Below are 57,553 nucleotides of genomic sequence, written 5' to 3' on the forward strand. Positions count from 1 at the left end.
GAGTTTATTAGCGAATCTAGATGGTTTATTAGCGTATCTGAACCACTTATTAGCGAATATTTCAATTTATTAGCGCATCGGATTTAATAAGAAAAGCGCAAGCGCCCTGGAGCTAGACAATCAAGAATCAATGGACCGCAATCGAATCCTTTAATTTTTCAAACGTTTTATCACCAATGCCGCTTATATTCTTAATATCTTCCACTGCCTTAAATGGACCGTTGGAATTTCGATACTCAACAATGGCCGCCGCTTTTGCCGGACCGATTCCGGGGAGGGTTTGCAATTCAGTATCATTTGCTTTATTGATATTAATTTTCCCCTGGGTTTGACCAGCACCGCCTGATGTTGTCATAGCGGCTCCTCCTGATGTGCCAGGGGCTGGAACCCCCTCCTCGCCGATGGCTGGTATATAAATCAACATTTCATCGTGTACATGCTCGGCAAAATTCACCTTACTTTGGTCTGCTTTGTCTGTTAATCCCCCTGCACGGTTAATCACATCGATGACCCGTTCACCAGAATTGGATAGATAAACCCCTGGAAGTTTGATCTGCCCCTTTACATCAACCATAATCTTTTCCGGAAGCTCTTTCTTTTCAGCATCCTTTGCAGCTGACTGCTGTTTATTGTCGACTTGACTAATCGAGGAATTAAGCGGTAGTTCTTCATTATCATAAAGATAAAAATAATAAAAGCATCCAAAAACAAGTAAAACAGCGGCGATTAGATAAAACTTGTGTTCATTCAACCAGTCTTTCATATGAATCCATCCTTTCTAAAGGTATATTTTATTACTCGTTTTCATATGGTTATTAATGAATATTGCTTGTGAAGGAGGGTCGGAAAATGAATATAGGTATCATCGGTACCGGTAATATGGGGAGTATTGTGGTGGAGGCTTTAATTGACGGAAAAGCCATTTCCCCTTCTTCAATGTTGATTACGAATAGAACAATTTCAAAAGCCATGCAGCTTAAAAATAAATATAAAGAAATTAGGGTTGGGGCAAATGCAGAAGAAGTAGCGGCTCAATCCGATTTGTTATTTTTATGTGTAAAACCATTAGATGTATTTAAAATCCTCGATGAAATCAATCCCCATTTAGGTCCAGAAAAATGTCTGATTTCGATAACGAGTCCTATCAGTACAAGCCAGATTGAACAAAAGGTATCATGTTCAACCGCCCGGGTAATCCCAAGCATCACCAATCGTGCGTTATCCGGGGTGTCATTAATTACTTATGGAGAAAATTGCAGCGACCTGTGGAAAGCGAAAATAGAGCAATTAATTACGAAGATTTCCGTGCCGGTTTATATTGATGAAAAAGTAACGAGGGTTGCCTCAGATATCGTTAGCTGCGGACCGGCTTTTTTCAGCTATCTCCTTCAGCGTTTCATCCAAGCAGCCGTAAAGGAGACAGAAATTGATGAAAAAACAGCCACCATATTTGCCAGTGAAATGATTGTCGGACTAGGTGAATTATTAAAGCAAGGGCATTATACGTTACCGTCACTACAAGAAAAAGTGTGTGTAAAGGGCGGAATAACCGGTGAGGGTATTAAAGTACTGGAGAACGAACTTGGAGACGTATTTGAACACCTGTTTCAGGCGACACACGCAAAATTTAAAGAAGATCTGGATAAAGTAGAGTTACAGTTCTCTAATCAATAATTCGCGTTTATTTGACAAACTCCTTCATTATTTTTAAAAAAAGCCATCTTTTTTTAAAAGATGGCTCATTTATTTTTTCTGGCAACAAAAAAGATTCGTTCTGAATTAGGCTTTGGTGGTGCTTGTTCAAAATCAGCACAAACCTCAAGTACTTCAAAACCAGCCTCAAGTAACCAAGCTTCATATTGCTGAACAGGGTATGTACGTTGAAAATGCAGTTCATCGAAGCGGTCATATTTTCCCAGCCGTTCATCCAAAACAAAAAAGCTTAGCTCATGCTCAACACTATTCGGTGCTTCGCCAGGGAAACTATTCCAGATATAAGAAACCTTTTCTTCATTTAAGGCAAAGGTTTGATTAATGAAACCGTCATTGATTTTATAAGGAGAATGGACATCCACTATGAAAATTCCATCATCATTTAATTGCCCCAAAACATTCGAAAAAGTAACGATAACCTCTTCTTCGGTTTCAAGATAATTTAATGAATCACAAAAGATACCAATCACATCAAAATTCCCCTGACCTTCCATTTCAGCCATATTTTGCTGAAAAAAAGGAATCCGAACACCTGCATCCTCTGCCTTCGCTTGTGCCACTGCCAGCATATCTTCAGACAGGTCGACACCGGTCACTTGGAAACCGTCAGCAGCAAAGCGGACGGAGAGCTCCCCGGTCCCGCATGCTACATCAAGCAACCGAGGCCGAGGCCCGCCTTCTACCTGATATTTTTGGAGGATATCTTTAACAAACCGCACCCACTCATCATACGGAGCATCTTTCATCAGCTCATCATAAAGATAAGCGAATTGCTGGTAACTCATGAATTTAACTCACTAAAAATATCTTCCAGCGGTGCATCGCCCCAAAGCCGTTCTAAATTGTAATAGCTTCTTTCCTCACGATGGAAAACATGAGCAACAACATCCCCCATATCAATTAAGATCCATCTTGCTTCATCAAAGCCTTCCATTCTTTTAACATCATAGCCCTTTTCTTGCGCCTTCTCCTTCATTTCCCGTGCAATTGCCTGTACTTGTTTATCGGAATTCCCATGACAAATAATAAAGTAATCGGCAATTAAAGAAATCCCCTGCATGTTAAGAGCAAGAATGTCTTCCGCTCGTTTATCGTCCGCCGCTTTAACGGCAATTTTTAATAATTCTTGATTATTCATTCATCAAGCCTCCATTTTTTTGATAAGGTCATTGTAGGTGTAAAACGTATCTGGGTATACCGTTTGATTCTTCTTTAATAAAAAAAGAATCGTATTTTGCACTGCTTTTATTAATGCTTGATCTAAATTTTCCTTCGCGATCGCTCTGACTTCATCAACGCCGGGAAAATGCCTGCCTGGTTCAATATAATCAGCTAGATAGATGATTTTCTCAAGCAAAGTCATTCCAATTCTTCCCGATGTATGATAACGGATAGCAGCTAAAATCTCTCCGTCTGTGATGCCTGCTTCCTTTTCCACTAGGTAAGCTCCAACTGGCGCATGCCATAATTCAGCATTAAACTCGAGCAAATCCTGTGGAAACCCTTGGTCAGCAATAATTGCTCTCATTTCATCTTTCGGACGAAATTTCGCATAGTCGTGAAAAATCGCCGCCAGTTCCGCTTTCTGCTCGTCTGCACCGTACTGTCTAGCCAAGAGAACCGCTGTTTCCATTACCCCTAACGTATGCTGATAGCGATGCTCTGTTAATTGTTCCTTGACTACCTTTAACGCCTCTTCACGTTCCATATAATTGATTCTCCTCGATATAGTGGATAACCGAATCTGGCAGTAAATAACGGACCGTATTACCGCTTGTCAACCGCTCTCTAATCATACTGGATGACACATCCATTGCCGGTACGTCCACATAAAGGATCGGATAGTCGGTTTGATGGCTGTAGGCAGGTCTTTCCACACCAACAAATTGGACAAGTTTTACTAGCTCATCGATTTTGTGCCATTTAGGCAAATACTCAATCATATCCGCCCCAATGATAAAGAAAAATTGATGGTCTGTATATTCGGCATTCATCATTTTCATCGTATCAACGGTGAAAGATAGACCCTCACGCTGCACCTCGATTGTTTCAATTTTAAAAGCTGAATTCCCTTGAATCGCCAGCTTCAGCATTTGAACACGCTGCTCATTAGTAACCGACCCTGTTTTCTGCTTATGCGGCGGCTCCCCATTTGGCATGAACCAAATTTCATCAAGCTTCAGTGCAGCAAGAACTTCATTAGCAATCAAAAGATGTCCGTAATGCGGGGGATCGAACGTTCCCCCCAATATCCCAACTTTCTTCATGCGTTCGCCATCCTTTGCTCTTATGGAAGTTTGATTGTTTTCTTTTCCACAGACTCTTTGTAGAGAACAATGGTATTTCCAATGATTTGCACTATATCCGCGCCAGTACCTTCTGCTAACTGCTCGGCAACTACGGTCTTATCTTCTTCACAGTTTTGCAAAATGCTTACTTTAAAAAGTTCTCTTGCTTCTAGCGCATCTGCTATTTGTTTAATCATATTCTCGTTTACGCCGCCTTTGCCTACTTGAAAAATCGGATCCAAGTGATGCGCCTTTGAGCGTAAAAATCCTTTTTGTTTACCTGTTAACATATTTTTCCTCCTAGTTGTTGCAAAACATTTTCTCTCATTCTTTCCACATCAGGAAAAATTCCAGTCCATCTCTCAAAGGCGAGCGCCCCCTGATAAACGAACATGTCGATTCCGTTTTGGATTTTTGCTCCTTTTATACTTGCCTCACGTAAGAACTGCGTTTCCAACGGATTATAAATTATATCACAAACCATGGACTCGTGACTTAAATTGCCCAAATCCAGCGGCTGATCAGCGATTTTTGGCGACATTCCAATCGTCGTCGTTTGAATAATTAAATCATATTCCGCTAATTTTTGATTTGCCTCAGCCAAAGACAATGCCCTTGAGAAATTTGTATACGGGCAATCCCCAATAAGTTTCAAAGCGGTTTCCAGCGTACGATTCGCGATGTCAATTGCTAGCGGGTTCTCCCTGGCTAGAGTGAAATAAATCGCCCGCGCGGCACCTCCAGCGCCTATCACTAATATCTTTTGACCCGCTGCACTGGGTACGTGTTCGTGTAACCCTTTTAAGAAGCCAGGACCATCCGTATTATAGCCAATCAATTTGCCACCTTCATTGACCACCGTATTGACCGCGCCGATACTGGCGGCTAGTTCATCCACCTCATCCAGCAAGGGAATAATTTCACTCTTATGCGGTACGGTGACATTAAATCCCGCAACACCAATAGCTTTCAAGCCTTTGACGGCATCGCGTAAATTCTCGCCTTTTACTTGAAAGGGAAGATAGTGGGCATCTATCTGATAATAAGAAAATAAATCATTGTGCATGATTGGAGACATCGAATGCCCGATTGGATCTCCTAAGACCGCGAATAGCTTCTTCACTTGGTTCTCCCCACCATTATATTAATGACTTTCGAATTAACGTTTGCACACCTTTTGGCACGTAAGCAGCCACTTTTGCCCCAGGTTCATTTACAGTGATCCAGCCAAGACCTGAGAAAACAATATCCGTTTTCGCTTCCTTCACGAAAAATTCTTGTTTCACCAGCTCCGGAAATGAGTCCAATTGTTCCGGCCGCGGCGGTGTCAGCATTTCCCCAACATGCTTATCATAAAGCTCTGCCGCATTTTCGGTTTTTGTCCGGTGAATATTGATTTCATTGGAAACATAGCAAACAAACGATCGTCTGCCCCCGCTGATATAATCGAACCGGGCCAAACCGCCAAAGAATAAGGTTTGTCCCTCATTTAATTGAAACACCTTTGGCTTAATTTCTTTTTTAGGTGTAATAATTTTCAAGTCCCGTTTATCAACAAAATGCGCCATTTGATGATGGTTGATGATCCCTGGAGAATCAATCAATGATTTCTCATCATCGAGCGGAATTTTAATGATATCCAGCGTCGTCCCCGGAAAATGGGAGGTCGTAATTACATCCGCTTCCCCTGTTACTTCCTTAATGATTCTATTAATAAACGTTGACTTCCCGACATTTGTACAGCCGACAACATAAACGTCTTTGCCATTACGCAATTCGTCAATGGCTGCCGCTGTTTCTTTCACATTCAGCCCTTTAGCCGCACTGACGAGAAACACCTCTTCCGGCTTTAACCCCAGTTGCTTTGCTTCATACTTCATCCAGTTTATTAACTTGTTATGTTTAATGGACTTCGGCAATAAATCAACCTTATTGCCAACCAGCAGGACTTTGTTTTGACCGACGAAGCGGTGCAAGCCCGGAAGCCAGCTTCCATTAAAATCAAAAATGTCAACAATCATCACGACAAGGGCGTCTGTCCTGCCGATCTCATTTAATATTTTCAAAAAATCATCATCTGTTAAATTAACATCTTGAACCTCGTTGTAGTGCTTTAAACGAAAACACCGTTGGCAAATAATCATTTCCTTTGCTAATGCAGAAGCAGGTGCATAGCCAATCATTTCCGGGTTTTCAGTTTGGACTTTTACACCGCAGCCCATGCAAATATCTAGTTGTTCACTCACAGCTTAATCCTCCCATTGCAGCATGCCTTTTTTGCGGAACCAGTTTAAGATTCTTCGTTCCGCAAAGCGATTAAATTTTGTCCAGAAGCCATCCGTTTGCGCTACAGGGACAACAAGAATGGTATGAAAACCACCCCGGTTCCCACCTAGTACATCGGTTAATAATTGGTCCCCAATGACAACGGCCTCTTCTTTGTTAATTCCCATTTCTGAAATTGCTTTATGAAAAGCAACCGACATCGGCTTTCGTGCCCGAAAAATAAACGGGATTTGAAGAGGGTCAGAAAAAGCCTTCACTCTTACTTCATTATTATTAGAAACAATCGTGACGAGAATATTATGTTTTTTTATTTCATCAAACCATTCAATCAATGCAGGGGTGGCATTGGGGCGGTCCCATTCTACTAACGTATTATCCAAATCGGTAATGATCCCTTTAATGCCTCTTCGTTTTAATTCTGCAGGAGATATATCCAAAATGCTTTTTACATGTTCATTCGGTAAAAATTGTTTTAACACTAAGCTAACACCTCATTAATTCTAAATAAAATCGACTCTTAGAAAGAGTCACTTACTTGTAACATCATAACTAATTTCACCCTTTGTTTCAAAGAAAAGCGAAAGAAAATGACAGTTTTATGAAAAGCAAAAAATATTTTTCGACAAACATCTACTTCTTCATGACCTGTGGATAACCTTATTAACATTATACCCATTGAATCATTTACATTTTCTAACTTTACAAACAATTTAATCACAAGTTATCCACTAGAACCTGTGGATAATTGGAACGATTGTTCTCTAGGATTAAATTTGGTAGATTTAGGGTACACCAATTGAACGTACTACTATATGATAACATTTCAGCAAATAGCACCATTTATTTCTAATTGGAGGTGAATTCTGACATGCGGAAACTGTCAGATGAATTATTAATTGAGTCCTATTTTAAAGCAAGAGAGCTTAATTTAAGCCCAGAGTTTATTGGTCTCATTGAAACCGAAATTCAACGGCGGTCTTTATTCAATAAAATTAAGCGGTCTTCATAATCTTCTTACCTTGCCCTTTAAGGGCTTTTCTTTTTGCCATTTATTTCTTTGGCTGTGTTAAAAGTGAATGTTGATTTCCGTTCCAGGCGCTTCGCTTTCCGCGGGGCGGGCGGTGAGCCTCCTCGGCGCTAAGAGATAAGCGGGGTCTCACCTGTCCCGCTGCTCCCGCAGGAGTCTCGCGCCTTCCACTCCAATCAACATTGTGCTCAAAATCAACAATGTGCTTTAACACAGCTATTTCTTTAAGAAACCAATCTTTTCTCCAACTCTGATTTCTTTTGGGGTTTGAATAGCTGGATCTATTTGGAAAATATTTTTTTCGAATAATAAAACGACTGTCGACCCAAAACTAAAATAGGCCATTTCACTGCCCTTTTCCAATTTCGTCCCCGTATGTGTTGTTTCAATGGAATTAACAAACATGGCGCCAACCTTGACAATGGTTACATGTCCAAACTCCGTTTTCACTTCCGTCATGACACGGTAATTCTTTGCCAGCGTTCTAACTCCGTACTTTACCCCCCATTTATTAACTGGATACGATTTCCTTCCCAGCGTCCACTGCTTAGTAACATCGCCATCTACGGGACTATGAATTCGATGATAATGACTTGGGCTTAAATAAAGAATCATGTATGTACCATTTAAATACTTTGTTAACAATTCCTGATTTCCAAGCATTTCTTCAATGGAATAGGTCTTTTCTTTTACAACAATTTCACTAGTTTCTCTTATATGACCCACATCTTCGATAACCGCATCTACCGGACTAACAACAGAATGATCTGTTTGATCGATTACGCGTGCTTCTTTTTTTAACGTCCTAATAAATAAATCGTGAAGCGTGGGATATTCAGACAAGCCTTTCTCCATTTCTTCTTGGTTCAAATGATAAACTTTTGCAAAAGAAGGTACGATGAATCGACTGAGCCGCGAACGGGCAAATCCCTTTAGAACAACGGATGTCCACCTTCCATTCGTTAACTCAATCAAAAGACGATAAACAGTTTGTAACATTGAAAGACCCCCAAATAGTGTAAAAATACTCTTTACGAAATGACATAAAAGTCTTAGAATTAAATAAGATTAAACAAGGAAATATATTCCCTTTTGGCTAAAGAAAGGAGTGGTGAGAAAAATGTTTTTATTGGATGTATTTGATCAGACCATTAAAAAGCTTAAATCGCAAACAGCCAATGTGATAACCTTAGCAAATTTATCTTTAGGCGGATTTGCGATTGTGTTTGGACTTAATGGGAATTTAAGACTAAGCCTGCTGCTCATTTTTATTGCCGCCTTAGCAGACCGGTTCGACGGAATGATTGCCCGAAAGTTTAATATCGAATCAGAACTTGGCAAGCAATTAGATTCCATGAGTGATATTATATCATTTGGAGTGGCACCAGCACTATTACTATACCAAGGAATTTTAAATGAATTTGGCGGACCTGGATCATTTTTCACAGTTTTTTACATCGGCTGTGGCGCATTCAGATTAGCGAGGTTCAATATTACCGAAAGCAATGGATATTTTACCGGTTTACCGATTACCGCAGCCGGGTGTTTGGCAACCCTAAGCTTCTTGGCCATTCCATACGTTCCATCCCAAACGTTCTTATTCATTATTATCATTCTATCATTCCTAATGGTTAGTTCCTTTAAACTAAAAAAAGTATAAAATGAAAAGAAAAATGACCTGCTTACGCGAGATATCGATGGTCATTTTTTTTTGCATTCTTAAATAAAATTTTCTGGACAGACACAATTTCCCGTTTTTTTCATAGGAATTATTAATAGGCGTTGGCCTTAAAAGACGGGGGTGGGTATCTAATGTCTGGAATTTTAACAGCTCTCGGTTATTTAGTAAAAGAATTCCTTTTCCTTGTTTCCTATGTAAAGAATAATGCCTTTCCGCAACCCCTATCTGCTGGAGAAGAAAGAAAATACTTACGGTTAATGGCAGAAGGGGATTCGCATGCCCGTAATATGCTAATTGAACACAATCTGCGACTCGTTGCTCATATCGTGAAAAAATTCGAAAATACCGGCGAGGATTCCGAGGATTTAATCTCAATTGGAACCATCGGTTTAATCAAAGCGATTGAGAGTTACTCTGAAGGAAAAGGCACTAAGCTTGCCACCTATGCCGCACGATGTATCGAAAATGAAATCCTGATGCACTTGCGCGCGCTTAAGAAAACGAAAAAGGATGTTTCCCTGCATGACCCGATAGGCCAGGATAAAGAGGGGAATGAAATATCGCTTATTGATGTCCTTAAATCAGAATCTGAAGATGTCATTGATACCATCCAGCTTAACATGGAACTGGAGAAAATTAAAAAATATATCGAAGTACTTGATACTCGGGAAAAAGAAGTCATAATTGGCCGCTTTGGCCTCGATTTGCAAAAAGAAAAAACACAACGGGAAATTGCCAAAGAACTCGGGATATCAAGAAGCTATGTTTCAAGAATTGAAAAGCGGGCCCTAATGAAAATGTTCCACGAATTTTATCGCGCCGAGAAGGAAAGGAAGAAAAAAGGGTAAAAATAAAAAGAGCTGGAGATTACTCCTGCTCTTTTATGCCGCCGGAAAGAAGATTGCTCCATTTTTTTCCGCCATCAATGGATTCATATAGATCATTTTTATAAGTAGTGAATGCCATTTGATTCGTGTTTTTTGGATTAACTGTTAAGTAAGTAATCGGATTATCATAGTCCAAATACGGAAAGGCGATCCTCGTCTGATCTCCCGATGCAGGATTTAGCGTCTTTAATAAGATTTGTTCATTTTCCACACTGGAAAATAGAATGGAATCTCCGATAAACGTGAGCGCGGTAACCATAATTGGGTCGGTTATCAGCTTCATTGTGTTTCCGTTATCAGTTGAATAATAAATCCCTGACCTTGTAGACATGGCCATTATCGCACCATTGTTCGGGTGCACGGCCATCATTCCCAGTGAATCCGCGTTGAAATCCTTAAAGACACTCTTTTTCCATGTGCCGCCGTTATCGGTTGAGTAATTCACGCCTAAGCTTAAGGCATCATTCGGCTGTTCACTAATCACATACAGCCCGTTGCCAGAAAAACTAGACGCGATGAAATGAAAATTCGTTTTGCCATAGAGTGCTAATTTTTTTAGTGTTTTCCCCTTATCAGTACTTTGGACTAAACCTAATGGGTCTGAAAAGTCTGTCCCTTTTTGCGGATGTCCACTCGATAGAAAACCTGTTTCAAGCGCTTGGAAACCAATATAATCATGTTGATTCGTTGTTGTTTTGGTCCACTTTCCATCACTGTACATTTTCAATCCGTCATTTGCCACCAGATAAAGCGCATTGTCATTGCCTGGATAGCCAATCCCGCGAATATTTTTTACCTTAAACGATTTTGCCTCGACAATTTCAAAATTTGCATTTGATTCAGCCTTATTTTCTTGATTAGTTTTTTTGGTTTCTCCACTTTTATTTGAGCAGCCTGAGGCGATTAATAATATTCCTGAAAGAATCGCTATCATTAGTTTCAGTTGAAGCTTCACTATTTTTCCCCCTAAAAACATATATGGCGTTTCACACCACCATAGACAATCGAAGTTATCCATCCACTTATACCTCAATCCCCGTCCGGTTGTCAAATAATTGCATCAGGTAAACACCTGCCTATACAAGTAATTAACCAGGCACATACCCTGTAATAAATGGATAAAGGAGGGAATCCTGATGACTTACGGTTATCCAAATTCTTTCGGTTGTCCAGCACCCTATCCTGCTTACCCAGCTTATCCTGCTCCATATGCCCTCAGTGCCGGTATATGGATTGCAGTCATAATCGTTCTCTTTATTCTATTGTTTATCTTCGGAGCCTGGTGGTGGTATGCCAGTTTTTATTAAGAACTTTTGCGGCTTATGCACTTCTGCATAAGCCTCTTTATTTCGGAAACCGTAAAATATAGAATTTTTCGAAAGGTTACATTATAATAAAATAGTACATTAAAAAGGGGGTACACTGAATGACAGCCACTACATATTCAGAAGTTTGGGATCTAGACGTTTTTTTTAAAGGTGGAAGCGATTCTCCTGAGTTACAGGAACACCTTATTCAAACCGAAGACCTAATTCAAAATTTTGAAGCAAAAGTGAACAACTGGACACCGATTAATTCACTTGAGGACGCCAATTACTTGCAAGAGTTACTAGCGGATTTGGAAGTCGCCGCAAAGAAATTGTTTCAGGCGGGAGCCTTTGTCGGCTGTTTACTGGCGCAAAATACCGAAGATAAAAAGGCTTATTCTCTTGATGCGAAAATCACCAGTTTAGGCGCTGGCTTCCAAACAGCACTAGGTTCATTAGATAATCTGTTTACATCGATTGATGACGTTGTTTGGCAGCAGCTTGTAACAGCAGAACCTTTAAAGGAGCTCGCCTTCGTGTTAACAGAAAGCCGCGAAAAAGCCAAGGAGAAGCTCTCTAAAGAGGAAGAAGCCTTAATCAGCGCTCTTGAAGTGGACGGCTATCACAGCTGGGGACAACTATATGACTTAATTGTCAGCAAAATCAAAGTTTCATTTAATGAAAATGGTGAGGAGAAACAGCTGTCAGTAGGTCAAGCTTCCAACAAATTCTCCAGTTCTGACCGCGACGTCCGTTCAGCTGTTTTTAAAAATTGGGAAAAAGCTTGGGGGGAACAGAAAGACTTCCTAGCAAAAACGTTAAATCATCTGTCCGGATTTCGGTTGAATGTCTATAAAAAAAGAGGCTGGGAAGACGTCTTGAAGGAGGCGCTCAGCATTAACCGGATGGAGAAGGAAACGCTTGAAACAATGTGGGCCGTCATTTCTGAAAATAAGCAGAAGCTTGTTCAATATTTAGAGCGGAAAGCAAAGCTCTTGGGGCTTGAAAAGATGAGCTGGTTTGATTTAGATGCACCATATGGTAATACAGAATCAAAGGTATCTTATCAAGAAGGCGCCGAATTTATCGAACAGAACTTTGCACTGTTTGGCGAAAAAATGGCTGCTTTTACAAAGAATGCGTTTGAGGAGCAGTGGATTGAGGCAGAGGATCGCACTGGAAAAGCACCAGGAGGATTCTGTACCGGTTTACCTGAGAGTAAACAATCGCGCATCTTTATGACATACTCCGGGACACCATCCAATGTATCTACACTCGCACATGAGCTTGGGCATGCGTTTCATTCTTTTGCGATGAGAGATGTCCCGTTCCTTAACTGTAATTATGCGATGAACGTCGCCGAAACTGCATCAACTTTTGCGGAAATGATTGTCGCTGATGCAGCCGTAAAAAATGCTAAGGATGAAGAAGAAAAACTCGTTCTTTTAGATGATAAAATTCAAAGAACCGTCGCCCTTTTAATGAATATTCACGCCCGGTTCTTGTTTGAAACACGTTTTTATGAGGAAAGAAAACTTGGCACTGTATCTGTAGAAAAATTGAATGAATTGATGCTTGAGGCGCAGAAGGAAGCTTATTGCGGCGCTTTAGAGGAATATCATCCATTATTCTGGGCATCGAAGCTGCATTTCTTTATTACCGGTGTTCCATTCTATAACTTCCCATATACCTTCGGCTATCTTTTCTCCCTCGGTATTTATGCCAAGGCATTAGAGGAAGGAAAAGGCTATGAAGAAAAATACATGGCTCTATTGCGTGATACGGCATCAATGACAGTAGAGAACCTGGCAGAAAAACACTTACAAGTGGATCTAACCCAAAAAGACTTCTGGGAAAAAGCAGTCCACATCTGTCTAGATGATATTGATGAATTCTTAGAATTAACGAACGATAAATACTAAACATTTAAAAGCATCGGCCGTGTTAAAATGGCCGATGCTTTTTTATTTGTGTTTATTCTACTGTTATTTCAGAAATAATTACGCAGCCAATCGCCCCAGTGATAATTAAAGCCATCACAACCATGAACATATTCTCCACCCCTTAGGTTTATCCTGCTACTTCTACTTTGAATTTATCATATTTTGACAGTAGCAACCTTAGGGAAAAGTGAACATTTTGTTAACAAACATTTTTATTTTTTGGCTGTGTTAAAAGTGAATGTTGATTTCCGTTCCAGGCGCTTCGCTTTCCGCGGAGCGGGCGATGAGCCTCCTCGGCGCTAAAGCGCCTGCGGGGTCTCACCTGTCCCGCTACTCCCGCAGGAGTCTCGCGCCTTCCACTCCAATCAACATTGTGCTCAAAATCAACAATGTTCTTTAACACAGCCTATTTTTTAGATTTTCCTTTAAAGATAAGCGATAAAAATAAAATATGCAGCGGCATGTTTTTTACCTCCTATTCAACTTACTTTACTAGGTGGTATCCTTCGAATCCCAGAGGCTAGCACCCCGACCTTGCATTAGAAAAAACAACATATTAAAAACCACCTTTCTTTTTAGCAAATTTTAAAATCCTTACATGTAGCGGTACATCGAGACTTGACGATCTTTGTTTTGTTCATAAAGCCTTTCAACCATTTCTTGGTGTGCAGCTTCTTGAATGTTCATTTTACGTTTATTAATCGTAATTGTTAAAAAGAAGATATTAAGAGTCATTTTGATTCACTTCCTTTACTTAAAGCATTAATACATGAAATGTTGCATGGAAATTTGGCGGTCTTTGTTTTGTTCATACAGTTTCTCAACCATTTCTTGTTGAGCTGCCTCTTGAATGCTTACTTCTCGTTTTTTAAAGGTGATCGAGAAAAAGAATATATTTAAAGTCATTTTGAATCACTTCCTTTCGATAAAGCTCCGATTACATGAAATGATGTACGGAAATTTGACGGTCTCTGTTTTGCTCAAAAAGATTTTCAGCAAGTTCATTTTGAACAGCATCTACAAGGCTTGCTTGACGTTTTTTAATGGTAATCGAGAAAAAGAATATATTTAGGGTCATACCTGCCACCTCCTTTAACAGATTTTCTTTAGTATTTCGGTTCAGCAACATTTACAATTTATGCAAGCCATATCCATTTTGCGTGTAAAAAGGGCACAAAAAGGCCGCAAGAAGAAAAGAGTCCCCTTGCGGCCGGTCATTTTTGGACACAAAAATACCGCAAGGCGTCATTCTCCCTGCGGCATGGATATGTATTGTAACAAATTGTTAAGCAATCCATTCCAGTCTGGTCGAATGCGTGATATTCAAATATACAGTTTTCATGGCAGCGCCAGATGCAATTGTTACTAAAATCATTTTCTTCGACCTCCTTTTGGAATTTTTTACTTACAAGGGTAATTATATCCACACATCGATACTTTGTAAACCTTTTTCCCCCATTTTTTTAGAAAATAATGAAAAAGCCCCTAAAACATAAAAGGTGTCAGGCACCATGTGAATTTTTCACATGGTGCCTGACACCCTTTTTTTTCCTATTCTAACGCTTGGGTTAAATCCTCAAGTAGATCTTCAATATCCTCAAGACCTACGGAGATACGGACTAAGCCATCTGTGATGCCTAATTCTGCCCGCCGTTCTGCCGGAATCGAGGCATGGGTCATTCTTGCCGGAACAGAAATCAAGCTTTCGACTGCACCGAGGCTTTCAGCTAACGTAAAATATTTCACTTTACTTAACAAGCGGTCTGCATTTTCTGCACTGCCTACATCGAAGGAAACCATGCCGCCGAAGCCTCTTGTTTGCTGCTTAGCTAACTCATGGTTCGGGTGTGTTTCCAGACCTGGATAGAATACCTTTTTCACTGCTGAATGGCCTTCTAAGAATGCCACAATCGCCGCTGTATTGGCTTCCATTTCTTCCAAGCGAATCCCCAATGTCCGCATTCCACGAATTAACAGCCATGAATCTTGCGGCCCCAATATACCTCCAGTGGAATTTTGAATAAAATGAAGGTCTTCAGCCAGTTCCCTGCTATTTACAACCGCTAACCCTGCAACAACATCGCTATGGCCCCCAAGGTATTTTGTTGCACTATGAAGGACAATATCAGCACCAAGCTCAATCGGATTTTGCCAATATGGCGTAGAGAATGTGTTATCTACGATTGTCAGCAGATTATGCTCTTTCGCAAGCTTTGCGACTGCCTGAATATCTGTAATCTTTAATAACGGGTTGGTTGGTGTTTCTAAATGAATTGCCTTTGTATTTGGTCTAATTTCATTTTTAATATTCTCTAAGTCGGTTGTATCAACAAAGGTGGAGTCAATTCCTAGACGATTCAATACCTTCGTCATGACACGAAATGAGCCGCCGTATACATCATCCGTCAAAATAACGTGATCACCGCTGTTAAATAGCATCATAACAGCCGTCATCGCCGCCATCCCGGAGCCAAATGCAAATCCAGCTTCGCCGCCCTCAAGATCTTTAATCAGTTCTTCTAGTGCGTTCCTCGTCGGATTGCCGGTGCGCGAGTATTCGAACCCTTTGTGTCCGCCGACACCCTCCTGCTTATACGTACTTACTTGATAAATCGGAAAAGAAACCGCTCCTGTTGCTGGATCTTCACTAATGCCGCCATGAATCAATTTCGTTTTTCTTCTCATCCTAAATTCCCCCCTCAAAGATTTTTTTGCTTAAATATCGTTCACTGCCGTCTGGAAAAACAACAACGATGTTGGTGCCAGCCTTAGCTATTTCCGCCTCTTTGATCGCAGCATAAAGGGCTGCTCCAGAAGAACTGCCGACAAGCAGCCCCTCTTTAGCCGCTAATTCCTTGACGAGGTGAAAGGCATTCTCGTCGGTAACGGTGTGAATCGCATCAAAATAGACAGGCTCCATAAACGGTGGCAAAAACTCCATGCCAATTCCCTCTATTTTATGTGGGCCAGGTTCGCCGCCATTTAAAATCGAACCTTCTGGCTCGACAATGACCGTTTTTATTTGTTTCTGTTGTTCTTTCAAAAAACGGGCAGTTCCCATGAATGTACCACCTGAACCTGCTCCTGAAACGAAAACGTCTAACTCACCATCAAGTTGATCCCAGAGCTCAGGTCCTAATGTTTTATAATATGTCTCGGGATTAGCCGGATTGGCGAATTGCTGTGGACAGTAAGAACCGGGAATTTCTGTAAGCATCGCTTCTGCTTTAGCAATCGCTCCTTTAATTCCTAACTCCGTTGGTGTATGAACGATTTTCGCCCCAAGCGCTTTCATGATTTCCTGCTTTTCCATACTGAATTTTTCCGGTATGCAAAAAATTACCTGTACCCCTTTATTGATGGCTGCAAGCGCCAAGCCAATCCCGGTATTTCCGGCAGTCGGCTCAATTACCGTACCTCCCGTACGAAGATTACCGCTCGAAAAGGCCTCACGCAACAGTTCAATTCCGAGCCTGTCTTTGACACTTCCCCCTGGATTCATGAACTCCAATTTGGCAAAAATACGAACACCCTCAGGCAATGAAAACTGAGTAATTTCAACGATTGGTGTGTGGCCAATTAATTCATGAACATTTTTGTAGACCTTCATTTCTCCACCCCTGTTAACCTAACGTAAGGCTGCTACCATTTTCATTACCAATGTAGCAGAATTAGTTGCTGCTTTATCAATAAACTGATCAAACGAAAGTTCGGATTCCTTTCCGGCAATATCAGAAAGCGAACGAATAATCACGAAAGGAACGCCAAAGCGATGAGCTACTTGCGCGATGGCCGCAGCCTCCATTTCAACTGCTTGTAACTCCGTAAATTTGGAACGGACGAAATCAACACGGACTGGGTCCTCCATGAAAGAATCTCCGGTAACAATCAAGCCCTTCACGATTTGGAAGTTTTCCAATTCATTTGCCGCTGCCTCTGCAACTGCCATTAATTTTTCATCGGCTACAAAGGCTGCCGGAAGCTGTGGAACTTGACCATATTCATAGCCAAATGCAGTTACATCGACGTCATGATGACGAACCTCCGTTGAAATTACAGCATCTCCGACATTAAGTGCTGGATTGAAGCCCCCTGCTGAACCGGTGTTGATAATGCAATCAGGCTTATATTTTTCAAGCAGGATCGTCGTCGACATGGCGGCATTGACTTTGCCAATTCCTGAACGGAGGAGAATCACTTCCGCACCATGCATGGTTCCAAACGTAAATTCGCATCCTGCTACTGTTTCTTGTGTTTGATTGTCAATATTTTCTCTTAGTAATTTAACTTCTTCTTCCATTGCTCCGATGATGGCGATTTTCATAATTTGACCTCTTTCTACTGTTTTACGGCATCCAATAACCAGACAAAATCGTTAAATCGTGTAAAGGTAACACTAAAACGGTTTTCTTCTAAGATATTTGTTAAAAACGGAATCGTTGTATAATATTCAGTTTCCAAATCTTTTGCCAGGTTAAGATAGCCTTGATGTTTTGCTTTTACGATCGCATGATTATAATCTGCCGCGGATTCAAACATCGTATCCGCAAACACTATTCTACCACCTTTTGAAAGCAGGCTGCCATAGTGATTAATAGCGTTTGCTTTTTCATCATCGGTGAGATGGTGGAAGGCGTACGTGCTGACAAAGGTATCAATATTGTTTACCTTTGGAAACTGAAGAAAATCACCATCAAGAAGGACTGCTTTATTGTCAAGCTTTGCTTCAGCAATTTTCCTCATCGGAGGAGAAGGTTCAATTCCGGTCACTCTTAGCCCTCTTGCCAACAGCTTTTGTGTCAAATTGCCTGTTCCCACACCAAATTCCACTACATGACCACTGGAACGGTCAGCAACGGCAGCTAATATTTGCTCATACTTTGAAAATACTTCTTTATATTCTATATCATGACCAATGACCGTATCATCGTAAGAATCAGCCCATTGATCAAAAATGTCTAAAAATTCTCTGCCCATAAAATCAGCCTCCATATATAAACGCATAATTCCTATGAGTATACTATGAATTAATTCAAAACAATGTTATCACACTTCACACTTTGGGACAAGGGGACAGGCACTTTGTCCCAAAACTTTTAAACAATCACGTTGCTAGGAGTGAAGGAAATAACTAAAATGGAATTATGGAAAGGATGATTTAGATGAATTTTCAATTTGACTTATTTGAGGATAAAGTGGAATTTTTCGAAGCCAATAATCTTAAAACCTTGCAGAAAAAGATTGAAGCACAAATTGATGAAAATAGAGCTATCTTGCTTGGGGTACATTCTGTCTCCCACCAAATGCACGTCAACGAAAACGGACAAACCTACTTTACAGCTGTAGTTCATTTTAAAAAGAAATAGGGACAGAGGCCTGTCCCCATGTCCCATTACCTTTGTAGTTCTGCTAGTTCTTCGACTTTGGTTGGCATCCAGCCTTGGCCGTCGACCCATTTAATATAAACTTTATATTTTTGTGTTTTATCCTTGGAGTGGACGGTTCCGATTGATGCGTTGGTGGTTGATTTGTCACTGCCCAGCCAAAAAACCGTCATGTTGCTTGGGTCTAATCCGGTTGCATAGGAGATAGCATTCTTCATCTCTTCCCAATCTGTTCCGCTATAAACTGGGGTATGATTACCTGTTTGCGATGTTCCAACGGGCTTCCAGCTCGGATTTTCGATTGTTTTTAGCACATTGGAAGAGGTGCCCCCACCTGACACGACGGCCTGCGAATCATCCGGCTTTTCTGGTGTGGTTGTTTCCTCACTCGGTTGGTCGCCCGCCGTAGTATCATCAGATGAGCTGTCATCCTTTTTGGTGTCCTCTTCTTTTTTAACGTCCTCATCTTTTTTCTTATCCTTAACCTCTTTATGTTCCGTATCATTTTGCGCTGTTTTTGGGCTTTCCTTCTTTGGTGCTGCCTTGTCATTCCCTGATGCAAAAATATTGTATGCGACAAAAATAATTAACAGGAGCACAACGATTATTAAACCATTTAATACGATATTCGTCTTTTTTCTTTTCGCACGGTATCCAGAACGCGAATTAGAATTAAAATCATTACTCAACTATATCACTCCTAAACATAAGGCTCTCAATATTCTAACATGATTTGCAGAGAACTTGAAGGGAAAACCTTTTTCACTGTCCCTTTCCATGATCATTTTCATACAGCATCTTGACCATATCAGCAAATAACAAATTAACCCCGCCTTCCGAATCCAGCACATCCAGGTTAACAGCCACTAACGCATATTTAGGATGTTGGTAAGGAAAATAGCCGGCAAACCATTTATTATGCAATTGTTTGCCATCTTCATATTTCCCTGTTTCCGCGGTACCCGATTTTCCTGCGACATCGTATGGCAAATCCTTAAACCATCTTCCCGTGCCATTGGGGTTAAGCACAACTTCACGGAGTAGCTTCTGCAGCTTCATAGCGGTATAAGGAGAAATAGTTTCTCCCTTTATACTTTGCTCGGGAAAATCAACCATCGTTGTCCCGTTTTTATACTCAATTTTCGAAACAGCCCTGACCATCTCTTTTTTACCACCTCTGGCAATCGTCGCCATCATATTGGCGACTGCTAATGGTGTCGCACGCACTTCATTCTGACCAATTCCCGACATCGCCACAAAATTTGCATCTTTTCGGGCTTCATCTGTCAAAAACACCCTGCCATTATCTTCGCCAGCAAGCTGCTTGAAATTGCTTGTATGATAAACATCCCCCTGCCAGCCGTTAGTGCCTGTCAGTGATAATTTAGAGGCATAGTCCTCTAACATGTGAGAGTCTGTTGTTTGCAGCTCTCTTGCCAGCTCGCCAAACGTCCGATTGCAGCTTCTTGCAAAGCTATAGGTAAAATCCAGCATTCCATAATCGTAGGTTAGTTCCGGCTTCCCGTTAATTTTTTTACTGCAATCAAAAAGCCGGGCGGGGTCGGCAAGATTATGATCGATGGCTGCCGCGGCAACAACGGTTTTAAACACTGAACCGATAATCTGCTGTTTTAACATCCGATTGGTAATTCCTGCGCTGCTATAAGGGTCCTTTTTATTCATCATTGGCCGTGACACCATTGCGAGTACGCTATTGTCCTCAATATCAAGAAGCACTAAACCGCCTTTTTTTATCTGATACTTATCGACTAAATCCTCCGCTTTTAGCTGGAGGCTTTTATCAATCGATGTCCGCACATTTACAGGATAAAACGGGTTCGCCGGGTCGACATACTTGACATTGATTCCGAACAGCGGTGCACCGCCGCCATCTACATGGTAAACAAGCTTTGATTTTCCTTCAGGGAGCAGGAATTCATCAAAGCTTTCTTCAAGCCCGGAGACACCTAGGAGTGTTTTCTCCGAGAGTTCTTTATTCGGGTAACGTTTCTTTAATTCTTGCGGGTTTTCACCTGTCAGACCAAGTAACTGTTCCGCAGGTATATCAGAACGTTCAAACTTTTTTTCAATGGCAAACACACCAGGTATTTTCAAGTCATTGATTCGTTCCATTTGTGAAGCGGTCAACTCACGCGGTTCCGGATCGCCAAAAGCGAACGGCTTTTTTGCCCCTGCTACTGCTGTTTGCAGTATTTGAACCGGTATCCCGGAAATATCCGACACCATTTCAATCTCCCAGTCGATTTTTTTCAAAAACGGAAATAGGACAAGAACGGACACCTTTTTATGCGTCAGCATATCCCCGTTACGGTCAAGAAAGTTCCCTCTGCCATTATCGATTACCAGCTCTTGGGTTCTTTGTTTGACACTTTCTTCGAGTAAATTCACATTATGTTTTGAAAAAGTTTCGGTCTCAATTAATTGGATTTGCATTAGACGGATTAAAAGCAGCAGCAAACCAGTTATACAAATGAACAGCCATCCAAGCGCCCGTTTTCTCCACATAAAAAACACCTCGTCAAAAGTTTTGACGAGGTTTGTAAATTTCAAACAATGTTCAAATGAATAAAGATAATTTCAATTATTTAATGCTAACGATGCGGACGCTCATTTCACCGCCTGGCGTTTGAACGGAAACTTGATCGCCAACTTTCTTACCTAATAAACTTTTCGCTATTGGTGAATCGTTGGAGATTTTCCCTTCAAATGGATCGGCCTCAGCACTTCCGACAATGGAATACGTTTCTTCATCACCATCTGGAAGCTCAACAAAGGTTACCGATCTGCCTAATGCAACGGAATCGCCTGTCATATCGCCTTCTGCGATAATTTTAGCATTGCGAACCATATTTTCTAAGGTTGTAATTCGGCCTTCAACAAAAGCCTGCTCCTCTTTCGCGGAATCATACTCGGAGTTTTCTGATAAATCACCAAAGCTTCGCGCGATTTTAATTCTTTCCACCACTTCTTTACGCTTCACTGATTTTAAATACTCAAGTTCTTGAACTAATTTGTCTTTTCCTGCTTGTGTCATTGGAAATACTTTCTCAGCAGCCAAAATCCTCACTCCTTCTAGTCTTCACAAATCCCCATTAGAATTGTGTATGTAGTGTATGTAGGTATTATGCAGATTACGCATAATATATAGCAGCGCGTCCTTTTATAATAAGGGCGCGCAACTAAATATTTAATCCTTTTCTTTTGCTATTGTGTCACAAAAATGATTTTTGTTCAAGAATTGTTTGAATTTTTGTGACCATTAAATCGATGGCAACATGGTTTTGCCCGCCCTCTGGAATAATCACATCCGCATATCGCTTCGTAGGTTCGATAAATTGATTGTGCATCGGCCGGACCACATTTAAATATTGATCGATAACGGAATCAAAGCTCCGCCCGCGTTCCTTAATATCACGCGTCATGCGGCGAATAATCCGTAAATCAGCATCGGTATCAACATACAATTTAATGTCCATTAAATCGCGAAGCCGATCGTCTTCAAGCACCAATATTCCTTCCAAAATAATTACATCCTGAGGTTCAACCTGAATAACCTTTTCTGAACGGGTATGAATCGAATAATCATAAACCGGTTTCTCAATTGCCTCATATCGCAACAGCTTTTCAATATGTTCAATTAGTAAATCATTATCAAAGGCCAGCGGATGATCATAATTTGTTTTTAAACGTTCTTCAAAAGGCAAATCAGCTTGATCCTTATAATAATAATCCTGTTCTAATACTAAAATAGAATGATCCTTCAAACTTTCATAAATCGCTTTTGTTACACTGGTTTTGCCGGAGCCGGAGCCGCCGGTAACACCAATAACAACAGGTCTCTGCATCATGCTAGTTCTCCTTTCGCATCATGTTGTCAGGGTATACCGGTTTGTCCAATTTAAATTGCACAATCTGAAGAGGGTGTCTAGCTGCATCCAGTTCATTACCTTTTTCATCCCATATTTTATCTACTACATGTGTAAAATTTTGAATTTCTGGTCCGAAGAATTCCACTTCTTCCCCTGGTTTAAAATGGTTCCGCTGCTGCAGGGTTACCATTTGCGTTTCCTTGTTGTAATCCAAGACAAGACCGACAAATTCAAAACTAGTCTTCTTGCTATGATTACCAAACATTTGCTCTTTATACCCGGGAACGCCTTCAAAAAACGCCGGAGCCGTTTCACGGTTTGCACATTTATCGAGCTCTACTAACCATTCCCGCTGAATCACAAAATTCTCAGGGTCGGCACAATAAGCGTCAATCACCTTGCGATAAACGCTGACAACTGTTGCGATATAATGAATCGATTTCATCCGGCCTTCGATTTTTAAACTGTCAATACCCAATTCAATCATCTGTGGAATCGCCTGAATTAAATTAAGATCCTTCGGGCTCATTGCAAACGGGGCATCACCCTCTGCATAAAGTGCATTTTCGTTCTCGCCCTCTAGTTGATATAGATCATAATCCCAGCGGCATGACTGACAGCAGCCGCCGCGGTTGGAATCCCGAGCGGTCATATGGTTGCTCAAAGTACAACGTCCAGAGTAGGCAATGCACATTGCTCCATGAATAAAGGTTTCAATTTCAACATCAACCTTTTCCTTCATTTCTCTGATTTCTTCCGCACTTACTTCTCGTGCTAAAACAACCCGTTCCGCCCCTGACTCTTTCCAAAACTGAGCAGCTTTCCAGTTGGATAGTGATTGCTGTGTACTAATATGGATTTCAATCTCTGGAGCAAGCCGCTGGCACGTTTCAATAATGAGCGGATCGGCGACAATAATCCCGGCAATTCCGGTCTCCTTTAAGCCAAGTATATATTCCTCTAAGCCGGCAATATTTTCGTTATGAGCAAAAATATTTGTCGTTACATAAATCTTTGCACCAAAATTTTGGGCAAATTCGACGCCTTCTTTCATTTCTTCAAATGTAAAGTTATCGGCGTTTGAACGCAGTCCATATTCCTGACCGCCGATAAATACGGCATCGGCACCATATTGAACCGCAATTTTCAGCTTTTCAAGATTGCCTGCTGGGGCAAGGAGTTCCGGCTTCTTCACAATGACACGTTTCCCGTCGATGATCTCAGAAATTTTATCTTTAACTGTATTCACGATTGAACTCCTCCCTTTTAATATACTGTCTCTTTAAAATAGAACCCTGTATCTAGCGAACGATTTGCAGGCTGAATTTCTTCGATTGCCTCAAGTAGCTCATCCTTTTTATCATCATAAGCATCTGGGTCCTCGAAAAATAAATCAATGGCGTCACGATATAGTTTCGTCACTTCCAAGATATACTCTGGACTCTTTAAGATTCCGTCAATTTTAAACGAGTCTACTCCAGCTTCTAACATATCTTGAAGCTCGTCAATGATACAAATATCATTTGGACTCATAATATGGGTACCATTTTCATCTTCAAAAATGGGATATTTATTAGCACGTTCTTTGTCGTGCAGGAACATATTTTTTTCCATCTTGCGATTTTCAATTTCCATGACTTTCCCTTGGTACTCATAATAATTCCCAAGGAGAGTGCGTTTCGATTGGAACATACAGCTCATTCCATGAACCTGTACTTCAATTTCCACATCGGCATTTTCCTTAATTTCGACTATCGTATCCATGTTGATTTCTCGGGCCAGAACAGATCTTTTCGCACCTTTTCTCCCCCAATAATTACACGTGTACCAATTCGTGCCTGTTGTCTCAGTACTCCAATGAAGCTTCATTTCAGGAGCAACTTCTTTAGCTGTCATTAATACCGCCGGGTCGCCGAAAATAATGGCATCCGCCTTTGCCGCTGCGGCAAATTGAATATAATCGCCGAGTTCTTCAATTTTTTCATTGTGAAAAACCGCATTCATCGCGATGTAGACTTTTTTCCCTTTGGAATGAGCAAGATCAATCGCCTTTTCGACATCCTTACGGTTGAACTCACCGGCAAGCCGTAATCCATATCGCTGTTCCCCGACAACAAACGCATCCGCTCCCGCTTCAGCTAAAGGCACTATATCATCGACAGTCAATGGTGTAACTAGCAATTCTGGTTTCTTCATTTCCTCTCACCTCTTCTTTTGCTGATAGCGACTCCGTCCCCGACAGGAAGAATCACCGAATCATAATTCGGATGAGTCATTAACCAGCGGTTAAAGTCATCAATTTTCTTCACGAGATTACGGATTCTCTTAGATTCAATTTCTGATTCAGCGACAAGTCCTTTAAACAAGACATTATCAGTAATAATCATCCCATCTTCAGTTAAATAGTCAGCATATATTTCAAAGAACTTCTTATATTGACCTTTTGCTGCATCAATAAATATCGCATCAAATGGAGCATATTGACTTACTTCGGCAGCAACTTCAAGCGCATCACCTTTGATTAAGGTAATTTGCTCACCAAAACCCGAACGGTGGATAAATTCCTGAGCAGCATTTATTCGCTCCTCGTCGCGCTCAATTGTAACGATGTGCGCACCTTTTAGTGCCCCTGCCATCCTTAAGGCCGAATAACCAATCGCGGTTCCAACCTCAAGAATTTTTTTTGAACGATGAATCCGCAATAATTGCAGCATTGTTTCAATTCCGGCAAGCTCCATAATCGGGACATGATGCACTTTTGCGTAGCTTTCCATTTCCATTAACAACGGATTCCGCTCAGCTATTAGACCTTCAATATAAAAATGCAGCTTCTCATTTAACAAGCTGCCACCACCTCTATTCTTGAAACAAACTATTGCTCTTTAGACATGAAAAAATAGCGTTCACAGGTGCGGATGTCACGAGCTGAACGAATTCAAACTCGGGGTTCGTTTCGAGCAGTTTTGCCGCAAATGTACCTTACTGTGAGTTACGCTATAAATTACGTTTAAAACACCTGTACTATTTTATCACAAATTAAAGGGGGATGCGAACTTCCCCCAAAAATTATGAGTTATTTTTTATTGGAAATATGCTTGGCTTTTTCCGTATTGTGTTCTTCTAATGTTTTTGTAAAAATAACTTCACCTTCAGCGGTTGCCAGGAAGTAATAATAATCAGTTTCCGCAGGCTCCAATGCAGCTTCAATAGAAGCCTTTCCGGCGTTGGCAATCGGTCCCGGTGGCAGACCAGTATGTTGATACGTGTTATAAGGTGAGTTCACCTCTAAATCCTTATATAAAACCTTTTCTTTATGCTTCCCTTGCGCATATAGGACGGTTGGGTCTGTTTGCAGCAGCATTCCCTTCTTCATCCGATTATAGAATACGCTGGCTATCTTTTTACGGTCGGCCGTCCCGGTTGCTTCTTCTTCAACTAAAGAGGCCATTGTTAATAATTGATGGACTGACAGCTTTTTAGCATTGCTTTCTTCAGCGTAATCCGCTAACACAGCCCGTGTTTTATCAAGCATTGCCGTGACCATTTCTTCGACTGTAGGGTTCGGCTTATAGAATGGATAGGTTGCCGGGAAGAGGTAGCCTTCAAGCTTATATTTTATCGAACCATTCATGATTTCGTCGGATAAGACCTCAGGGTATTTGACCATGAGCCCTTTAATAAACTCTTTATCATTTAATTTATTTAAGACATCCTCTTCGTTCTGCTTGGTAGCCTTGGCCATAATGGCGGCAATTTCCTGGAGCTGCTTCCCTTCTGGAATCGTGATTTTAAAGCTGGCCTTCGCGAGGACCTTCCCTGTTTTCAAGCGGCTGACAATTTCAGGTACATCCATTGATGGACTAAGCTGGTAATCACCGGCCATAAATCCGCCTTCATTTTTCAATTTTACATAATACTTAAATACTTTTGCGTTTTTGATAACACCATTTTTTTCTAACGTTTGCGCAATTCCAGTCACCGAAGAGCCAATCGGGATTTCCACTGTTTTCTGAATCTTACTTTTAGAATCGACTGGTTTAAGTGCTGATTGTATGTAAAGATAACCTCCACCGCCAATAAAGACTATGAATAATAGCAATAAAATAGAAATAATTAATACAATCTTTCTGACAACTCTTGCTTCACTTTGATGTTCGAGCATTTTTTCTCGAATAGCGGCTTTTTTTGTGTTCTTTTCGTCTGTTGTCATTGTCTTCCCCCTTCCCCTTTGGCCAAAGTAACAAAAGATTTCGCACGTATTTTTGCAAACTTTTAATATAGTTAGCGAAATAAGACATCGTAATTATTTCAGCATATAGTGAGAAAAATGTCAATTTTACAGTGAATATGTCAAAAAATCCCCATTAAAAAACCGGCTATAAAATAGCCGGTTCGATCATCATTTATTCTTCCTCTTGCTCTTCATTGAAGGTATTGAAAACTTCTTCAACCATTTCCCATTCTTCGTCGGTTTCGATTTCCATTAATTCTCCGAAGCCGCCATCATCTGTTGGAATATAGGCATAAGTAAGAATGTCAATTTCCTCTTCTTCACTAGCTCCAACTGGATAAAAGAATACATAGGACTTTTCAAATTCGTCTGAGTCAAATGTAAACAGAATTTCAAATAACTGTTCATCGCCATTTTCATCAATAAGTGTAATATAGCGATCCTCATCATGTTCGTGTTCGTGTTTGTGGTCCATTACTTCACCTCATTAATTTTTACTGTCAAGATAGCCTTGAAGGATCATGACTGCTGCCATTTTATCAATAACCTTCTTCCGCTTTTTTCGACTAACATCTGCTTCAAGTAAAACACGTTCTGCTGCCATCGTTGTCATGCGCTCGTCCCATAAAACTGTATGGACAGCGAATTTACTTTCAATTTCAGCAGCATATTGCTGACTTGCTTCACCGCGCGGACCAATCGTCCCGTTCATGTTTTTGGGAAGGCCGATGACCACCGTGTCTGCTTGATACTCTTTTATTAATTGACCAATTTCCTCAAAACCAAACTCCTGCTTTTCTTCGTTGATTTTGAGGGTTTTAAGGCCCTGAGCTGTCCACCCAAGTTCATCACTTACGGCAATACCGACAGTCTTTGAGCCTACATCTAAACCCAATACGCGCATTCCTTAACCCTCTCGCTGCTGTTTTAAATAGGATTTGACCAATTCTTCAATAATTTCGTCCCGTTCAAGCTTACGAATAATATTGCGGGCATCCCGATGACGTGGTATATAGGCTGGGTCCCCAGATAATAGGTAGCCGACTATTTGATTAATCGGATTATAACCTTTTTCTTGCAATGCCTCATAGACTTGAAGTAGAACATCATTTACATCATGTTCAAACGGCTCTTCAGGAAAATTAAATCGCATCGTTTTGTCAAAGTTCATTTCATGCACCTCACCTTTCTAATAGGGGAGAAAATTATAATAGTTTAGCTACAGCGCCTAGGTCAAGGCGCTTCCGCTTTCTAGTATAGTTACCTACATTTTACACTACTTTGTCCTATTATCAAACCGATTTTATCCATTCCTGTACGAATTGAAGGGCATCATCCAATTTTTCCGGATCCTTACCGCCAGCCTGGGCCATGTCAGGACGACCGCCGCCACCGCCGCCACAGCGGGATGCAACCTCTTTAATCAGTTTCCCGGCATGGTAGCCTTGTTCGATTAAATCCTTCGTCACAGCCGCAATTAAATTCACTTTTCCTTCATGTGAACTGCCTAGTACAAGTACAACAGAACCTAGCTTCTTCTTCAAATCATCGGCCATATTTCGTAAGTTATTCATGTCTGCCGCTTGAACTTTGGCTGCTAACACGGTTACGCCATCAATATCTTTTGCCTTTGAAACGAGGCTGCCTGCTTCAATATTTCCAAGCTTCGCTGCGAGTGACTCATTTTCCCGCTGCAGCTGTTTCATTTCAACCATAAGACTATCAATGCGGTTCACGATATCCTTTGGATTCGATTTTAGTTTTTCAGATGCTTCCTTTAACAAGCCTACTTGGTCATGTAAGGATTTGTAAGCTGCTTCACCTGTGACCGCTTCAATCCTTCTCGTTCCGGCACCGATTCCGCTCTCAGAAACTATTTTAAATAAACCAATCACCGATGTATTCGGAACATGGCAGCCGCCGCAAAGCTCAAGGCTGTAATCGCCGACTCTGACGACGCGGACAATATCACCATATTTTTCGCCAAAAAGCGCCATTGCGCCCAATGCTTTGGCTTCAGCAATCGGTTTTAAGCTGATATCTACTTCGATGTTTCGCCAGATTTTTTCGTTTACGATTCTTTCGATTTGGTCAAGTTCTTCTGGTTTGATTTGACCAAAATGTGAAAAATCAAAACGTAGGCGATCCGGTTCCACAAGAGATCCTGCTTGGTTAACATGTTCCCCAAGTGTATCCTTTAGTGCCTGATGAAGCAAATGGGTAGCCGTATGGTTTTTGATGATCTTCACTCGATTTTCAGCGTCGACCTTTGCCGCTACCTGTTGGTTCGTTTTTATCGTGCCGCTCTTGACAACTACCTGATGGAGATTCTGACCATTCGGTGCTTTTTGGACATCCTTAACTGCAACGGTTACGCCTTCCCCTTCAATCAATCCACGGTCAGCAATTTGTCCGCCGCTCTCTGCATAAAATGGGGTCACATCCAGAATTAATTGAATCTCTTCACCTGCTTGTGTTTCATCGATTAGCTCGCCGTTTTTAATAATCGCTGCTACAGTGGAGCTTGTCTCAAGCTGATCGTAGCCAACAAATTTACTTTCCACGGTTACATCACGAAGCACACCGCCTTGAACTTGCATCGAATCGACATCATGACGTGCGGCGCGGGCACGTTCACGCTGCTGCTCCATTTCCACTTCGAAGCCTGCATGATCTACCTTCATGCCTTCTTCTTCAGCATATTCTTCGGTTAACTCCACTGGGAATCCGTAAGTATCATAAAGACGGAACACATCGGCACCCGTAATCGTGTCACTTTCTTTTTCTTTTTCCTTCTTAATGACACTTGCTAAAATCGCTAGCCCTTCATGAAGAGTTTCATGGAAACGCTCTTCTTCATTCTTAATAACCTTTTGAATGAATTCAGTTTTGTCTTTCACTTCCGGATAGAAGTCAGCCATGATTTCGCCGACAACAGGCACAAGTTCAAACATAAACGGACGATTGATATTGATCTGTTTCGCATAGCGGACAGCCCGGCGGAGCAGACGGCGCAATACATAGCCGCGCCCTTCATTTGATGGCAATGCACCGTCACCAACAGCAAAAGCAACGGTCCGGATATGGTCAGCGATGACTTTAAACGCCACATCTCGTTCCTTATCAACACCATATTTTTCGCCGGCTATTTCCTCTGTTGCCCGAATGATTGGAATAAATAAATCAGTATCAAAGTTAGTTGGCACATTTTGAACGACAGATGCCATCCGTTCTAAGCCCATGCCGGTATCAATATTTTTCTTTGGCAGCGGTGTATATGTACCATCAGGGTTATGGTTAAATTGTGAAAACACAAGGTTCCAAACTTCAAGGTAGCGCTCGTTTTCACCGCCAGGATAGAGTTCAGGATCACTTGAATCATTGCCATACTCAGGACCGCGATCATAGAAAATTTCGGTATTCGGGCCGCTTGGACCTTCACCGATATCCCAATAGTTTCCTTCAAGACGAATAATCCGTTCCTCTGGAATTCCGATTTTGTTATGCCAAATTTCATAGGCCTCATGATCCTCTGGATGAACGGTAACAGATAGAAGCTCTGGATTCCAGCCAATCCATTTTTCGTTCGTTAAAAACTCCCATGCCCATTCAATTGCTTCTTGCTTGAAATATTCGCCGATGGAAAAGTTGCCTAGCATTTCAAAGAATGTATGGTGACGAGCTGTTTTTCCGACATTCTCAATGTCATTAGTTCTGATGGACTTTTGTGCATTTGTAATTCTTGGATTCTCAGGAACAACACGGCCGTCAAAATATTTTTTTAACGTGGCGACACCGCTGTTAATCCATAATAATGACGGGTCATCATGCGGGACAAGTGATGCACTTGGCTCAATCGCGTGTCCTTTTTCTTCGTTAAAAAACTGTAAAAACATTTGGCGAATTTGTGATCCAGTTAAGTTTTTCATTTGGTTTAACCTCCTTTATTTTTAAAAAAGAATACAAAAAGGCCCTCATCCCTATAGCAGGGACGAGAGCCTCTCTCGCGGTACCACCCTGATTATGGATCCAAAAAAACGGGATCCATCTCTCAAAAATACTCTTAACGCGAGTGTACGGCAGTGATTAGCTGCACTCCGGATTAGCTTTCTGTCATCCTTCATCTAGAGCCTCTTTCAGCCAAGGAAGCTCCTCTCTTCAACGCCTTACGCGCTATAGATGGACTACAACATACTTGATCCTTCTACATGATCGATATATTCTATATGAGGAATTATAGCGAGCAGGAAAACGTTTGTCAATTTCTTATTATGGCGATTCATTTGATTTTCCATTAATGAAATGATTTTTTGCATGGATGATGGCTACTTTAAGAACGACAAGGACGGGGACTGCTACAATCAACCCCAAAATGCCTCCAATTTCGCCACCTGCTGTTAAGGCAATCATAATGATTAACGGGTGCATATGAAGACTTTTTCCAACGATATAAGGGGATAGGATATTCCCTTCTAGAAATTGCAGGCCAAAAACAATCACTACCGTAATGATGACTAGTTTGACTGACGAGGTTGCCGCAATAATGACGGCTGGCACTGCTCCAATAATCGGCCCAAAATAAGGGATTACATTCGTGGCCCCAACAATCAATCCCAACAGCAATGGATATTTTAAATGAAAAATCCAAAATAGCAAGGCGGAAATACTGCCAATTATTATACATATTAACAGCTGTCCCCTTATATAGCTGCCGAGGGATTCATCAATATCTTTGAGAAAAAGCGTCCCCTTTTTCCGCCATTTTTTTGGTGTCATATACCAGCAAGCCTGTTTAATGAGTTGAAAGTCCTTTAACATATAGAAGGCAATAAACGGGATAATCATCAGGATTAACGCCGAATTGAAAAATTTCATTAAGATATTCACGAGAATCGTTACTAGGGAGTCCAGCTTTTTTTCAAAGGTGTCGATGCCTTCATCTAATCTTGCTTGAAGACCATCTGGCCACTCCCTTGTGTGGGACTGGAGCTTTGCAATCCATTCCCGGTATTGCTCGGCAAAGATCGGTGCACTTTCAGTGAGATCCTTTAATTGGTCAATTATTGCCGGTATCCCTTTATAAAGGGCCAAGCCAATTCCGCCAAAAAAAATAACATATATGAGCATAATCGCAAGGCCGCGATGAAGCCCTTTTTCATGTAATTTTTCAACAAGCGGATGAAGCAAATAGGTAATAAATCCGCCAATGATAAACGGCAGAATAATGAGAACAGTCACTCGAAGAATCGGCATCCAGACAAAGCTAATTTTTAGAAAAAGATAAATGGCAATCAATAAAAGGAGCAAAAAACCGATTCGGTAATACCATTTCATGCGAATATCCACGTCGATGCCTCCTTTTCGTTAGTTTTAGAGACAATTGATGTAAATATTCAACAAAAAATCCCCCTCAGAACTAAGAGGGGGATTCAGGTCCATTTAAAATATCGCACGTTTTACTTTCCGTTGCATTCTTTTCATATTGCGGGGCGACATCATATTATTTCGCTGAGCAAGATTATATACTGCCATCCCTGCACCAAAAGCAATCATCGACGTCATCATTTTGTTCATCCGTCTCACCTCTTATTTTATTTGTCCAGCTTCAGCTCACGCGTCCGCTTTTCTATTCTAAAGGGTGTAACGACGCTCTTCTTCTTCAAACAAATCATCTAAGGAACTAAGTGACCCGTCCTCTTCAACTTGATGGGTGTTGATTATTCCTTCAGAAACCGAGAGCTCAATAAAACAGTTCCAGCAATAATATTGGTTGATACCAATTTTGCCGATATCCTTGCTTTGACAATTGGGACACTTAAACATGAAAGGACACCTCACGTATCATTTAGCTAGGCAGAATTTACTTGATAAATTCTGATACGCATAAATTAAACTGCGCCTCGAGCCTTACCCTAAAGGGTCTCATGGCCAGTCGGCGAGTTTTCATTTACATCTACGATAATGGCATCCTTTCCGATTGCTAAGGGCTTCTCAGATTGAATGACCTGTTTCCCTTCCGTGATATCCGAAAAGAAGCCATCCGTGATTTCGTACCCTACGATTGTGCCCACTTCTTCTTGAAAATAAACATCTTTTAACAAACCGAGCGTTTTACCGCCCTTAGAGAGCATCATCATACCGTCTAGGGAATGTTGATGGTTTAAGGTATAATCAGGTCTATCTTTTAGCTTTTCTAAATGCTCGGGCTCCTCAATCATAACTCCATCCCAGCCGAAGGAAGTCACCTTTTGAATGTCCAGAAAAAAGGATTGTTTGAAGAAAACGCCTTTTTTAATCAGTAGACCTTTCACCGTGCCACCGCTTGAGATACAGAGATCACTTATCTCACCAATTTTTGTCCCGGTTCTCGTTTCAAATACAGGCTGCCCTTTCAATAAAGAAAATGTCCGCAAAGAGTGTCCCACCTCCTGTGAACATTTATAGTTTCAGTCATTTACCATAAAATCATAAGGTGAAACGTTTTCCATTCCTACCAATGGATTTACCTGCATTAATTCTTCTTCGTAGGACATTTCTGTAGCCGGAGTTTGGTCGTCATTGGCTGCTGGTTTTTCTTCTTTCTTAGATAAGCTGTTTTCTTTACTAATGGAATTACCCTGGATGGATTCTTGCAGCTTTTGGCAAAGGGTCGTTTGCCTCGAAAGCTCATCGGCTCTTTCGACACCCATTCGCAGTGCATCCTCTTCGCCGCATAAAATTAACGATTGTTTGCTTCTTGTAATCGCCGTATAAATTAAATTTCTCCGCAGCATCCGATAATAGCTTCTTGTTATCGGAAGGATCACAATCGGGAACTCGCTTCCCTGTGATTTATGCACCGAGCAGCAGTAAGCATGAGTTATCTGAGTTAAATCCTGCTTAGTATATTCAACCTCATTGCCTTCAAAAGAAATATAGATCATGTCTTGCTTTTCGGTGTTTTCTTTTGCATAAATGATCGAGATAATTTCACCTATATCCCCGTTAAAAACATTGCTTTCCGGCTGGTTGACGAGCTGGAGCACCTTATCGCCAATGCGGTATTTCACCTCACCAAAAGCAATTTCCTTGCGTTTGCCGTCAGGGTTCGGATTGAAAATCTCCTGCAGTAAAACATTTAGCCGGTCAATCCCAGCAGGACCTCTGTACATTGGTGCCAATACTTGAATGTCCTTAGCGGAATAGCCTTTATTTTTTGCATTTTGCGCCACTTTTTCAACCACTTGTGCCACCTGCGGGGTTGAACATCTGATAAAGGAACGATCAGCTTGCTTAGCGGTAACATCAGGAGGGAGATACCCCTTTTTGATATCATGGGCCAGTTCAATAATCGATGAACCCTCTGCCTGCCGGTAAATATCTGTTAATCGAACAGTCGGAATCCGCTCAGATTGAAGTAAATCTTTTAAAACCTGACCAGGACCAACAGATGGAAGCTGATCTTCATCTCCGACCAAGATGACTTGAATATTTTCCGGCAAGGCCTTAAACAATTGATTGGCAAGCCAAATATCCAGCATTGAGGTTTCATCGACAATTAATATTTTTCCTTCTAGCGGGCTTGCATCATCGCGGTCAAACCCTTCCGTGCCGTTAAACCCAAGCAACCGGTGGATGGTTACTGCAGGAAGACCAGTCGATTCAGTCATTCTTTTGGCCGCTCTCCCCGTTGGTGCCGCAAGCAAAAACGGGAAAGGCTCATCCTTTTTCTGATAGTCCTTCAGCTCTAATGAACAACCGTGCAATTCCGCATACAGCTCAACAATCCCTTTAATGACCGTTGTTTTACCAGTTCCAGGTCCACCGGTTAAAATAAGCATCGGCGACATTAGCGCTGTCTGAATCGCTTCTTTTTGAGTTGGCGCATAATGTACATTGAGCCGCTCCTCCAAGCTTCCTAGTGCGAGGAGGAACTCGGATTCAGGAAATTGATCCTTGTATTCCGTTTGTCTTAGTATGCGTTGGATGCTCGTTACAAGTCCTTTTTCCGCGAAAAATAACGAAGGTAAATAAACGCGTTTTTCCTCACCTTTAATTTTCCCTTCTTCATCAAGCTTAATGACCTCAGTCGATATGTCGGCGTATTCAATCTGATCGCGCTTGTTTTCCTCGAGGAGAACTTTTACTTGTTCGAGTAAATCCTCGACCTGCATGAACACATGTCCTGTTTGGATGCTTTCTTTTTCTAGTATGTATAGGCATGCCGCTTTAATTCGATCTGGATGGTTACCGGATATCCCCAGCTGGTAACCGAGCTCATCTGCCCGGCCAAAACCAATCCCCTCGATATCCTCAACGAGTTGATACGGATTTTTCTGAATGGTATTTAGTGTTTCCTCTTTATATGCTTGATAAATCCGCATCGAAATTTGCGGGCCAAAACCATATTGGTTTAAGGCTACCATTACCTGCTCAAGTCCCTGATGCTCCATCAATGTATCGTAAAGCATTTTTGCCTTTTCAGGAGGAAGCTTAGGAATGGAATCCAGCAGTGATGGCTGATTGAGAATTTTGGAGATGGCGTCCTCCCCTAAGGTATCGACAATGCTTTGAGCTGTTTTCTTGCCAATTCCTTTAAACATTTCACCTGATAAATAGGCTGCAACGCCTTGTTTTGTCTGCGGCATGTCCTTTCGGAAATGATTCGTGAGAAATTGCATACCAAACTTCGGATGTTCCTTAAACTCGCCGAAAAAAATATAGGTTTCCTGTTCATGAATTTTCGGAAAATAACCGGTAACTACTGCCTCTTTGTCCTCATAGTCGTGATTGGTTTCATCGACTCTGATTCTTAATACGGTATAAAGGTTTTGTTCATTATGAAAAATCGTGACAATCGGCCGCCCTTTGACGAACTTTGCCTGTTCTTGAAATAAATCAAGTGAGTCTTGCTTTTCCATTCTGTGCTCCCTCCCTTCGGTGGCGTTTGAAAAATTAATGATTGCTTTCGATTAGTTTTTTAGCATGACCTGCAAGCAAATGGTCCGGCTGAATGTCAAGTGCCTTATTAAACATCTCAATTGCTTTTTGTCCATTTTCTTTAAAGGCATAGGAAACCCCTAAATTATAATAGGCATCCGAATGGTTTGGGTCCAGTTCAATACATTTAGTGAATTGAACCATTGATTCATCAATCAGTTCTAATTGAGCTAAACATAAACCATATTGGAAGCGCGCTTCCGCATCGGTTTCATTGAGTTCAACACTTCTTTGTAAATATGGGAGGGCAAAACGCCCCTGATTTAGCTGAACAAGAGTTAGGCCTAACATGAAAAAGTTGTCACTTGTGTTGAGCCCTTTTTTCATTGCTGTTTCAAACATATTCTTGGCTTCGTTAAAGAGGTCCTTACTGAATAATAAGTTGCCAATGCTATAATAAGCTGCCGCTGAATTTTCATCTATTTCAATTGCTTTTTGATAAAATTTGAGCGCTTTTTCGTCGTCTCCAACAGCTGAAAGCACATTGCCAAAGTTAATGTAAGCGACTGGGTCGTTCGGGTTTTCTTCAATGGCTTCATTAAAGGACTTTGCCGCCTCTTCCCAGTTGCCTTCCTGCATGTATTGTACACCTAATTGGTTTTTATCCATTATTTCAACTCCAATCCTAAGAGAAAGTATATCATATTTCATTCAAAAATTACTTATAGAGGTTGAATAGGTTCCGTTCCTGTTTTCGTTTGCAGTGATACTGGGGGATTCGCTGATTATTGGGGGGATTTGGAGGTTAGTATCCACCAAACTGAGGGGGGATTCCCCCAACTTCTCAAGCGATTCCGCCAAACCAAAATTTCACGCAAAAAAACCCCGACTCCACCACTGGAATCGGGGTCTATATATTAGCCAACGTACGTTAACCGTTCACCATTTTTAAAAACTTCGTCAATCGTACCGCCGCCTAGACATTCATCGCCATTGTAAAAAACGACGGCTTGTCCAGGTGTTATGGCACGAATAGGTTCATGGAAAATAACCTCCGCCTTCGCCCCTTCTAATAGACGAACTGTTACTTTACTGTCTTCCTGGCGGTAACGGAATTTGGCCGTACATTCAAATTCCGCCGGTTTTTCCCGATTAGAAACCCAACTCACACTGTCAGCGGTAATCGAGTCAGAATATAATTTCTCGTTGTGAAAACCTTGTCCGACATAAAGGACATTTCTTTTTAAATCCTTACCAATCGCAAACCAAGGCTCGCCCGATCCGCCAATTCCCAAACCGTGACGCTGGCCGATGGTATGATACATCAAGCCTTCATGCTTGCCCTTTACCTCGCCATCAAATGTTTCCATATTTCCTGGCTGGGCCGGAAGATATTGACCTAAGAAGTCTTTAAAATTTCGTTCTCCGATGAAGCAGATCCCGGTACTATCCTTCTTCGTCGCAGTTGCAAGCTCCGCTTCCCGTGCAATTTCCCGAACTCGAGGTTTTTCAAGATTACCGATTGGGAACATGACCTTACTTAATTGTTCCTGTGTCAATTGGTTTAAGAAATAGGTTTGGTCTTTATTTTCGTCAAGGCCGCGAAGCATTTTGTATTCCCCGTCACGAAACTCGACCTGGGCATAATGGCCAGTCGCTAAATAGTCCGCACCTAACTTTACAGCATGCTCCAAAAACGCCTTAAATTTGATTTCTTTATTGCACATCACGTCAGGATTAGGCGTCCTGCCCGCTTTATATTCATCAAGGAAATAGGTAAAGACCTTGTCCCAATATTGTTTTTCAAAATTCACCGCATAATATGGAATGCCAATTTGATTGCAAACACGAATGACATCTTCATAATCTTCGGTAGCGGTACAAACACCGTTATCGTCGGTGTCGTCCCAGTTTTTCATAAAAATGCCGATGACATCATAGCCTTGCTGTTTTAATAAAAGCGCAGCAACAGATGAATCTACCCCGCCGGACATGCCGACAACAACACGTGTATTTTTTGGATCTTTTCTTTCCATTTTTTTCACCTCTCTCTTCGCTTGAAGCTTTGTTAACCATTTATTTTTTCAAGCGCGAAACAACTCCAGCGATTTCTTCAGCTGCCTTGATGACTTCTTCCGTCGTCGTATTAAAACCAAAGCTAAACCGAATCGAATTGATTAAGCGCTCTGACTGTTTACCAAACATGGCAACAAGGACATGGGAAGGCTCAATCGAACCCGCCGTGCAAGCCGAGCCACTCGAAACAGCAATTCCAGCTAAGTCGAGATTAACGAGCATTGCTTCTACACTTGTCCCTGGAAAGCTTAAGTTTAATACATGCGGCAGGGAAAACTCAAGCGATCCGTTTACGTCAAACGCAACATTTTGTTCACCGAGCTTGTCCATTAATATTTTTTTAAATTCAATGAACCTTTCCCGCTTGGCGGCCCGTTCTTCATTCGCAATCAAAACTGCCTCATGGAATCCGGCAATCGCTGCCACATTTTCGGTTCCAGCGCGTCGTTTTCTTTCTTGATCACCGCCAAATAGACGAGGAGCCATTTTAACCGTTGACCTTGCATAGAGAAAACCCGTTCCTTTTGGACCATTAATTTTATGAGCAGAAACTGATAATAAATCAATGAAGCTATCATTAACATTAATGATTTCCATTCCATAAGCCTGTACTGCATCCGTATGAAAAATGGCAGGATGATTTTTCAAAAGTTCGCCAATCTCCGTAATCGGCTGAATCGCTCCAACTTCATTGTTTCCATACATGACAGAAACGAGAATAGTATCATCCCTTAAGGCAGTCTGAAGCTCCGAAAGTGAAATTCTCCCGGTTTCATCGACTGGGAGATAGGTCACCTCAAAGCCCATTTTTTCTAGTTTTTTGCAGGCGTGGAGCACGGCATGGTGTTCGATTTGCGTTGTAATGATATGCCTGCCATTATGTTGATAACTTTCGGCCACCCCGAATAAAGCCATATTATCAGCCTCGGTTCCACCACCAGTAAAAATGATCTCACTTTCCTTCGCCCCAATGCTTCGGGCTAAAGCCGCACGTGCTAAATCAATATGATGACGCGCCTCTCTGCCATAGGAATGGATACTAGAGGGATTTCCAAAAGTAGAGTTCATAATTTCCATCATTTTCCCAGTAACCCTAGGGTGCATCGGAGTTGTCGCGGCATGATCGAGATAAATTCGTTCCATTATTACACCTTCATTCAAAATAATTCTCTATTATTACCTTTTACATCAAATATAAAACATATAACCATCTGTCTCACTGTCATCACTATGACTAGCTAAATCCTCGAGGGTCGTGTTATCGAGGACATCTTTGATGGCATCGCGGATGCGAATCCACAGCTCGCGCTTCGCCGGCTCTTCGTCTTCAATTCCCTCAACAGGAGTGATAGGACCTTCAAGGACACGAATCACATCTCCTGCGGTAATTTTCGATGGTTCATTTGTGAGAATATAACCGCCGTACGCCCCTCTAATACTTTTGACTAATCCGGCATTCCGTAACGGAGCAATCAATTGCTCTAAATAATGTTCTGATAAATCATTAGCCTGGGCAATCGTTTTTAATGAAGTAGGTCCCTCACCATGTTTTTTAGCAAGTTCAATCATAATCGTCAGACCATAACGTCCTTTAGTAGAAATTTTCATAATACGCACCTCGATTTGTAATCTATATAAAGTAAAATTCTAAGTAAATTGATAGGCATTAGAAATTATAACACATTCTTCTTCAATATGCTTTTAGCAGTGAAAATGGTAAGATGAAAGTGAATATTTTTTTGGAGAGATGTATATGCAGCAAAAGCCTTTAGCCTATCGGATGCGTCCTAGAACGATTGAAGAAGTCGCTGGCCAGGAACATTTGGTTGGTGACGGAAAAATAATTGCCAGAATGGTAAAAGCAAAACAGCTGACATCGATGATATTATACGGACCGCCAGGGATTGGCAAAACCTCGATTGCCAGCGCAATTGCCGGCAGTACCAAATATGCCTTTCGGACGCTTAACGCCGTTACGAACAATAAAAAAGATATGGAAATTGTCGCTGCTGAGGCGAAAATGTCGGGGAAGGTCATTCTGCTTCTCGATGAAGTCCATCGTTTGGATAAAGCGAAGCAGGATTTTTTACTGCCCTACTTGGAAAACGGAATGATTGTATTAATCGGGGCAACAACGAGCAACCCCTACCATGCGATTAATCCTGCAATCCGCAGCCGCTGTCAAATTTTTGAACTAAAGCCGTTATCACCTGATGAAGTGAAACAAACCTTAGCTCGTGCCCTTGAAGATGAGGAACGGGGTTTTGGTGGATTGAAGGTTGAGGTATCTGATGAAGCTTTACTCCATTTTGCCCAAGGCTCCAATGGGGATGTCAGGAGCTCCTTAAATGCTCTCGAGCTAGCAGTACTTTCCACGGATAAAGATGAGAATGACATTATCCATATCGATGTGAAAACAGCCGAGGAATGCCTGCAAAAGAAAAGCTTGGTGGCCGATAAAGACGGGGATGGCCACTATGACGTCTTGTCTGCTTTCCAAAAATCGATTCGCGGCAGTGACGTTAATGCTGCCCTCCATTATCTTGGAAGATTAATTGAAGCTGGTGACATGCCAAGTATCAGCAGGCGCTTGATTGTAATTGCCTACGAAGACGTGGGCCTTGCTAATCCGCAGGCGGGAGCTAGGACGCTAGCCGCGATTGAAACAGCTGAAAGAATTGGCTTTCCAGAAGCACGGATACCGCTAGCCAACGCCGTGATTGAACTATGTCTTTCACCTAAGTCCAATTCTGCCGTCTTAGCCATTTCTGCAGCAATTGAGGATATTCAAAAAGGAATTGTCGGAGAAATCCCGGATCACCTCCGTGATGCCCACTATAAAGGAGCAAAAGAGCTTGGCCGAGGAATCGGCTACAAATATCCCCATGACTATGAAAACGGCTGGGTCCCGCAGCAATACTTACCAAACAAACTAAAAAACAAACAATACTACCGCCCAAAGAAAACCGGAAAATTCGAGCAGGCACTCGCCGTCGTATACGCAAAATTAACACGCTCGAAATAGTATATAAGGTGTCAGGCACCATGTGAAAATTTCACATGGTGCCTGACACCTTTTGTTAATTATTGGAATTCACTAAGCTGCGACGTCTCGTTTTTTGAAGACGTAGAAGGCTAGGAATTGGAATATGGCAAAGTAGATTAAAAGCATGGTGATGGAGAAGGTAAGGGTCATTCCTTCGACCATTGGCGTTCCTTCAAAATATTGCTTTAAATCTGTGTTCGCAAACAATAGGTATTTTGCCCAGTTAAATTTCATTGATAACAAGGCAGTAAATTGAGCACCGGTGAACAATAAAAATAATGATAAGCCGATGGCCAAGGAGCTATTTCGGAATACAGACGAAATCATGAAGGCCATTGTCACTAGCATTATCATGTCAATTGAACTTAAACCGTAATAGATTAGCAAATGGACAACAATGTTTTGCTCGGTAACTTGCCCATTATAATAATTTAAATATGGAAGGGCTTTTTCTGGCATTCCAAACAGAATGGCGCCTAGTGCAGTTGAGAAAACAAACAGAATCGCCAGCAAGAATAAGGCGTAGATTAACACCGTTAAATATTTCGATAGGAGGATTTTTGTCCTATTGATGGGCCGTATCAATAACAGTTTGATCGTTCCCCAATTAAATTCACTAGCCACAATTCCGGCAGAAACAATAATGATGAATAAACCAGCCAACATGATCAACTGCGAAGAATCTTTTACAAATGACCAAACCGTATATTTTTCCTTTGATGGAATATCATGCTGAATGCGGTATTCATTAATGGCGATTTCTTTTTTAAAAAATTCCTTTTCGATCTTTGTCCGACTTTGTGCCAACTGCTGCTTTAAAGCAGTATTTTCCTCTTGTAAAACTTGCTGCCAATTGCTATCCTGGACAAAATCTTTATCATTGTGTTGTGCCTTAATAATAATCCCCACAAGGGCAATACAAACGATAAGAATTCCAATCATTACAAAGGTTCCAGGGCGTTTAAAAATTTTCATCCATTCATTTTTGATTAGATTAACCACGGGTTGCTGCCCCCTTTTCCGCTGTCACTTCGAGGAAGCGATCTTCTAATGTTTTTGCCACTTCTTTTATCCCGAAAACCTTAATATCTTCTTGAACAAAAACTTTCACGATATTCGGAATTTCTATTTTCGGAAGCTCTACAGCTACTCCATTGTTAGAGAGGGTTGCACTAGCATGTGGATAATGTGCCCGCAAAATTGATAGCGCGGTTTCACTCGGGGCGACTTCCAGTTCATACATGACTTCGCTGCCGTTGACGAATTCCTTCATATGCTGGACATCAATTAGCCGTCCATTTTGAATAATCCCAATCCGATCACACATCATTTCCATTTCAGAAAGCAAGTGGCTGGAGACAATTACGGCCATATTTTTTTCACGTGCCAGCAGGCGGACATAATCGCGGATTTCCCTGATACCCGCGGGGTCGAGGCCGTTTGTGGGCTCGTCAAGGATGAGAACATCTGGATCATGCAACAGACATTGTGCTAAGCCTAATCGTTGGCGCATTCCAAGTGAATAAGTTTTCACTTTGTCGTTGATTCTGTCAGTTAAACCAACCAGTTCCACTGTTTCGCGGATTTTTTCCTTTGTAATCCCTTTTGACATTCTTGCATAATGAACAAGGTTTTGATATCCGCTTAAAAATTTATACATTTCCGGATTTTCAACGATGGCCCCGACATGTCTGACCGCTTCTTCAAACTGGGAATTTATGCTGGCACCACCAATGGTAATATCTCCCGATGTAATCCCCATTAAGCCGACAATCATCCGAATAGTCGTCGTTTTCCCGGCACCGTTTGGACCTAAGAAACCGAAAACCTCACCTTTATTCACTTGGAAGCTGATATCGTCTATAATCGTTCTTCCTTTTATCACTTTCGTTACATTTGTTAGTTCCACTATAGTTTCCAAACTCTCTCTCCTCTCTATGTATCCCAACTTAGTTTAACTGATTGTTGAAAAAATTTCCTAGTTTATTATAACCTTTTTCTTTTATTTTCTAAAAACGGCCGGGGATGGAATCGGGTTTAGGTCTGAAGACCGAGAATAACGTTAACAAAATATTCATTTATTTTTTAAAAATACGACAAATATTTCGATAAAATGATTTTATATCAATGTGCAAGGATGTGTACTATGACTTACAAGCCTCGTATCGAATCAACGGAATTAATAAAGTTTAGATTCTTAAATCCACGTATGACTTTATCATCAAAGGCAAAAAAGCGTTATTTAAACCTTGAAAAAGGGTATCAAGGAGAAGTGATGTTTGACCAATTAACCGAGGAACTGCAAAATGATTTGTATATTTTAAACGATTTATGCCTTGAGTATAATAACTCGGTGTTTCAAATCGATACCTTAATTATTGCTCAAGAAACGATTTATCCATTTGAGGTAAAAAACTATGAGGGCGATTATTACTACGAATCCGAGAGTTTCCATTCCATGATATCCAAAGAGGAAATAAAGAACCCCTTGGATCAATTAAAACGCAGTATATCGCTTCTTCGTCCTTTACTTAAAAAACTCGGGATTTATCTACCTATTGAAGGATTGGTGACTTTTGTAAACCCCGAATTCACCTTATATCAAGCCCCAATAAACACACCAATTATTTACCCAACTCAGCTCAATCACCTTATGAAAAAATTAAATCAGATTCCATCAAAGCTAAATTATCGCCACAAAAAGCTGGCAGACCAATTAGTCGCGATGCATCTAAGCGAATCACCATACGCCTGGAAGCCGATCTATACGTATGAAAAGCTGAAAAAAGGTATCATCTGCCCTATATGCTTTTCATTCATGCTTTCCGTTGGGGATAAGAAATTGGTGTGTGAGAAATGTGGGTGCGAGGAAAAGGTCGATACTGCTGTACTAAGGAGTGTGAAGGAGCTTATACTACTTTTTCCAGATAGGAAAATTACTACAAATGGAATTCATGAATGGTGCGGGGTGATTGGGTCTACGAAGGTGGTTAGGAGGATTTTAATGCAAAATCTTACTTCAATTGGGACTAGACAGTATAGATATTTTGAATAAAAAAATCATTCTTATCTTGATTAACACAATTCAAAATTGGATAGCTTATACCTTTATAACGCTCTATCACTAAAGTGGGGGAGCGTTTTTTTGTTAGTTGGTAATTTCTTTTACCGTTTTACCACTTTTTTCTCGTTTCGGTCAATGTAACCCCTTTTCATTTACCTTTTTTCCTACATTTTCACCGCTTCGGTCAATGTAACTCCTTTTCATTTACCTTTCTTCCCACATTTTCATCATTTCGATCAATGTAACCCCTTTTCATTTACCTTTCTTTCTCTGTTTTCACCGTTTCGGTCAATGTAACCTCTTTTCATTTACCTTTCTTCCTACATTTTCACCGCCTCGGTCAATGTAACCCCTTTTCATTTACCTTTCTTTCTCCGTTTTCACCGTTTCGGTCAATGAAAACAAAAAACCCTAAACTCAAAAAAGTTCAGGGTCTGCACACACAATATCATTTCTCATCCGAAACACGTTGTATCTTAATATCTTTAAGTAATTCCCTCACCACATAGCTCGCTAGGATCAAACCTGCAGCGGATGGGACGAAGGCATTGGAGGCTGGCGGCATTTGTGCTTTGCGAATCGCGGCATTTTCGTTGCCGACCTCTTTCTTAATATCTTCGCGAATGACAATTGGACTTTCATCAGAAAAAACAACCGGAATTCCTTTATGGATTCGTTCCTTCCGCAGCTTGGTGCGAATTACCTTCGCAATCGGATCGGTATGGGTTTTGGAGATGTCCGCAATCATAAAACGGGTTGGATCCATTTTATTGGCCGCCCCCATACTTGAAATAATTGGAATATCTCGTTTTAAACATTCTTTCATTAAATGAATTTTATAAACAATCGTATCAGAGGCGTCGACGACAAAATCCAAGTTGTAGCCAAAAATCTCCTCATACGTTTCCTCTGTGTAAAACATCTTCAGTGCAATTACTTCGCAGTCGGGATTGATATCCTTAATCCGCTCCTTCATAATGTCTACTTTCGGTCTACCGACAGTGGACAGCAAAGCAATCAGCTGTCGATTAATATTTGTGATATCAACATCATCTTTATCGATTAATACTAAACGGCCGACTCCAGAGCGGGCCAATGCTTCTGCAGCGAACGAACCAACTCCGCCTATACCTAAAACAGCGACCGTGCTGTTTTTCATAATTTCTAGTCCTTCTTTACCAATCGCAAGCTCATTACGGGAAAATTGATGCAGCATTTTATCTTCACTCCAAATTCTAATTCATGATTCATATTTCATTAATTCATAATTCATTTTTCATAAATTCATTTTCGTAATTAAAGTTATTTTTTCACCTAAAAAATATATCATACTATTCGATAAAAACAAGTATTTTTATAGGAATTATGTAGATAAAACAAAAATAAAACCTCCCGCCGCGTTCTCAGCAGTCAGGAGGTTGATTTTTTAGAAATAGAAAAGAGTCCCAATGGTGCCGTTGCTTCTAGGTCCTTAGTTTTGATCCCGCTCTCAGCAGGGGGGTGTCTTGTTTCCGGTATTGTAAGTCCCCTTACCCGTCATAGGGTGGGGCATTTACGCAATCAGAAAACTCAGACTCCCGGACAAAATAATGTTCGGTCAAAACTTCAGGTAACACAACGTACATCTCAGGACTCTTCTTTAATTGCTTTTATATTATCACATTATCTTGCTGCATTCAAGTTTTCATGAAAGCGAATTCCTGTTATTTTTTAACATTTAGTGACAAGTTTAGTTCAACTAATTGGGCCTCGGAAACTTCACCCGGTGCATTCGTTAATAAACAGCTTGCACTAGCAGTTTTCGGGAAGGCAATCGTATCACGCAAGTTGGAACTGCCGGCTAACAACATTACCAAGCGGTCAAGTCCGAGCGCGATTCCGCCATGCGGTGGAGTTCCATATTCGAACGCATTCATTAGGAAGCCGAACTGTTCCTTCGCTTCTTCCGGTGAAAAACCAAGGACACTGAACATTTTTTCCTGAATTGGACGTTCAAAAATCCGCAGTGATCCTCCGCCAAGCTCATAGCCGTTCAGGACAAGGTCATAGGCCTGGGCACGGACCTTTCCAGGGTCAGAATCCAGGTATTCAAGGTCTTCCCTAAATGGCATCGTGAACGGATGGTGGGCAGCGTAATAACGGCCTTCTTCCTCATCATACTCAAACAGCGGCCAGTCTGTCACCCAAAGGAAATGAAATAAGCTATTATCGATTAATCCCAATTCTTTTCCCAGCTTAAGTCTTAAAGCGCCAAGGGCGTCCGCAACAACACTTTTCTTATCTGCAACAAATAGGAGTAAGTCCCCTTCCGATGCCTCAAGAGTCGCTTTAAGTGCCTGTGCATCTTCAGCTGAGAAGAATTTCGCAATCGGCCCCTTCAGACCTTCTGCATCCACCTTTAACCAGGCAAGTCCTTTCGCGCCATAAACTGCCGTGAACTCGGTTAACGCATCAATATCTTTACGGGAATACTTATCTGCACAGCCTTTTACATTCAACGCTTTGACTTGGCCGCCACCGGCAACCGCACCGGCAAACACCTTAAAGCCTGAATCCTTGACGATTTCCGATACATCGACAAGCTCAAGGCCAAAACGGGTATCCGGTTTATCGGAACCAAAACGGCTCATCGCCTCATCGTAAGTCATCCGCGGGAAGGCTGCCGGCACTTCGACACCTTTTACTTCTTTCATCAACTGGGTCATCATTTTTTCCATCATGCCCATGATGTCCTCTTGGCTTAAGAAGCTTGTTTCAATATCGATTTGCGTAAATTCGGGCTGGCGGTCGGCACGCAGGTCCTCGTCACGGAAACAGCGGGCAATTTGGTAATAACGTTCAATTCCGCCGACCATCAGCAATTGTTTAAACAGCTGCGGTGATTGCGGCAGCGCGTAGAACTCACCAGGATGAACACGGCTTGGAACTAAATAATCGCGTGCACCTTCTGGCGTGCTTTTTGTCAAAATCGGTGTTTCGATATCTAAGAAGCCTTCACCGTCAAGAAAATCGCGAATTTGCTTTGTCACTTGATGACGCATTTTTAATGTTTCAAAAATGACCGGGCGGCGGAAGTCTAAATAACGATATTTGAGGCGAACATCTTCTGAAGCATCCGTATTATCAGAAATCGTAAACGGCGGCGTTTTTGCCTCATTGATAATCGTTACGGTATCCGCTTGGATTTCAATTTTACCTGTTTTTAGGTTCTCATTAACAGTTCCAGCATCTCGGGCAACGACGGTCCCAACAACATCAAGAACAAATTCACTGCGGATTTTTTCCGCTGTTTGAAGTGCTTCCTTTGATAAATCAGGATTAAAGACTACCTGAACAATTCCTGAACGGTCGCGCAAATCGATAAAAATTAAGCCGCCAAGGTCGCGTCGTTTTTGCACCCAGCCCTTTAACGTAACTTTTTCTCCAACTGCAGACTCTGGTACTTCTCCGCAAAAATAGGATCTCCCAAACATTGTTACTCCCCCTTTAATCCTTGAAAATAATGAACAAAAGAATCAAGTTCTATTTCAACTTGGTCACCCGTCGCCATATTCTTCAAATTAATTTTTTTGTTCTTAAGCTCATCTTCGCCAAGAACGGCAACATACTTGGCTTTTAGGCGGTCTGCCGCTTTAAATTGCGCCTTAAATTTTCGATCTAAGTAATCCCTTTCAGCGGAAATACCAGCCATCCGCAGCTGCTGCAGGAGTCCTACCGTATAATCCTTCGCTTCCTCCCCGAGAGCAGCCAGGTAACAATCAATCCCTTGATCCGTTTCAAGCTCGATTCCTTCTGCATTTAGCGCAGCGATAAACCGTTCAATGCTTAGGGCAAAGCCGATGCCCGGTGTTTCCGGACCGCCAATCTCTTCCGCTAAGCCGTTATAACGGCCGCCGCCGCACAAAGTGGTAATCGCCCCGAAGCCTTCCGCGTTGCTCATAATCTCAAAAGCGGTGTGGTTATAATAATCTAAGCCGCGGACTAAGTTCGCATCGACTTCAAACGGGATATCAAGCTGGGTTAAATACTGCTGTAATTTTTCAAAATAAGCTTTAGAAAAATCGTTTAAAAATTCTAAGATAGAAGGTGCTGATTCCATTAATTCATGGTCGCGATCCTGTTTACAATCCAAGATGCGCAGCGGATTTTTCTCCAAACGATTCTGGCAATCATGACAAAACTCGCCGATTCTCGGTTTGAAGTGATTCACCAGCGCATCACGGTGTGCGACGCGGCTCTCTTTATCGCCAAGACTGTTGATGATAAGCTTCAATTTCCGCAAACCCATTTCTTTATACAGATTCATCGCCAGCGAAATGACTTCTGCATCAATTGCCGGGTCGTTACTGCCGAGCGCCTCAACACCAAACTGGACAAACTGGCGGAAGCGGCCTGCCTGCGGGCGTTCGTAGCGGAACATTGGTCCCATATAATAAAGCTTTACAGGCTGGTTGGCGTAGCCGAACATTTTTTTCTCGACAAACGAGCGGACGACTGCCGCAGTGCCTTCGGGGCGAAGCGTGATACTGCGTTTCCCCCGATCTTCGAAGGTGTACATTTCTTTTTGAACAATATCAGTGCTGTCGCCAACCCCTCGTGAGAATAATTCGGTTGATTCAAAAATCGGGGTGCGAATTTCTTGATATTGATATTTTTCACAAAGTTCTCTTGCCTTTGCTTCAATCAACTGCCATTTTTCTACTTCTCCTGGCAGTATGTCCTGCGTGCCTCTTGGAATGCTGATTGACATAGCAGAAACCTCCTCTTCAAAACTGATTTATGTAAAAAATTTTTAGCAAAAAATAAAAAAACTCCCATCCCTTGTAATAAATACAAGGGACGAGAGTTTGTAGTCCCGCGGTGCCACCCTAGTTGAATAGCCTTCAAAAAAAGCTATCCCTCTTAAACAGTTAACGCCTGTTACGTCCTTCTCCTACTAGAGCCCTGAGCTTTTTCAGAGAGAAGCCTACGGAGTGTTCATTCATTAAGGCACATGCAGAAATGCTTTCAGCCCAAGGCATTTCCTCTCTTTTCATGGGTTAGCTTAATTACTATGCTCCATCAATGGTTATTTCCCTATTTGTTTTATATTTATATAATAATACGGAGCATTGTACGCAATGTCAAGAGCGTTTTACGACCTTTCTAAATGTTTTTTTAACTTTCTGACATCACCTATCGATAAACCGAATTCAGAAGCTAGCTCAAACGAGGTTGACTGCTGTTCTTGTTGAATAAAATCATGAAAATCGACGCCAAAAAGACGGCCATCCATCGATTGTATGTTCATTCCCTTTTCACTTGATCGCAAATAAATCACCCCTGTTTCCATCTTCTTTATTGTTATTATTTCCAAACAAGCGGGAAAAATTGCATCAAAGATGGGTAATTTGTTGCTTTGTTGCCCTTATTTAACATTTTAGGAATGATTTTCACTACTAATTACGCTAAAATAAAAGAAGTAGAAAAAGGAGGGTGTTATGTTTAAAAAATTCAACCTGCTGCTAGTAAGCATCATTCTTATTTTCGGAGCCTTCCTGCCGCAGGGGAAAAGTATCGCTGCAACCGGTTCTATAACCATTTCCACCGATACTGTCAACGTTCGCGGCGGTCCAGGCTTAAGCTATCCCCTTGTGAAAATAGCAAAACGGGGCGAAAAGTATTCAATTGTATCAGAAAAAGATGATTGGATTGAAATTCAATTATCTTTTGGAAAAACAGGCTGGGTCGTTAATTGGCTGGTCTCAAAAGAAAATGCGGCGACAACAGTCAGTACCGCCCAAGCTTCCGGTTCAAAAAGCACAAGCGCCGCTGCCATAACGGATCAGTTAAGGGTCCGCTCGGGACCTGGGACAAGCTTCCCGATAGTCGGTTTCTTGAATAAAGGCCAGCAAGTAACGGTACTTGACCAAAATGAAAACTGGTGTAAAATCAGCTCATCATCCACTGAGGGCTGGGTTACAAGAGATTTTTTAGAGTATAAAACTGTTAAGCAGGAAAATACTCCAGCAACGCCGCCTGCGAAGACCGTAACCAGCGGCGTGGTGATTGGTGATACCTTAAATGTCCGCAAGGAGCCATCTTCTTCAAGCACTTTAGTTGGAAAATTAACAAAAGGCACGACTGTAACCATTTATTCGAAACAAAATAATTGGCTGGAGGTCGGTTTTTCAACATTAAGAGGCTGGGTAAGTGCGGAGTTTATTGACACATCTGCCTCAAGTCAAGCGTTGGACACCGCAAAGAAACAATCGAGCGGTATGAACGGGACGGTCACTGCAGGAAGTCTAAGCGTCCGCTCAGGAGCATCATTGGATTCAGGCATCATTGGCTCTGTATCGCTGGGTCAAAGCTTTACTATTTTGGAAGAGTATAATAATTGGGCAAAAATAGAGTTTAAGTCTGGTAGTTTTGGGTGGGTTGCCGGCTGGTATCTTGAAAAGTCAGCAGCGAAAACCAATACTGGACAAGCTGTGAAGGAAAACAAGGTTACCATTCTACAAAATGGAACAAATATCCGAAAAGGGCCCAATGTTCAATCGGATGTTGTGGAGCGGGCGAACGCAGGCGATACCTTCTCAGTACAAAGTTTAGCGAATGACTGGTATGAAGTGAAACTGAAGAACGGTAAAACGGGCTTTGTTGCTGGCTGGATTGTTTCCACAAACGGCACGAATCCGCAGATTGTGAAGTCAGGAGCCGAAGGTTATCTGAAAAATAAAACCATTGTTCTCGATCCAGGGCATGGCGGCGGGGATAACGGGGCTACAGGGGCAGCCGGAACATTAGAAAAGGAGTTAACGCTTCGAACAGCTCAGCTTTTGTATGATAAATTAAGGGCTGCTGGAGCAAATGTCTATTTAACTAGAAATAATGATTCTTTCCTTCCGCTTCCATCCCGTGTAAATACTGCACGTACTTATCATGCTGATGCGTTTATCAGCCTGCATTATGACAGTAATTTAGATCGCAGTGTCCGTGGTATGACCGGCTATTATTATCATTCTTATCAAAAGTCACTTGCTGACACGCTTTACGCTTCAACTGTAGGGCAAACGAAATTGAAAAATCGCGGCGTCCGTTTTGGTGATTTCCATGTTGTTCGTGAAAATAGCCAAAAAGCTGTCCTTATGGAGCTTGGCTATTTGAGTAATCCTGAGGAAGAAATGACGCTGAAATCCAGCGGGTTTCAAGAAAGTGCTGCCTCAGGATTGTATGATGGATTAGCAAGGTATTTTAAAAGTAATTAATCTAAAAAGGCTCGGCACTTAAAATTAAAGTGCCGAGCCTTTTTTAGGCTTTACTCTCGACGATCAGCGTCACAGGACCGTCATTGGTTAATTCAACATCCATCATGGCGCCAAACCGGCCTGTTGCAACGCGAATACCTTTTTCACGCAGCAGCCGGTTAAAAGCCTCATAAAGCCCCAAAGCCTGCTCCGGTCTGGCCGCTTCGATGAAACTAGGTCTTCTCCCCTTTCGGCAATCGCCGTAAAGGGTAAATTGGGAAACGGATAGAATTTCACCGCCGACATCCAGCAATGACAAATTCATTTTTTCAGCCGCATCTTCAAAGATCCTTAGGTTAGCAATTTTATCGGCTAAGTAAGCGGCATCCTCTTCTGTGTCCTCATGGGTCACGCCGACAAGCAGGACAAGTCCTTTGGTAATTTCTCCTATTACTTCACCAGCAACCGTTACCCGTGCGGCTTTGCTGCGTTGAACAACTACTCTCATACCAATACTCCTTAATTCATAATCCGGCGAACCGAATAAATATCCGGGATTTGTTTAATTCGTTCGACAACCTTGTGCAAATGGTTTACATTGTGAATCGCAATGGACATGCTGATCGTTGCCATTTTATTGCGGTCTGATTTCCCGGTGACAGCAGAAATATTTGTTTTCGTCTCATTAACCGCTTGAAGCACTTCATTAAGAATTCCGCTGCGATCATAGCCGCTGATTTCGATATCAACATTATATTCCTTGCGGTCATTCAAGGATGATTCCCACTCGACCGGAATTAGCCTTGTTTGGGCATCATTCGAGTCAATGTTCGTACAATCGGAACGATGAACGGAGACACCTCGGCCCTTCGTAATAAACCCGACAATTTCGTCGCCAGGAACCGGGTTACAGCATCTTGATAAGCGAATTAACAGGTTGTCAATTCCTTGAACGCGGACGCCGGATTCCCGTTTCTTACTTGCTGGGAATGTTTTTAAATCCGAAATCACATTCGTAATGCTCGCTGATTGTTCCTGGTCGCGTTTCTTGCGCCATTTCTCGGTTAAGCGGTTCGCCACCTGCAAGGCCGTGACCCCGTTATAGCCAACGGCGGCATACATATCTTCTTCATTGGAAAAATTAAATTTTTCCGAAACCTTTTTCAGATTGTCTGATGTTAAAATTTCTTTCAGTTCGAACTCCATGTTACGGATTTCTTTTTCGACTAGCTCTTTCCCTTTGACGACATTTTCATCACGGCGCTGCTTTTTAAAGAAGGCGCGGATCTTGTTCTTCGCCTGCGAAGTCTGTGCTAGCTTCAGCCAATCCTGACTTGGACCATAGGAATGTTTGGAGGTTAATATTTCAATAATATCCCCGGTCATCAGTCGATAGTCCAGCGTTACCATTTTGCCGTTCACTTTGGCGCCAATTGTTTTATTGCCTATTTCCGAGTGGATGCGATAAGCAAAATCGATTGGAACAGAACCGGATGGAAGCTCAATGACATCGCCTTTTGGTGTAAACACAAACACCATATCGGAGAACAGGTCAATTTTCAATGACTCCATAAACTCTTCGGCATTGGCGGTATCATTTTGGAACTCTAGAATCTCCCTGAACCAGGTTAATTTTTGTTCAAAAGAAGAGCTGTCACTGATGGCTTTGCCTTCTTTATAGGCCCAGTGTGCTGCAACCCCGAATTCGGCAATTCGGTGCATCTCATAGGTGCGAATTTGCACTTCAAGCGGGTCGCCTTTCGGTCCAATTACGGTTGTATGCAAGGATTGATACATATTCGGCTTCGGCATCGCGATATAATCCTTAAAGCGGCCGGGCATCGGTTTCCAGCAAGTGTGAATTATGCCGAGAACCGCGTAGCAATCTTTAATGCTGTTGACGACAATCCTTACTGCAAGCAAATCATAGATTTCACTGAATTGCTTATTTTGCAAGACCATTTTTCGATAAATACTATAAATATGCTTAGGACGGCCTGAAAGCTCTGCCTTTATCGAAACTTCACCCATCTGAGCCTTGACTTCCTCGATGACATCCTCGAGATATTGCTCCCGTTCCGCACGCTTCTTCTTCATTAAGTTAACAATCCGGTAGTATTGCTGCGGATTTAAATACCTTAATGCTGTATCTTCCAGCTCCCATTTAATCTTAGATATACCAAGACGATGTGCTAAAGGGGCAAAAATTTCAAGTGTTTCATTTGAAATTCGGCGCTGTTTCTCCACAGGAAGATGCTTCAGTGTCCGCATATTATGCAGACGGTCAGCAAGCTTAATCAGAATCACCCGGATGTCCTGAGCCATAGCCACAAACATTTTGCGGTGGTTTTCGGCCTGCTGTTCCTCGTGAGATTTATATTTAATTTTCCCTAGTTTCGTTACCCCATCGACAAGCATCGCCACTTCGTCATTGAAAGCTTCCTCTATATCTTTTAAGGATACAGTTGTATCTTCCACAACGTCGTGAAGAAAACCCGCAGCAACCGTTGCAGGATCCATCTCCAAGTCAGCTAGAATTCCTGCAACCTGGATGGGATGAATAATGTACGGCTCCCCCGATTTTCGATATTGTTCACGATGAGCATGTTTAGCGAATTCATACGCTTTTTTAACTAAATCAACATGCTCTTCATTTAAATAGGTCTTGGTCTTGTCGATGACTTGGTCGGCTGTTAACACTTGATCATTCGCCATGAAATCACCTTTATTTTCGTCTCATTTTATTATTTAATGGTATTTTTGAAATTATTGTTACAAAATTAGAATGATTGTTTCTATTATCGAAAAAAATAGCGAAGATGTAAAGAGATTGTAAGTAATTTCTGCAAATTATCGAGATATGTCGAATATTATTTTTATATTATATAAAGAGAGCACCCTCATCTGAGTGCCCTCCAGCTCACTTTTTAATAGTGCATAAGTGTTAAAATATCATAGCCGTCTAACTTTTTGCGGCCATCTAAATAGCTTAACTCAACTAAGAAAGCGATACCAGCTACTACTCCGCCGAGCTCTTCCACTAATTGAATAGTCGCTTCAATCGTACCGCCGGTTGCTAACAAATCATCCGTGATTAACACGCGTTGTCCAGGTTTAATCGCATCCCTATGAATTGTAAGAACGTCTTTTCCATATTCCAGACCATAGCCGACTTTAATCGTTTCACGCGGCAGCTTGCCCTCTTTACGGACTGGGGCAAAGCCTACTCCTAGCGAATATGCAACTGGACAGCCAATAATAAAGCCGCGTGCTTCAGGTCCAACAATTATATCAATTTGTTTTTCCTTTGCGTAAGAAACGATCTGGTCGGTTGCATATTTATATGCTTCACCATCATTCATTAATGGGGTAATATCTTTAAATTTAATTCCTGGCTTTGGCCAATCGGGTACGATGGTAATAAATTGCTTTAAATCCATTCTGTTATTTCCTCCTCAGTTTCTACCGACTCTTGGATAACTTGATCGAACCAGCCCTTTAAATCATGAAAGGACGAAAATAATAAATCCCGTTCAAGAGCATATTGCATCTGTTTGGTTTGATATGTTCGAGAGTCACTTAAATCACGCTTTTGCGCGCCAGTTGTTAAAGAAATAAATCCATTGTTTATTGTAACAAAATCCAGTTCAGAAAACACCTTTGCCATAAAGTTTATCGTTTCCTGTGACCAGCCGCGATGTTTGGCGATATCTTCGCCATTTCGCTTAAGGTCAATCGGACCTTTCTTTACTAAAAAGGCATAGAACCATTTAAAATGATCACGGGTTGGAACCGTGCTGAAGAAATCACTGGATTTCTTATAAAAATAGGCATACACCCTTGCCGGCTGTTTCCCTTTTAATAAAACCTCGAGAATCTCTTTTGAGGGCGGGAAGTCAACTAAAACGATATTTGCCTGGTTACAATTGAGAGCTTTTGCTTCTTCGATATCTTGAACATGAATGGTATCAGCCATTAATTCTGGGCTCATTTTTTCTAGATGTTCTTTATTAAAAATAATGAATTTCCTGTTTTCTGCAGGAACGGATTGAGCAATGGCGCTCATTCGCTTTTGCCCGCGATAGTCAAATAACTGCCAAGAATTCACCGCGATATCGTGAATGAAAATTTGTGGTTTACGTATATTGTTCCATTCATTAATAGATAATTCCCCAATGAATGAAATTTTTGAAGCAGGTGAGATTTGGTCAACTAAAGATCCTAACCCAAAACCTACTCCATCAAGATTGGCATCAGCTTCATTCACTAACACCTTTAAATGGTTTTGCTCACTGCCAATTTTTCTCATACTGGCAATTTCAGCATTATTTATTAAAACTTTTGGTTTAGGGTTGTCCATTCCAAAAGGAGAAAGCAGACTCATTTCTTCGATTGACGATACACTAATGTCTTCCAGACGGATTTCCTCATCAAGATAGGTTACTGGGACAAAATCCGCTTCAGTTAACTGCTCCTCAGCAAGGTTATTTAATCTTGTCCGGAGCTCAGCAACATCCTCTAGTTTCAAAGTCATTCCTGCAGCCATCGGGTGACCGCCAAAATGTGGAAGAATCTCACGGCAGGTTGATAAATTTTTGAACAGGTCAAAGCCGGCAATGCTCCGGGCAGAACCCTTTGCAACCCCTTTATCCGGGTCAAAATTTAACACAATCGTTGGCCGGTAGTATTTATCAACAAGCCTTGAGGCGACAATGCCAATAACACCGGCATTCCAGCCTTCTTTACCGATGACGAGAACCTTATTGGATTCGATTGGATAATTTGATTCCACCTCTTCAATTGCTTCAGTGGTAATCGCATTGACAATCGCTTGCCTTGACTTATTTAACGCATCCATTTCTTCCGCTAAATGTTTTGCTTCCTCCGGGTCTCCTGTGAGGATAAGCTGAACGGCGAGGTCTGCATCTTCTAAGCGGCCCACGGCATTTATCCGCGGTGCAAGCGTAAAGCCAATCGTTTCTTCACTTATTGACAGAGGATCGACCCCAGCCAATTTTAAAATCGCTTTAAGACCGATATTTTTCGTAGCCTTTAACTTTTCAAGCCCTTTTTTCACAATCAGCCGGTTTTCATCTTTTAATGAAACTAAATCGGCAATTGTTCCAATGACGGCAATTTCGAGTAAATGCTCTGGAACTGCTCCATAAAGGGCATGGGCAAGTTTAAACGCGACTCCTACTCCTGCCAGTTCCCGAAATGGATAGTCGCTATCCGGAAGTTTCGGGTGAATAATTGCAAGTGCTTCCGGTAAGACAGGCCCCGGCTCATGGTGGTCGGTAATGATTAGGTCCATTCCGATTTCTTTTGCGACTGCTGCTTCATGGAGAGCAGATATTCCAGTATCAACAGTAATAATTAACTTTATTCCACTTTCCGCCGCCTGACGGAATGCCGGTTCATTTGGTCCATATCCTTCGGTAAAACGATTTGGGATGTAGAATTGTACATTTGCTCCCAAGTCACGAAGGGCAATCATCAACACCGATGTACTGCTTACACCATCAGCGTCATAATCACCAAAAATAAGGATGGGTTCTTGCTTTTCAATTGCTTCTTGAATTCTCTCAACCGCGATATCCATCCCTTTTAATAGATACGGGTCATGAAATTCATCCTTGCCAAATAAAAAATACCGTGCAGATTCTACGGTATCTAAGCCACGGTTGACAAGCAGCGACGCAACTAGAGGTGTAATTTTCAATTCATCTGCTAGCATTTTTACTAGATTGTGATCAGAACTGCGAACAATCCATCTTGATTTTGATTTTAACATTTGCTTGTTCACCCCTCAGACTTTCTTATTATACAGGAGCATTAAACAGCTTTCAATAAAGAAAAACCGCAATATGTCTGCGGTTTTTCCAAAAATTACACTTGTGGTTGATCTGAATATTTCTTTTTAACCTTTTCTGTTTTAATAACTCCCTTTTTCTTTAGCTCTTTACATTTCATAACAAACCATAGTGAACTTGCGATAAAAAGGGAAGAGTATACCCCGACAATTAATCCTACAAATAAGGCGATGGAGAAATTGCGGATCGATGCACTTCCGAAAATCATTAAACCTGTAGTAGCAATTAATACGGTTAAAACAGTGTTGATCGAACGCGTTAATGTTTGACGGATACTAACATTTACTACGTCAGCAATCTCCTGAACGGTTTTGAGACGCTTTTTCTTATGCAGGTTTTCACGAATCCGGTCAAAGGTGACGATTGTATCGTGGTTCGAATAACCAACAATTGTTAAAATAGCAGCAATAAAAGTTAAATCGACTTCAAGTCTTGTAAGACTGAAGAAGGCAATTATAAAGAACGCATCGTGAAGCAAGGAAATAACGGCCGCAATCGCCATATACATTTCAAATCGAATGGTAACGTAGAGAATAATTCCTATCGATGCAATCAACACGGCGTAAAAGGCATTTTTCGCCAGCTCTTTCCCAACTTCTGACGAAACAGTGCTGACATTCGGCTCTGAGCCGAATTCCTTATTAAACTCTGCTTTTAAATGGGCTATTTCATCTTTCGATAAAACCCCAACCATTCGAGCAGCACCAAT

60 protein-coding genes, 1 other RNA gene and 1 other annotated feature (1 of these 62 running past the window's edge) are annotated in these 57,553 nt (G+C 41.6%); of the genes, 10 read left to right on the plus strand and 51 right to left on the minus strand.

Annotated elements, in window-relative coordinates; all coding sequences use genetic code 11:
• Positions 1 to 127: 127 nt before the first annotated feature.
• Positions 128 to 763, minus strand: coding sequence for a helix-hairpin-helix domain-containing protein (locus ACFVSW_RS11005; protein ID WP_387315704.1), 636 nt, complete (start codon positions 761 to 763; stop codon positions 128 to 130).
• Between the two features lie 86 nt (positions 764 to 849).
• Here ACFVSW_RS11005 and comER point away from each other — a divergent pair, with 86 nt between their 5' ends.
• Complete coding sequence (gene comER / locus ACFVSW_RS11010) at positions 850 to 1,674, plus strand: late competence protein ComER (RefSeq protein WP_387315707.1); 825 nt, start codon at positions 850 to 852, stop codon at positions 1,672 to 1,674.
• A gap of 65 nt (positions 1,675 to 1,739) precedes the next feature.
• Here comER and ACFVSW_RS11015 read toward each other — a convergent pair whose 3' ends face one another.
• Genes ACFVSW_RS11015 through ACFVSW_RS11050 form a run of 8 tightly spaced genes read right to left on the minus strand, consistent with a single transcriptional unit; the run spans position 1,740 to position 6,766 of the window.
• Positions 1,740 to 2,498, minus strand: coding sequence for a class I SAM-dependent DNA methyltransferase (locus ACFVSW_RS11015; protein WP_387315709.1), 759 nt, complete (start codon positions 2,496 to 2,498; stop codon positions 1,740 to 1,742).
• The gene (gene rsfS, locus ACFVSW_RS11020) at positions 2,495 to 2,851 is read right to left on the minus strand and encodes a ribosome silencing factor (protein WP_066090286.1); all 357 of its coding nucleotides are present in this window, start codon (positions 2,849 to 2,851) and stop codon (positions 2,495 to 2,497) included. Before rsfS ends, ACFVSW_RS11015 begins: the two co-directional genes overlap by 4 nt.
• 3 nt (positions 2,852 to 2,854) lie before the next feature.
• The gene (gene yqeK, locus ACFVSW_RS11025) at positions 2,855 to 3,421 is read right to left on the minus strand and encodes a bis(5'-nucleosyl)-tetraphosphatase (symmetrical) YqeK (protein WP_387315712.1); all 567 of its coding nucleotides are present in this window, start codon (positions 3,419 to 3,421) and stop codon (positions 2,855 to 2,857) included.
• On the minus strand, positions 3,411 to 3,980 hold the full coding sequence (locus ACFVSW_RS11030; RefSeq protein ID WP_387315715.1) for a nicotinate-nucleotide adenylyltransferase: 570 nt from the start codon (positions 3,978 to 3,980) through the stop codon (positions 3,411 to 3,413). The genes yqeK and ACFVSW_RS11030 overlap by 11 nt, the downstream gene beginning before the upstream one ends.
• 20 nt (positions 3,981 to 4,000) lie before the next feature.
• Positions 4,001 to 4,291, minus strand: a complete 291-nt coding sequence (gene yhbY / locus ACFVSW_RS11035) for a ribosome assembly RNA-binding protein YhbY (protein WP_387315718.1) — start codon at positions 4,289 to 4,291, stop codon at positions 4,001 to 4,003.
• Positions 4,285 to 5,124, minus strand: a complete 840-nt coding sequence (gene aroE / locus ACFVSW_RS11040; protein WP_387315720.1) for a shikimate dehydrogenase — start codon at positions 5,122 to 5,124, stop codon at positions 4,285 to 4,287. The genes yhbY and aroE overlap by 7 nt, the downstream gene beginning before the upstream one ends.
• 16 nt (positions 5,125 to 5,140) lie before the next feature.
• Entirely contained in the window at positions 5,141 to 6,247 is a 1,107-nt protein-coding gene (gene yqeH / locus ACFVSW_RS11045) for a ribosome biogenesis GTPase YqeH (RefSeq protein ID WP_387315722.1), read from the minus strand.
• A gap of 3 nt (positions 6,248 to 6,250) precedes the next feature.
• The gene (locus tag ACFVSW_RS11050) at positions 6,251 to 6,766 is read right to left on the minus strand and encodes a YqeG family HAD IIIA-type phosphatase (RefSeq protein ID WP_387315725.1); all 516 of its coding nucleotides are present in this window, start codon (positions 6,764 to 6,766) and stop codon (positions 6,251 to 6,253) included.
• Positions 6,767 to 7,155: 389 nt separating this feature from the next.
• Between ACFVSW_RS11050 and sda the strand changes: the two genes are divergently transcribed.
• Complete coding sequence (gene sda, locus ACFVSW_RS11055; protein ID WP_387315728.1) at positions 7,156 to 7,296, plus strand: sporulation histidine kinase inhibitor Sda; 141 nt, start codon at positions 7,156 to 7,158, stop codon at positions 7,294 to 7,296.
• Between the two features lie 234 nt (positions 7,297 to 7,530).
• On the opposite strand, the gene ACFVSW_RS11060 is transcribed toward sda, so the two are convergent.
• Entirely contained in the window at positions 7,531 to 8,313 is a 783-nt protein-coding gene (locus tag ACFVSW_RS11060; protein ID WP_387315730.1) for a phosphatidylserine decarboxylase, read from the minus strand.
• Positions 8,314 to 8,434: 121 nt separating this feature from the next.
• Here ACFVSW_RS11060 and pssA point away from each other — a divergent pair, with 121 nt between their 5' ends.
• On the plus strand, positions 8,435 to 8,974 hold the full coding sequence (gene pssA, locus ACFVSW_RS11065; RefSeq protein ID WP_387315732.1) for a CDP-diacylglycerol--serine O-phosphatidyltransferase: 540 nt from the start codon (positions 8,435 to 8,437) through the stop codon (positions 8,972 to 8,974).
• Positions 8,975 to 9,126: 152 nt separating this feature from the next.
• Entirely contained in the window at positions 9,127 to 9,843 is a 717-nt protein-coding gene (sigK, locus tag ACFVSW_RS11070; protein ID WP_387315735.1) for an RNA polymerase sporulation sigma factor SigK, read from the plus strand.
• Positions 9,844 to 9,862: 19 nt separating this feature from the next.
• Here sigK and ACFVSW_RS11075 read toward each other — a convergent pair whose 3' ends face one another.
• On the minus strand, positions 9,863 to 10,837 hold the full coding sequence (locus ACFVSW_RS11075) for a F510_1955 family glycosylhydrolase (protein WP_387315738.1): 975 nt from the start codon (positions 10,835 to 10,837) through the stop codon (positions 9,863 to 9,865).
• A 181-nt stretch (positions 10,838 to 11,018) separates the two neighbouring features.
• Here ACFVSW_RS11075 and ACFVSW_RS11080 point away from each other — a divergent pair, with 181 nt between their 5' ends.
• Positions 11,019 to 11,189 (plus strand): hypothetical protein, encoded by a 171-nt coding sequence (locus tag ACFVSW_RS11080; RefSeq protein WP_387315741.1) that lies wholly within the window; start codon positions 11,019 to 11,021, stop codon positions 11,187 to 11,189.
• Positions 11,190 to 11,308: 119 nt separating this feature from the next.
• Positions 11,309 to 13,111 carry a M3 family oligoendopeptidase gene (locus tag ACFVSW_RS11085; RefSeq protein ID WP_387315743.1) on the plus strand — a complete coding sequence of 601 codons (1,803 nt, stop codon included), beginning with the start codon at positions 11,309 to 11,311 and terminating at the stop codon, positions 13,109 to 13,111.
• 615 nt (positions 13,112 to 13,726) lie between these two features.
• On the opposite strand, the gene ACFVSW_RS11090 is transcribed toward ACFVSW_RS11085, so the two are convergent.
• From ACFVSW_RS11090 to ACFVSW_RS11120, 7 genes are all read right to left on the minus strand, one after another.
• Entirely contained in the window at positions 13,727 to 13,867 is a 141-nt protein-coding gene (locus ACFVSW_RS11090) for a YrzI family small protein (protein WP_387315744.1), read from the minus strand.
• 27 nt (positions 13,868 to 13,894) lie between these two features.
• Positions 13,895 to 14,038: a YrzI family small protein gene (locus ACFVSW_RS11095; protein ID WP_387315746.1), complete on the minus strand. Its 144-nt coding sequence runs from the start codon at positions 14,036 to 14,038 to the stop codon at positions 13,895 to 13,897.
• Between the two features lie 31 nt (positions 14,039 to 14,069).
• Positions 14,070 to 14,210, minus strand: coding sequence for a YrzI family small protein (locus ACFVSW_RS11100; RefSeq protein ID WP_387315748.1), 141 nt, complete (start codon positions 14,208 to 14,210; stop codon positions 14,070 to 14,072).
• Between the two features lie 473 nt (positions 14,211 to 14,683).
• Positions 14,684 to 15,817, minus strand: a complete 1,134-nt coding sequence (locus tag ACFVSW_RS11105; RefSeq protein WP_387315750.1) for a bifunctional cystathionine gamma-lyase/homocysteine desulfhydrase — start codon at positions 15,815 to 15,817, stop codon at positions 14,684 to 14,686.
• Position 15,818: 1 nt separating this feature from the next.
• Positions 15,819 to 16,742 carry a PLP-dependent cysteine synthase family protein gene (locus ACFVSW_RS11110; RefSeq protein ID WP_387315752.1) on the minus strand — a complete coding sequence of 308 codons (924 nt, stop codon included), beginning with the start codon at positions 16,740 to 16,742 and terminating at the stop codon, positions 15,819 to 15,821.
• 18 nt (positions 16,743 to 16,760) lie between these two features.
• On the minus strand, positions 16,761 to 17,456 hold the full coding sequence (gene mtnN, locus ACFVSW_RS11115; protein ID WP_387315754.1) for a 5'-methylthioadenosine/S-adenosylhomocysteine nucleosidase: 696 nt from the start codon (positions 17,454 to 17,456) through the stop codon (positions 16,761 to 16,763).
• Between the two features lie 14 nt (positions 17,457 to 17,470).
• Entirely contained in the window at positions 17,471 to 18,109 is a 639-nt protein-coding gene (locus ACFVSW_RS11120; RefSeq protein ID WP_387315757.1) for a class I SAM-dependent DNA methyltransferase, read from the minus strand.
• Positions 18,110 to 18,294: 185 nt separating this feature from the next.
• On the opposite strand from ACFVSW_RS11120, the gene ACFVSW_RS11125 reads away from it, so the two are divergent.
• The gene (locus ACFVSW_RS11125) at positions 18,295 to 18,498 is read left to right on the plus strand and encodes a DUF2536 family protein (RefSeq protein WP_387315759.1); all 204 of its coding nucleotides are present in this window, start codon (positions 18,295 to 18,297) and stop codon (positions 18,496 to 18,498) included.
• Positions 18,499 to 18,524: 26 nt separating this feature from the next.
• Here the strand turns inward: ACFVSW_RS11125 and ACFVSW_RS11130 are convergent, their stop codons facing one another.
• From ACFVSW_RS11130 to cymR, 21 genes are all read right to left on the minus strand, one after another.
• Positions 18,525 to 19,205 (minus strand): YrrS family protein, encoded by a 681-nt coding sequence (locus ACFVSW_RS11130; RefSeq protein WP_387315761.1) that lies wholly within the window; start codon positions 19,203 to 19,205, stop codon positions 18,525 to 18,527.
• 73 nt (positions 19,206 to 19,278) lie between these two features.
• Complete coding sequence (locus ACFVSW_RS11135) at positions 19,279 to 21,042, minus strand: peptidoglycan D,D-transpeptidase FtsI family protein (protein ID WP_387315763.1); 1,764 nt, start codon at positions 21,040 to 21,042, stop codon at positions 19,279 to 19,281.
• Positions 21,043 to 21,118: 76 nt separating this feature from the next.
• Entirely contained in the window at positions 21,119 to 21,595 is a 477-nt protein-coding gene (gene greA, locus ACFVSW_RS11140; RefSeq protein WP_387315765.1) for a transcription elongation factor GreA, read from the minus strand.
• A gap of 154 nt (positions 21,596 to 21,749) precedes the next feature.
• Positions 21,750 to 22,385, minus strand: coding sequence for a uridine kinase (udk, locus tag ACFVSW_RS11145; protein WP_387315767.1), 636 nt, complete (start codon positions 22,383 to 22,385; stop codon positions 21,750 to 21,752).
• A 1-nt stretch (position 22,386) separates the two neighbouring features.
• Positions 22,387 to 23,655, minus strand: coding sequence for a peptidase U32 family protein (locus tag ACFVSW_RS11150; RefSeq protein WP_387315769.1), 1,269 nt, complete (start codon positions 23,653 to 23,655; stop codon positions 22,387 to 22,389).
• 17 nt (positions 23,656 to 23,672) lie between these two features.
• A complete protein-coding gene (locus ACFVSW_RS11155; protein WP_387315771.1) occupies positions 23,673 to 24,602 on the minus strand; it encodes a peptidase U32 family protein in 930 nt (309 codons plus the stop codon).
• Entirely contained in the window at positions 24,599 to 25,249 is a 651-nt protein-coding gene (locus ACFVSW_RS11160; protein WP_387315773.1) for an O-methyltransferase, read from the minus strand. The genes ACFVSW_RS11155 and ACFVSW_RS11160 overlap by 4 nt, the downstream gene beginning before the upstream one ends.
• 230 nt (positions 25,250 to 25,479) lie before the next feature.
• The gene (mltG, locus tag ACFVSW_RS11165; protein WP_387315775.1) at positions 25,480 to 26,616 is read right to left on the minus strand and encodes an endolytic transglycosylase MltG; all 1,137 of its coding nucleotides are present in this window, start codon (positions 26,614 to 26,616) and stop codon (positions 25,480 to 25,482) included.
• 193 nt (positions 26,617 to 26,809) lie between these two features.
• Positions 26,810 to 27,112: a DUF1292 domain-containing protein gene (locus tag ACFVSW_RS11170; RefSeq protein WP_024029966.1), complete on the minus strand. Its 303-nt coding sequence runs from the start codon at positions 27,110 to 27,112 to the stop codon at positions 26,810 to 26,812.
• A 12-nt stretch (positions 27,113 to 27,124) separates the two neighbouring features.
• The gene (gene ruvX / locus ACFVSW_RS11175) at positions 27,125 to 27,541 is read right to left on the minus strand and encodes a Holliday junction resolvase RuvX (protein ID WP_387315777.1); all 417 of its coding nucleotides are present in this window, start codon (positions 27,539 to 27,541) and stop codon (positions 27,125 to 27,127) included.
• Between the two features lie 3 nt (positions 27,542 to 27,544).
• Entirely contained in the window at positions 27,545 to 27,808 is a 264-nt protein-coding gene (locus ACFVSW_RS11180) for an IreB family regulatory phosphoprotein (protein WP_024029968.1), read from the minus strand.
• A gap of 121 nt (positions 27,809 to 27,929) precedes the next feature.
• Positions 27,930 to 30,566, minus strand: coding sequence for an alanine--tRNA ligase (gene alaS, locus ACFVSW_RS11185; protein WP_387315780.1), 2,637 nt, complete (start codon positions 30,564 to 30,566; stop codon positions 27,930 to 27,932).
• A 340-nt stretch (positions 30,567 to 30,906) separates the two neighbouring features.
• Positions 30,907 to 31,983, minus strand: coding sequence for an AI-2E family transporter (locus tag ACFVSW_RS11190; RefSeq protein ID WP_387315782.1), 1,077 nt, complete (start codon positions 31,981 to 31,983; stop codon positions 30,907 to 30,909).
• A gap of 93 nt (positions 31,984 to 32,076) precedes the next feature.
• Positions 32,077 to 32,211 carry a YrzQ family protein gene (locus tag ACFVSW_RS11195; protein ID WP_024029971.1) on the minus strand — a complete coding sequence of 45 codons (135 nt, stop codon included), beginning with the start codon at positions 32,209 to 32,211 and terminating at the stop codon, positions 32,077 to 32,079.
• A 57-nt stretch (positions 32,212 to 32,268) separates the two neighbouring features.
• On the minus strand, positions 32,269 to 32,460 hold the full coding sequence (locus ACFVSW_RS11200; protein ID WP_024029972.1) for a hypothetical protein: 192 nt from the start codon (positions 32,458 to 32,460) through the stop codon (positions 32,269 to 32,271).
• 89 nt (positions 32,461 to 32,549) lie between these two features.
• Positions 32,550 to 33,050 (minus strand): PRC-barrel domain-containing protein, encoded by a 501-nt coding sequence (locus tag ACFVSW_RS11205; RefSeq protein ID WP_387315785.1) that lies wholly within the window; start codon positions 33,048 to 33,050, stop codon positions 32,550 to 32,552.
• 33 nt (positions 33,051 to 33,083) lie between these two features.
• Positions 33,084 to 35,537 carry an SF1B family DNA helicase RecD2 gene (gene recD2, locus ACFVSW_RS11210; protein ID WP_387315787.1) on the minus strand — a complete coding sequence of 818 codons (2,454 nt, stop codon included), beginning with the start codon at positions 35,535 to 35,537 and terminating at the stop codon, positions 33,084 to 33,086.
• Positions 35,538 to 35,571: 34 nt separating this feature from the next.
• On the minus strand, positions 35,572 to 36,225 hold the full coding sequence (locus ACFVSW_RS11215; RefSeq protein WP_387315789.1) for a tetratricopeptide repeat protein: 654 nt from the start codon (positions 36,223 to 36,225) through the stop codon (positions 35,572 to 35,574).
• 248 nt (positions 36,226 to 36,473) lie between these two features.
• Positions 36,474 to 37,592, minus strand: a complete 1,119-nt coding sequence (gene mnmA / locus ACFVSW_RS11220; protein WP_387315792.1) for a tRNA 2-thiouridine(34) synthase MnmA — start codon at positions 37,590 to 37,592, stop codon at positions 36,474 to 36,476.
• 40 nt (positions 37,593 to 37,632) lie between these two features.
• The gene (locus ACFVSW_RS11225; RefSeq protein WP_387315795.1) at positions 37,633 to 38,775 is read right to left on the minus strand and encodes a cysteine desulfurase family protein; all 1,143 of its coding nucleotides are present in this window, start codon (positions 38,773 to 38,775) and stop codon (positions 37,633 to 37,635) included.
• A gap of 45 nt (positions 38,776 to 38,820) precedes the next feature.
• Positions 38,821 to 39,240 carry a cysteine metabolism transcriptional regulator CymR gene (gene cymR, locus ACFVSW_RS11230; protein WP_387315799.1) on the minus strand — a complete coding sequence of 140 codons (420 nt, stop codon included), beginning with the start codon at positions 39,238 to 39,240 and terminating at the stop codon, positions 38,821 to 38,823.
• A gap of 145 nt (positions 39,241 to 39,385) precedes the next feature.
• On the opposite strand from cymR, the gene ACFVSW_RS11235 reads away from it, so the two are divergent.
• Entirely contained in the window at positions 39,386 to 40,657 is a 1,272-nt protein-coding gene (locus ACFVSW_RS11235) for a replication-associated recombination protein A (RefSeq protein WP_387315802.1), read from the plus strand.
• 72 nt (positions 40,658 to 40,729) lie between these two features.
• Here ACFVSW_RS11235 and ACFVSW_RS11240 read toward each other — a convergent pair whose 3' ends face one another.
• Together ACFVSW_RS11240 and ACFVSW_RS11245 are read right to left on the minus strand one after the other, a co-directional pair.
• Positions 40,730 to 41,680 carry an ABC transporter permease gene (locus ACFVSW_RS11240; RefSeq protein ID WP_387315804.1) on the minus strand — a complete coding sequence of 317 codons (951 nt, stop codon included), beginning with the start codon at positions 41,678 to 41,680 and terminating at the stop codon, positions 40,730 to 40,732.
• The gene (locus tag ACFVSW_RS11245) at positions 41,673 to 42,599 is read right to left on the minus strand and encodes an ABC transporter ATP-binding protein (protein WP_387315806.1); all 927 of its coding nucleotides are present in this window, start codon (positions 42,597 to 42,599) and stop codon (positions 41,673 to 41,675) included. Before ACFVSW_RS11245 ends, ACFVSW_RS11240 begins: the two co-directional genes overlap by 8 nt.
• 225 nt (positions 42,600 to 42,824) lie before the next feature.
• Between ACFVSW_RS11245 and ACFVSW_RS11250 the strand changes: the two genes are divergently transcribed.
• Complete coding sequence (locus tag ACFVSW_RS11250; RefSeq protein ID WP_387315808.1) at positions 42,825 to 43,733, plus strand: NERD domain-containing protein; 909 nt, start codon at positions 42,825 to 42,827, stop codon at positions 43,731 to 43,733.
• Positions 43,734 to 44,190: 457 nt separating this feature from the next.
• On the opposite strand, the gene ACFVSW_RS11255 is transcribed toward ACFVSW_RS11250, so the two are convergent.
• From ACFVSW_RS11255 to ACFVSW_RS11275, 5 genes are all read right to left on the minus strand, one after another.
• The gene (locus ACFVSW_RS11255) at positions 44,191 to 44,958 is read right to left on the minus strand and encodes a tRNA threonylcarbamoyladenosine dehydratase (protein ID WP_387315811.1); all 768 of its coding nucleotides are present in this window, start codon (positions 44,956 to 44,958) and stop codon (positions 44,191 to 44,193) included.
• Between the two features lie 222 nt (positions 44,959 to 45,180).
• Positions 45,181 to 45,378, minus strand: a non-coding RNA gene (ssrS, locus tag ACFVSW_RS11260) — 6S RNA.
• A gap of 67 nt (positions 45,379 to 45,445) precedes the next feature.
• On the minus strand, positions 45,446 to 47,215 hold the full coding sequence (gene aspS / locus ACFVSW_RS11265) for an aspartate--tRNA ligase (protein ID WP_387315813.1): 1,770 nt from the start codon (positions 47,213 to 47,215) through the stop codon (positions 45,446 to 45,448).
• 2 nt (positions 47,216 to 47,217) lie between these two features.
• Complete coding sequence (gene hisS / locus ACFVSW_RS11270) at positions 47,218 to 48,492, minus strand: histidine--tRNA ligase (RefSeq protein ID WP_387315816.1); 1,275 nt, start codon at positions 48,490 to 48,492, stop codon at positions 47,218 to 47,220.
• 82 nt (positions 48,493 to 48,574) lie between these two features.
• Positions 48,575 to 48,816: a binding site (T-box leader), on the minus strand.
• Positions 48,817 to 48,876: 60 nt separating this feature from the next.
• A complete protein-coding gene (locus tag ACFVSW_RS11275) occupies positions 48,877 to 49,053 on the minus strand; it encodes a hypothetical protein (protein WP_024030149.1) in 177 nt (58 codons plus the stop codon).
• 169 nt (positions 49,054 to 49,222) lie between these two features.
• Between ACFVSW_RS11275 and ACFVSW_RS11280 the strand changes: the two genes are divergently transcribed.
• Complete coding sequence (locus ACFVSW_RS11280; RefSeq protein ID WP_387315819.1) at positions 49,223 to 50,992, plus strand: N-acetylmuramoyl-L-alanine amidase family protein; 1,770 nt, start codon at positions 49,223 to 49,225, stop codon at positions 50,990 to 50,992.
• Between the two features lie 43 nt (positions 50,993 to 51,035).
• On the opposite strand, the gene dtd is transcribed toward ACFVSW_RS11280, so the two are convergent.
• From dtd to secDF, 5 genes are all read right to left on the minus strand, one after another.
• Positions 51,036 to 51,479, minus strand: coding sequence for a D-aminoacyl-tRNA deacylase (gene dtd / locus ACFVSW_RS11285; protein WP_387315821.1), 444 nt, complete (start codon positions 51,477 to 51,479; stop codon positions 51,036 to 51,038).
• An 11-nt stretch (positions 51,480 to 51,490) separates the two neighbouring features.
• The gene (locus ACFVSW_RS11290) at positions 51,491 to 53,686 is read right to left on the minus strand and encodes a RelA/SpoT family protein (protein ID WP_387315823.1); all 2,196 of its coding nucleotides are present in this window, start codon (positions 53,684 to 53,686) and stop codon (positions 51,491 to 51,493) included.
• 212 nt (positions 53,687 to 53,898) lie between these two features.
• The gene (locus ACFVSW_RS11295) at positions 53,899 to 54,411 is read right to left on the minus strand and encodes an adenine phosphoribosyltransferase (RefSeq protein ID WP_066090416.1); all 513 of its coding nucleotides are present in this window, start codon (positions 54,409 to 54,411) and stop codon (positions 53,899 to 53,901) included.
• Positions 54,402 to 56,765, minus strand: coding sequence for a single-stranded-DNA-specific exonuclease RecJ (gene recJ / locus ACFVSW_RS11300; protein ID WP_387315825.1), 2,364 nt, complete (start codon positions 56,763 to 56,765; stop codon positions 54,402 to 54,404). Before recJ ends, ACFVSW_RS11295 begins: the two co-directional genes overlap by 10 nt.
• Before the next feature lie 95 nt (positions 56,766 to 56,860).
• Positions 56,861 to 57,553 carry the final stretch of a protein translocase subunit SecDF gene (gene secDF / locus ACFVSW_RS11305; protein WP_387315826.1) on the minus strand. 1,569 nt of this gene lie beyond the right edge of the window, so 693 of the gene's 2,262 nt are visible here — the last part of the coding sequence; the start codon falls outside the window, past its right edge; the stop codon is at positions 56,861 to 56,863.

The organism is Neobacillus sp. NPDC058068 (assembly GCF_042885335.1).
Lineage (GTDB): Bacteria > Bacillota > Bacilli > Bacillales > Cytobacillaceae > Neobacillus.

What these genes read in the sequence shown, in the direction of transcription:
- ACFVSW_RS11030 (WP_387315715.1), bottom strand. Translation starts at nt 3,980, where the DNA reads ATGAAGAAAGTTGGGATATTGGGGGGAACGTTCGATCCCCCGCATTAC.
- ACFVSW_RS11295 (WP_066090416.1), bottom strand. Translation starts at nt 54,411, where the DNA reads ATGGATTTAAAGCAATTTATTACCATCGTACCCGATTGGCCAAAGCCA.
- ACFVSW_RS11110 (WP_387315752.1), bottom strand. Translation starts at nt 16,742, where the DNA reads ATGAAGGTCTACAAAAATGTTCATGAATTAATTGGCCACACACCAATC.
- ACFVSW_RS11250 (WP_387315808.1), top strand. Translation starts at nt 42,825, where the DNA reads ATGACTTACAAGCCTCGTATCGAATCAACGGAATTAATAAAGTTTAGA.
- ACFVSW_RS11015 (WP_387315709.1), bottom strand. Translation starts at nt 2,498, where the DNA reads ATGAGTTACCAGCAATTCGCTTATCTTTATGATGAGCTGATGAAAGAT.
- comER (WP_387315707.1), top strand. Translation starts at nt 850, where the DNA reads ATGAATATAGGTATCATCGGTACCGGTAATATGGGGAGTATTGTGGTG.
- ACFVSW_RS11090 (WP_387315744.1), bottom strand. Translation starts at nt 13,867, where the DNA reads ATGACTCTTAATATCTTCTTTTTAACAATTACGATTAATAAACGTAAA.
- ACFVSW_RS11200 (WP_024029972.1), bottom strand. Translation starts at nt 32,460, where the DNA reads ATGTTTAAGTGTCCCAATTGTCAAAGCAAGGATATCGGCAAAATTGGT.
- mltG (WP_387315775.1), bottom strand. Translation starts at nt 26,616, where the DNA reads ATGACAACAGACGAAAAGAACACAAAAAAAGCCGCTATTCGAGAAAAA.
- recJ (WP_387315825.1), bottom strand. Translation starts at nt 56,765, where the DNA reads ATGTTAAAATCAAAATCAAGATGGATTGTTCGCAGTTCTGATCACAAT.
- ACFVSW_RS11195 (WP_024029971.1), bottom strand. Translation starts at nt 32,211, where the DNA reads ATGAACAAAATGATGACGTCGATGATTGCTTTTGGTGCAGGGATGGCA.
- ACFVSW_RS11060 (WP_387315730.1), bottom strand. Translation starts at nt 8,313, where the DNA reads ATGTTACAAACTGTTTATCGTCTTTTGATTGAGTTAACGAATGGAAGG.
- alaS (WP_387315780.1), bottom strand. Translation starts at nt 30,566, where the DNA reads ATGAAAAACTTAACTGGATCACAAATTCGCCAAATGTTTTTACAGTTT.
- ACFVSW_RS11100 (WP_387315748.1), bottom strand. Translation starts at nt 14,210, where the DNA reads ATGACCCTAAATATATTCTTTTTCTCGATTACCATTAAAAAACGTCAA.
- ACFVSW_RS11155 (WP_387315771.1), bottom strand. Translation starts at nt 24,602, where the DNA reads ATGAAGAAACCAGAATTGCTAGTTACACCATTGACTGTCGATGATATA.
- pssA (WP_387315732.1), top strand. Translation starts at nt 8,435, where the DNA reads ATGTTTTTATTGGATGTATTTGATCAGACCATTAAAAAGCTTAAATCG.
- ACFVSW_RS11095 (WP_387315746.1), bottom strand. Translation starts at nt 14,038, where the DNA reads ATGACTTTAAATATATTCTTTTTCTCGATCACCTTTAAAAAACGAGAA.
- rsfS (WP_066090286.1), bottom strand. Translation starts at nt 2,851, where the DNA reads ATGAATAATCAAGAATTATTAAAAATTGCCGTTAAAGCGGCGGACGAT.
- ACFVSW_RS11180 (WP_024029968.1), bottom strand. Translation starts at nt 27,808, where the DNA reads ATGAACTTTGACAAAACGATGCGATTTAATTTTCCTGAAGAGCCGTTT.
- mtnN (WP_387315754.1), bottom strand. Translation starts at nt 17,456, where the DNA reads ATGAAAATCGCCATCATCGGAGCAATGGAAGAAGAAGTTAAATTACTA.
- ACFVSW_RS11105 (WP_387315750.1), bottom strand. Translation starts at nt 15,817, where the DNA reads ATGAGAAGAAAAACGAAATTGATTCATGGCGGCATTAGTGAAGATCCA.
- ruvX (WP_387315777.1), bottom strand. Translation starts at nt 27,541, where the DNA reads ATGCGCGTATTGGGTTTAGATGTAGGCTCAAAGACTGTCGGTATTGCC.
- dtd (WP_387315821.1), bottom strand. Translation starts at nt 51,479, where the DNA reads ATGAGAGTAGTTGTTCAACGCAGCAAAGCCGCACGGGTAACGGTTGCT.
- ACFVSW_RS11120 (WP_387315757.1), bottom strand. Translation starts at nt 18,109, where the DNA reads ATGGGCAGAGAATTTTTAGACATTTTTGATCAATGGGCTGATTCTTAC.
- ACFVSW_RS11225 (WP_387315795.1), bottom strand. Translation starts at nt 38,775, where the DNA reads ATGGAACGAATTTATCTCGATCATGCCGCGACAACTCCGATGCACCCT.
- ACFVSW_RS11135 (WP_387315763.1), bottom strand. Translation starts at nt 21,042, where the DNA reads ATGTGGAGAAAACGGGCGCTTGGATGGCTGTTCATTTGTATAACTGGT.
- hisS (WP_387315816.1), bottom strand. Translation starts at nt 48,492, where the DNA reads ATGTCAATCAGCATTCCAAGAGGCACGCAGGACATACTGCCAGGAGAA.
- yqeK (WP_387315712.1), bottom strand. Translation starts at nt 3,421, where the DNA reads ATGGAACGTGAAGAGGCGTTAAAGGTAGTCAAGGAACAATTAACAGAG.
- ACFVSW_RS11255 (WP_387315811.1), bottom strand. Translation starts at nt 44,958, where the DNA reads ATGCTGCATCAATTTTCCCGTAATGAGCTTGCGATTGGTAAAGAAGGA.
- aspS (WP_387315813.1), bottom strand. Translation starts at nt 47,215, where the DNA reads ATGTTTGGGAGATCCTATTTTTGCGGAGAAGTACCAGAGTCTGCAGTT.
- ACFVSW_RS11085 (WP_387315743.1), top strand. Translation starts at nt 11,309, where the DNA reads ATGACAGCCACTACATATTCAGAAGTTTGGGATCTAGACGTTTTTTTT.
- ACFVSW_RS11280 (WP_387315819.1), top strand. Translation starts at nt 49,223, where the DNA reads ATGTTTAAAAAATTCAACCTGCTGCTAGTAAGCATCATTCTTATTTTC.
- sda (WP_387315728.1), top strand. Translation starts at nt 7,156, where the DNA reads ATGCGGAAACTGTCAGATGAATTATTAATTGAGTCCTATTTTAAAGCA.
- cymR (WP_387315799.1), bottom strand. Translation starts at nt 39,240, where the DNA reads ATGAAAATTTCTACTAAAGGACGTTATGGTCTGACGATTATGATTGAA.
- ACFVSW_RS11005 (WP_387315704.1), bottom strand. Translation starts at nt 763, where the DNA reads ATGAAAGACTGGTTGAATGAACACAAGTTTTATCTAATCGCCGCTGTT.
- ACFVSW_RS11170 (WP_024029966.1), bottom strand. Translation starts at nt 27,112, where the DNA reads ATGGACCACAAACACGAACACGAACATGATGAGGATCGCTATATTACA.
- udk (WP_387315767.1), bottom strand. Translation starts at nt 22,385, where the DNA reads ATGATGCAGAGACCTGTTGTTATTGGTGTTACCGGCGGCTCCGGCTCC.
- recD2 (WP_387315787.1), bottom strand. Translation starts at nt 35,537, where the DNA reads ATGGAAAAGCAAGACTCACTTGATTTATTTCAAGAACAGGCAAAGTTC.
- ACFVSW_RS11235 (WP_387315802.1), top strand. Translation starts at nt 39,386, where the DNA reads ATGCAGCAAAAGCCTTTAGCCTATCGGATGCGTCCTAGAACGATTGAA.
- sigK (WP_387315735.1), top strand. Translation starts at nt 9,127, where the DNA reads ATGTCTGGAATTTTAACAGCTCTCGGTTATTTAGTAAAAGAATTCCTT.
- ACFVSW_RS11080 (WP_387315741.1), top strand. Translation starts at nt 11,019, where the DNA reads ATGACTTACGGTTATCCAAATTCTTTCGGTTGTCCAGCACCCTATCCT.
- ACFVSW_RS11290 (WP_387315823.1), bottom strand. Translation starts at nt 53,686, where the DNA reads ATGGCGAATGATCAAGTGTTAACAGCCGACCAAGTCATCGACAAGACC.
- ACFVSW_RS11125 (WP_387315759.1), top strand. Translation starts at nt 18,295, where the DNA reads ATGAATTTTCAATTTGACTTATTTGAGGATAAAGTGGAATTTTTCGAA.
- mnmA (WP_387315792.1), bottom strand. Translation starts at nt 37,592, where the DNA reads ATGGAAAGAAAAGATCCAAAAAATACACGTGTTGTTGTCGGCATGTCC.
- ACFVSW_RS11215 (WP_387315789.1), bottom strand. Translation starts at nt 36,225, where the DNA reads ATGGATAAAAACCAATTAGGTGTACAATACATGCAGGAAGGCAACTGG.
- yhbY (WP_387315718.1), bottom strand. Translation starts at nt 4,291, where the DNA reads ATGTTAACAGGTAAACAAAAAGGATTTTTACGCTCAAAGGCGCATCAC.